The sequence below is a fragment of the Pantoea sp. S61 genome, from assembly GCF_016625145.1.
In the GTDB taxonomy this organism is placed as follows: Bacteria; Pseudomonadota; Gammaproteobacteria; order Enterobacterales; family Enterobacteriaceae; genus Pantoea; species Pantoea rwandensis_B.
The window spans coordinates 115,344-173,014 of sequence record NZ_JACVUO010000009.1; the positions used below are offsets into that span (position 1 = coordinate 115,344).

The following is a 57,671-nucleotide window of genomic DNA, read 5'->3' on the forward strand; positions in this document are numbered from 1 at the left end:
TTTCTGCTCCAGACGTAAAAGTTGCTCGGTGGCTTCTTCTTCGCGTGCCTGGAAGGTTTCCTGCCATTCCGTCGCATTATCGATGGTCAGATCGGGCAACTGACACTGCGCGCGCGCTTTTTCCAGCGCCTGCAATGCCTGTTGATACTGGATGGCACGGGTTTGCTGTACATCGAGAGCCTGCTGGAAATCGGCTAACTGGCTTTTCAGCTCATCAACTTCAATTTCAGCCGCTTCGGCACGCGCTTCGTTCTCTTCCTGCACTTCGCGGGCTTCCGCCACCACTTCATTCTGCTCTTCCAGACGATAGGTCAGCTCTTCGAGATCGGCATCATAGCGCTCGATCTTCTCCTGCTGACGCATGGCGGTCTGGACCAGATTCAGGTGATCGCTGGCGCCTTGATAGTCGGTTTCCAGATCGCTTTCTGCACCGTTGTGCTCAGAAAGTTCACGCGCCATTTCGATGTGACGATACTGCTCGGAAGCCAGCTGATTACGGCTGGTGAACAGTTCATTACGTAACTGCAGTGCGCCGTCGAGGTGAATGCGGCGCTCATTGGCGTGACGCATATAATCCGCCGACACATAGCTGGTGGCTTCAGAGATCAAATGCTTGAACAGGTCGCGATCGGACTGCGTGACGCGAATCGCTTCCAGCGTCATGCGGTTTTCACGCAGCGCGGCTTCCATATCCTGGAAGGCTTTACGCACGCCACCATTTTCCGGTAACAGATAATCACGCAGAGAACGGGTGATGGCGCTGGAAATACCACCGTACAGCGAGGCTTCAATCAGGCGATAGAATTTACTGCGATCGCTGGCGGTGCGCAGACGACGCGGCACCACGCCGAGCTCGAACAGGACGGCGTGGTAATCTGTGACCGAGTTGTACTGACGGAACTGCACGCCTTCCTGCGCTTCAACGCGTTCTTTCACTTCCGCCAGCGGTAATACGCGCGCCTGGCGGCTGTTAAGGATTTCAGTCAGCATATCCGTCGGCAGCGAATCGGTCGGCAGACCATGAATACTGAACGGTTTGATATCGACTTTCTTGTCGCGTCCGGCAACCTGTTGCAGACGCACGCCGACCACCACGCGCTGATGGCGCGAGTTGACCACATCCAGCACCGCATAACAGACACCTGCGCGCAGTTTACCGTGCAGACCTTTATCGCGTGAGCCAGAGGTCGCGCCCGCTTCGGTGGTGTTACGGAAGTGCAGCAAGGTGAGATCGGGGATCAGTGCCGTGACAAAAGCCGCCATGGTGGTTGATTTACCGGCACCGTTACCGCCGGAGAGTGTGGTCACTAGCTCATCGAGATCAAAGGTACGCGCAAAGAAGCCGTTCCAGTTGATCAGCGTTAGCGAACGAAACTTACCGCGTTCAATCATTCCTGTTCATCCTCCGCGTTATCATTCGCATCGCTTTCAACGTCATTGTCGTTATCTGCATCATCACTCTCGTTGGCCGCGGCTTTGTTCTCCAGCGTCATGGCTTCGCCATCGCGGATCAGACGCAGTTGTGCTTCACGTGCATCATCACCGCTGCGCACATCCGCACCGAAGCGGAACACCGACTCCATGATGCGGAACTTGCTGCTGTCGTTGCCCATGTACCACACCATACCTAAGCGGCGCAGGCGGCTGATCGAAGCACGCATTTTTTCCTGCAGCTTGGCACGATCCAGGTCAGAGCCGGTCGAACGCTGGTTCACCAGCTTGAGCAGTTTGCTCTCATCCGCCAGTGACAGCAGTTCGTCATACAATTCCTGCTGGGTGAAAATCCCCTCATTAGCCAGACGCTCCGGGCTGAGGTAGAGGTAACACAGGATCTTGCCGACCATCATATCCAGCTCGGACAGCACCGAGCGCGGAATCAGTGTGGTTGAACGTGGACGCAAATAGAAGAAACCTTCCGGCGCGCGCATCAGCTCAACGTTGTAGCGCGCATAAAACTCTTCCAGGTACTCCTGGTAATCCATCAGAAAAGCGTGATTATCCAGCTCTTCAATACCAATGTGGCGTCCCGCGCGTAACTGGCTATCGAGCGCCGGGAAAATCGGGTTTGCCAGTGCCAACGCCAGTTTAACTGGCATCACTTGTTCAATATTTGTCGATGACATGTGCCTGCACCTTGGCTCCGTAATCATTAATAGTCTGCCATTCTGCCGGCAGACCGGCTAAATCAGCTTCGGCGACACCGAGGCGTACGGCCTGATCGATGACGATACGCGCCAAATCAAAGTGACGCGCACGCGGGTATTGCGCCAGATAATCGCGCATCACCGTCGCGAGATGGAGCGGCTTTTGCTCCAGCTTGTAAATCTGCAATGCTTCTTCGATCATCGCGGCAAGCTGCTCACGAATCTCGTTAAACTCTTCGTACTCCATCTCCGGCGGCAGTTCGCCCATCACCTCATCATTACGCAGCGTCATCTCTTCATCGCGCATATCGTAAAGACGGTCGGCATTCGCGTAGGTCAGCGCCCAGGGCTGATCGAAGTAGTTCTGCACCGAAAGACGTAAACGCTGCGCGAAGACGCGGTTCTTATCCATATCGATGGCGGTACGAATAAATTTATGCACGTGGCGGTCGTAGCCAATCCACAAATCGATGGCCTGCTGACCCCAACTGATGATGCGGTCCAGCTTATTTTGCAGATCAAACACCAGCTTATCGACAAAGCCCAAATCCGGGCTGCTCAGCGTAGCGTCCTGAATGCGCAACAGATTGGCTTGCAATTTGTCACCCGCCGCTTCCAGCGTATCCTGCAGTTCACGCAGTGTGCCGGAGGTTTCGGACAGCAGCAGTTCACAGCTTGAAATCGCGGCACGCCAGTCTTTGTTGAGCAGGTCCGCAATATCGGTTTTAACCGCTTGTTGCTGCTCATCCATCAGACGTTGTGTCATGTCGATGCTGTCGAAGATCTCGGCCACGGAATATTTCAGCGGGGCAAAGACATTGCGGTGCCAGTGGAATTCATCACCGTCTTCTTCAGCGGCATCGGCGGCGCGTTTCAGTTCCTGTGCCACAATCGACAGCTGCATTGACAGGCGCAGCGTGGAAAACTCGCGCTGGCGAATGTAATAATCGGTAATGCCGATGGCCAACGGCGTCAGACGATAAATCGCGTGGCCTTCAGTTAGCTCGCTGGTAAAGCGATTGAGCAGGCGTTGGCGCACCATGTCATTGATGGCGTTGTTGGCGCGCACCTGCACGGTTTCGTGGGTTTGCTCAAAGGCTTTACTGACGTGACGAAACGCATCGATCAGTTCACCTTCACTCATTTCACCGTCCATGCGCTCACCGTTTAGGGTGGCGATAGCCAGCAAAAAGGCCAGACGTTCTACCGGCAACGCAAGTGAAAAGTCATTCTTGCGCGCCCATGCCACCAATTCGGGGACCGTCTGGGAAAATTCGCTCATAGTTGATCCTTCTACCTGGGTTTGCGCGCGGTCACGTGGATATAGCGCCCTAAACTTAAAAAGGGCTCCTGACGACAGTAGCGCCGTTCCATCTCAATAATCTCTTCAACGCTTTTGACGACGCCGGGCGGTGGCGGTTTCATGTAATCACAAAACACGCGAATGCCTGCACGCTGTTCAATCTCAAAGCCCGCATCACTCAACCAGCGATTAACGTCCTGAGGATCGCGCGGGAAATCCGGTGACAGCGTACGCTTTTTGCGTTTAGTCATATTGGCACGCAGATAGCCGAAATTGCCGAGTTGCAGGGTGCGGAACGTCAGGGCATGCGCATTGTAAAACATCAACGACAGCACACCACCGGGCTTCAGCGTGTGCCACAAGGCACGCAGCACCGCTTCCGGTTCTGCCACCCACTCCAGCACAGCGTGAAACAATACCAGATCAACCGGCCGATCCAAATGTTCGCCCACCTGCTGCGCGCTAATTTGTTTGAATTGCATGTTGTGGCTCACACCCTCGGTGTGCGCATGCGCTTCAGCCAGCTTTAACATCTCAGCGGAGAGATCGCACAACAGCACCTGATGGCCGCGTGCCGCTAATCCACAGGAGATTTGTCCTACGCCACCGCCGGCATCCAGCACTAACAGTGCGCCTTCAGGCAATGTCGGTAACAGCGCATCCAGTTCGTCCCACAGGATCGCCTGCCGTACCTGCCCTTTGCGGGTGCCATAAATGTTCTGCGAAAATTTGTCCGCCAGATCGTCAAAGTTACGATCCTGCATGATGATGGCTCCACTGTGCTGCATTCAACTTGTGCTATTTTGTCACAGGCTCAACAAGAATGAACCTTTCACGCCACAGTAACTGTCTGGCTGCTGTTTTTTCGGACAAAAGGAGCAAATTTCGATGTTTTTTGCCTTAAAGAAATGGATTGGCGCGATGTTATTACCTTTACCACTGCTGTTGTTGCTCATGGCGGTGGGACTTTTACTTCTCTGGTTTAGCCGTTGGCAAAAAGGCGGCAAAATTCTGATCTCTTTTAGCTGGTTGCTGCTCTTATTGCTCAGCTTGCAACCCGTTGCCGATCGTCTGTTGCGCCCCATCGAACAGCATTATCCCACCTGGAACGGTAGTGAACCGGTGGATTATATCGTCGTGCTGGGCGGTGGCTACACCTTCAATCCGAATTGGGCACCGAGTTCTAATTTGCTCAACAACAGCCTGCCGCGCGTAACAGAAGGTGTGCGCCAATGGCGTCGGAATCCACAAGCAAAAATGATTTTCACTGGCGCTGCTGCAGGATACAACCCTCGCAGTAACGCCAGCGTGGCGGCGGAAGTCGCCGAGAGTCTGGGAGTGCCGGGTTCGGCGATTATCACGCTGGACCAACCGCATGATACGGGTGAAGAAGCGCTGGCCGTCAAACAAACTATCGGCAATCACCCTTTCCTGCTGGTCTCATCGGCGAACCACTTGCCACGTGCGATGCATTTCTTCCTGAGCGCGGGTCTGAACCCCATCGCCGCACCGGCCAATCAGCTCGCGATTACCTCGCCAATCAGTGCCTGGGACCGCATGCTGCCTTCTCCGATGTGGTTGGGGCACAGTGAACGTGCGATTTACGAAACCCTGGGCCAGGCCTGGCAAAGGCTGCGCGGCGATGATTTCCTGTCATCCGAGCCAGGGAAGTAACTGCTCACGGGCGTGATCAAAGCGCGGACGATCAAACTGTCCGCTGCTCACCAACGTATCGACACAATCCCATAGCTGATACAACCAGCGCCGCCAGATAAAACCTTCAGAGACGGGCGCGCGCTGCAGGTAGTGCTGCAGCAGTGAGGCTTCGGCCCCACTATCCGCCAGACGAATTAACTCATATTCACGCGGTGCCCAAAGAATATTGCCCGGTTGCATCATCGCCACCAACTGGTCACTGCGCGCATCTTTCAACATGCTGGATAAGCGCAGGTTGCCGTGCATCAGCACGCAGGGATCGTCAAAGTCGTTAAAAAGTCTGGTTAATTGCTGACGGCTGCGATAGAGGATTTGCCGATCCTCCAGAGTGAAAAATGGCGGTGACAGATAGCCCAGTGTGGCCCATAGCACTTCGACGCGCTGGCGATACCAGGCTGGCCAGTTGTTTTCCTGCACGCTATCAACCCTTCCCACCAATCCATGGCTGTCAATGCGGTGCCAGCCCAGTACACCCTCGACAATCTGCTCACACAATTGCTCCCAGCGCACGGCAGTGCGGGCTGGCGCCTCGGCGGAGACGCCATTGAAACGCGCCATCAGCAGCATTTCATGTACCGGCGGCTGCTGACTCAGCACCAGGCCAAAAACCGCAGGGACTGTCACCAGGCCATCATGACCTAACATAGTGAGTTTTTTGGCTTCAAGCGCTGCGCGGCCTTGATGACGAAAATACTTCGCCACCAGCGGCATCGGTTTACCGTCGTTGTCATAGAGTGCATACAGCCGCGATTGCGCCTGTTCGCTAATGGTTTCGAGGCGGCTGATACCTTCACCCAGTATCAACGCCAGTTCTGAACGGAGCTGTTCCATGCGTTATCCTCCGCAGTCAATTGACTTCACTATCCTGGAGGTCATGGTGGCGCGAAACTTAGCGCCAGATCAAACTTTATGGCCAGCGCGAGCGGCTGGCCGGTCGGGCTTTACCCCTGCATAGCCGCACGAACACGAACCAGATCCTCTGGTGTGTCCACGCCAACGCTTGGCACGGTTTGCGCTACGGCAACGTGAATCTTCTCGCCGTACCACAGCACGCGCAACTGCTCCAGCAATTCAATCTGCTCTAACGGGCAAGGTTCCCACGCAATGTAACGTCGGATAAAGCCAGCGCGATAGGCGTAAATGCCAATGTGACGCAGCAAAGTGTCGCCAATCTGTTCGCGCGATTTCGCATAGCGCTCGCGATCCCATGGAATGGTGGCGCGGGAGAAGTAAAGTGCATAGCCTTTCGCGTCCATGACCACTTTAACCGCGTTGGGGTTAAAGGCCTCTTCTGCATCGGTAATCGGCACGGCTAATGTCGCCATCCCCGCATCGGCCTGCGCCAGATTATCGGCGACCTGGCGCACGATCTCTGCCGGAATCATCGGCTCGTCGCCCTGCACGTTGACGATAATGGTGTCATCGGCAAACTGATATTTCTCAATCACTTCCGCCAGACGCTCGGTGCCCGACTGGTGATCTGCGCGCGTCATGCACACTTCTCCACCGGCGGCCTTGACCGCAGCAGCCACTTCGGGATGATCGGTCGCCACAATCACACGATCGGCACCCGACTCGCGTGCGCGCTCCATCACGTGTACGACCATCGGTTTACCGTGAATATCCACCAGCGGTTTGCCGGGCAGGCGCGTTGATGCGTAACGCGCCGGAATAATGGCGACAAAACTCATGGATGGATCTCTTCAACAGACAGGGTACGTGCTTCCACTTCCAGCAATACCGGAATGCCATCGCGCACCGGGTAAGCCAGGCCGTCTGGTTTACAAATCAGCTCCTGCTGCTCTTTGTTGAAATACAGTTTTCCGTTGCAAACCGGACAGGCAACAATCTCAAGTAAACGGTGATCCATAATTTTCTCCTTTCAGCACCGATTTGTCTGGCGCCTAGCATACCATAGCGCACCCGAAGCACAGTGCGCCGGGCGCGGCATTATTACGATGAACTTAATCGTTGATAACCCAACGGTGCGTCCAGACAGCAAGCAGTTCGGCAGGGGCATTTTCAACGATGACCTCATCGGCACCTTGCCATTGTGCAAAGCGACTGATGGCTTTTTGCACATCACTCAGAAAAGCCTGGGTGACACGCACGCCCGGCTCAAGCCAGAATGCGCGAATAATCAGCTGCTGCGCCTGGCGGTCCATCTTTGCATCAATACGCGCTTTGAGTGCACCTCGGTGTAACACCGGCAGAACAAAGTAACCATAGACGCGCTTCTCAGCGGGGGTATAGCACTCAATGCGGTAATCGAAATTAAACAACTCCAGAGCGCGCCGGCGATCCCATACCACCGGATCGAACGGTGACAACAAGGCCGTGTGGGTGGCGCTGGGCATTTTGTCCAGCAGAGGTAACAAGCTCGTATGCAGCCACATCTCACCGAGCTGTTCCACCTCAACGCACACGATTTCGCCCTTTGCTTCGGCATCCTTAATCCAGGATTGCAGGGGGGCACGCTTCAGTCGATAGTAATCGGCCAACCAACTGGCGCGAAATATACCCAGGCTGCGAGCACTGTGCCCCAGCATCGCCTGTACCGCTTCCGCTTCACTGAGTGCATGTTGTTCATCATCCCAATCAGGCATCACTCGCGTTCTCAGATCGTACACACGCTGGAAATTACGGCGCTCGACCACCATTAACTCACCTGCGCTGAACAAGTTTTCCAGATGCCGCTTGTGGGGTTTCCAGGCCCACCAGCCGGGTTTGGTGTGCTTATCACTGGCAAAATCAGCCGCACGTACCGGGCCATTTTCAGTGATGTGATTGAGTAAAGCAGCAATTTCCTGCTGATGTTCGTTTACCCACTGCTCGTTATATTTCCATCCCAGCCGCTGCGGCTCCAGCATGCGATGGCGCAGCAACGGGTAATCTTCGAAGGGGATGAAACAGGCTTCGTGCGCCCAATACTCAAACAGCGCACCGGAGGCCAATGTTTCTTCCAGCCACTGTGTGGGATAAGCGCCAAGGCGGCTGAACAGCACCAGATAAGGGCTGCGGGCGACGACATTGATGGTGTCGATTTGCAGCAGTGACATCTGCCGCACGCAGGCATGGATATCGGCCAGGCGGGCGCGGCGGCTCGGTGGGCGTAACAACCCCTGAGCAGACAGGTGTAAATGACGAGCAGTTTGTAATGAAAGGGACGATGATGTGGTCATGACTCGATTCCCTTTGAGCAGGTTTAGCGCGAACGGGAGTCGCGCGCAGTCGTGCAGAGTTGGGTCACATCGGCGAGTAAAGCATCAAGGGATGCCCCCGACAAATCGGCATCAACCGGTAGATACCACCAGTTGTCACGTGCAAAACTACGGCATTTTACTGCGTCTTTTTCGGTCATCAGCAGGCATTGATGAGTTTGCGTCAAACGCTGCAACTCCTCTTCGCTATAAGCATGGTGATCGGCAAACGCGATTTCTGCCACCGGCTGGATACCGTGCTGCTGCAACGTATTGAAGAACCGCGGCGGATGACCAATGCCGGCCATCGCCACCGTTTCTGGCAATTGTTCGAGGTTCGCTGTCTCACCGTTCATCAGATTGATCGCCTTACCGGGACGCAACGTCATGGCGATCTCACCGGCTTGCGCCTCTCCACCATTGACGATGATGGCATTGACGCTCTGCAGCCGGGATGCGCGCTCACGCATCGGACCTGCGGGCAGCCACCAGCCATTACCGAAGCGACGGACACCATCCACCACCACGATTTCACGATCGCGCTGCAACGCGTAATGTTGCAGCCCGTCGTCGGTAATGATTACATCCAGATCCTGTGCGGCCAGCAGCCCTTCTACCGCCATACGGCGTTGAGGTGCGACGGCTACCGGCACCTGAGTACGCTGCGCGATTAACACCGGCTCGTCGCCGGCTTGTGATGTCGGGGTATCGGCCGTCACCAGCAGGGGATAACGCTCAGCCTTTCCACCATAACCGCGTGAGACAACGCCAACGCGCAGGCCACGCTGTTGCAGCGCCTGAACCAGCCAAATCACCACCGGGGTTTTACCGTTGCCGCCAGCCGTCAGATTACCCACCACAATCACCGGGCAAGGCGCACGCCAGCTTTTACGCCAGCCACGCTGATAGCTGAGGCGTATCAAACTGCTGATTGCCCCATACAGCAAACTCAGTGGCCACAATAGTAGCCACAGTGGCGAGCGCCCGCTCCAGATGCGTTCAATCATTGACCAAACTGCAGTTTGTGAAGCTGAGCATAGGCACCCTTTTCGGCCAGCAGCGCGCTGTGCGTACCGCGCTCAACGATACGACCATCTTCGACGACCACTATTTCATCGGCTTTTTCGATGGTCGACAGGCGGTGTGCGATAACCAGCGAAGTGCGGTTTTTCTGCAGCTCATCCAGAGCGGCCTGAATCGCGCGCTCGGATTCGGTATCCAGTGCTGAGGTCGCTTCATCTAGGATCAGAATCGGGCAATCACGCAGCAATGCGCGCGCGATGGCGATACGTTGGCGCTGGCCACCTGATAGCAACACGCCGTTCTCACCAATCACGGTATCCAGACCGTTGTCCATCTTCTTAATGAAGTCCATGGCGTGCGCCATAGTCGCTGCCTGTTCAATCTGTTCGCGGGTGTATTCACCATTGCGTGCATAAGCAATGTTATTGGCGATGGTGTCATTGAACAGATGGACATTCTGGGAAACCAGCGCCACCTGATTACGCAGGGAGCGCAAGGTATATTCGCGCAGATCGTGACCGTCGAGCAGAATTTCGCCGGCATCAATATCGTAGAAGCGGGTCAGCAGGCTCGCCATGGTCGATTTACCCGAACCAGAACGCCCTACCAGCGCCACCGTCTTGCCCTCTGGCAGCGACAGATTAATATCACGCAGCGCAGGCACTTCACGTCCCGGATAAGTGAAAGTCACATTGCGGAATTCCACATCGCCTTTGGCACGCGTGATTTCACGCTTGCCATTATCGATTTCCTGCTCGCTATCCAGAATTGAGAACAAGGTCTGACAAGCAGCCATACCGCGCTGGAACTGGGCGTTGACGTTAGTCAGTGACTTCAATGGGCGCATCAAGGCAATCATTGATGAGAACACCACGGTGATGGTACCGGCGGTGAGGGTTTCCATCACGCTAGGGAAACTGGCAGCGTAGAGCACGAACGCCAGGGCCAGAGAAGCAATCAGCTGAATGACCGGATCGGAAATGGAAGAGGCCGAAACCAGTTTCATGCCCTGCTGGCGCATTTTGTTGCTCACCAGCGAGAAACGCTGCGCTTCAACATCCTGGCCACCGAAGATCAGCACCTCTTTATGCCCTTTTAGCATCTGTTCCGCGCTGGTGGTGACTTGTCCCATGGTGTTCTGCATGTTTTTACTGATGCTGCGGAAGCGTTTGGACACCGTGCGAATCGCAAAGGAAACAATCGGCGCAAGGACAATCAAAATCAACGACAGCTGCCAGCTGTAGTAGAACATCATGATAAACAGGCCAATGATCGAGGCACCTTCGCGTACGACCGTCACCAGTGCACTGGAAGAGGACGAAGCAACTTGCTCGGAATCATAAGTGATGCGTGACAGCAATGTGCCGGTTGATTGCTGGTCAAAGAACGCCACGGGCATGCCCATCATGTGGCCAAACAAGCGGCGACGCATATTCATGACCACGTTGCCCGATACCCAAGAGATGCAATAACTGGAAATGTAGCTGGTCACGCCACGCACCAGCATCAGGCCAATCACCACCAGAGGCATCCAAAGCATGACGGAACGATCGGCCTTACCGAAGCCATCATCCAGTAAAGGTTTCAACAGCGACAACATTAAGGTATCGCCGGCCGCATTAAGAATCAGCGCCACCGCAGACACAAACAGTCCTGCTTTGTGCGGCGCAATCATCGGCCAGAGTCGGCGGAACGTTTGCCACGTTGAGAGATCTTTGTCTTGATGCATTATTTATTCACGCTGTTTGAAATAGCCGCTCATTCTACCTGGATTCACGTTTGACGCCAAACCACTGATGATACCAGCGAGGTTTTATTTGCTCCCTCAATCCCTTAATCTGCCATTCACCCTGCCGAATACCAATGTGGACCTGCCCGGATTGTGCCGTGTCATACCAGATATAGCCCTGTTGGCGGTAGCGTTCCACCACTGCGGCGGCTGGCATGCGCCAGGCGTTATAGCGCGCTACCGATGCCACCGCGCCCTTTCCTGCAACACTACGTAACAGTAAAGGCCCCGAAGAGGTTCGGCTACCATGATGTGGGACCTGCATTAACGTGCTGGTGAGCTGAGCTTTCTCTAATGCCACCAATTTTCTTTCTGCTTCTAACTCAATATCCCCGGTGAGCAGCAGGCTGACAGCTCCATCGTCTACACGTACGACACAGGAGTCATTATTTTGCCCTTGCGTATTCCCTGCGGGTGGCCAGAGTGCCGTGAAGGTCAGTTTGCCCCATTGCCACTGCTCTCCTCGCTGACAGGGTAAATGCCCCGCTTCACCCAGTGCACTGCGGATCATCATATTGGGATTGGCCTGATGCAGTGAATTCAGCCCACCCCGATGGTCCAGATGCTTATGACTTACCACCACCGTGTTTAGCTGTCGTCCCTTATACAGTAACCATGGCAGTATCACGCGTGCGCCCGCATCATCTTCATTCCAGCGTGGACCCGCATCGTACAACACCACTTCGTTACCCTGTGTAATAGCGATGGCCAGGCCATGGCCCACATCCAGCACATCAATCTGCCAGTCATCTTGCTCAGACTCATGACGCCATAACAGAAATGCCAGTGCGCAGCCGCAGCAAAGCATCAGCGTGTTATTCAGCAAACCACTGCGCCACAGAAATAAACCACCCCATAGCAGGGCCACTGCGGGCAAGGCATCATTTAACGGCCACCATCCTGCTGGCAAGTATGCCAGGCCTTGCATAACCTGATTGACAGAAAAATCCGCCAGCCGCCACAGTGCTGAAGCGATGGGTTGTATGGGCAGCAAAAGCGCCAGCAGTATCAATGGAACGGTGAAAAGCGATACCACCGGCACCGCGATGAGGTTAGCGACCAGTGCACTGAGGCTGATTCCCTGAAATAAAAAAATTTGCAGAGGAGCCATCAGTATCATCATGCCGAGCTGTAAGTGCAGCAATCTCAGCGGCAGCCAGCGCCTGGCCTGACGGTATCGAACCGGCAAGGAAAACCACTGGAACCAGATGATTAACATGGCCACGGCAAGAGCAGAGAGCCAAAAGCTTTCAGATAAGACGGTGAGGGGATCAAGCCAAAGTAGTCCCCCCATGCAAAGTGTCCAAATCTGCCAGCCTGTTAACTGCCAGCCAGCGATTCTTATCGTCGTCCACAGTAGTAGCGCGACCAGCGCGCGCTGTGCTGGTGCATGGCTGCCCGACAGCCAGCAGTAGATTGTCGCGGTAATGATGCTCCCCATCAGTGGCAGCAGATAACCGATGGTGTGCGCAGGCTGCAGCAACTGTAAGCCACGTACTATCATCCAGCCAACACTGGCCGCTAGCGCAATATGCATACCGGAAATCGCCATTAAATGTGCGGTTCCGGTCTCACGCAATAGTTGTCGCTGAGTTTTGGTCATGTTCTCACGTTCACCAAAAGCCAGCGCCTGCAAAATGGCAGGTTGTTGCAGGTGTTCAAAAAGAGGTTGATGATGGCGCATAACCTGCGCTCGCAAATGACAACCCACCGATTCCGCCTGCTGGTTAATGATTCTCCCCTGCAAAGGCGTATGGTTTGCCAGCGCAAAACGTTGGGCATCAAACCCGCCTTCATTCAAACGACCATGCACTGCACGCAAGCGTAAGGTCATTTTCCAGCGCTGCCCCGCACAATACCCCGATTCACCTGGCTCCGCATTGATACTGACAAACAACGGCGGGAACTGATATCGCTCACCCACACGAATAATCTGGGCTTTAAATTGCTGCTGATTTTCCTTCACATCAACAATACGCAGCGTCACTTCGGCTGGCGCCATTGAAAGCTGGTCAATCACATTCAGCATCTGTCTCGCTTCCAGTAGCGCCCACGCCAGAAGCAGGATACCCATGCCAATAAGACGCTGCCCAGCCCAAGGCAGGGATGCCACAATCAGTGCTAATAGCACCATCACAGCAATCATTTCCATGGTCGGTATTTGAGGTAGCAAACCTAATGGTAGCGCTGCCAGGATCATGATTCTGGCTACTGCAATCCCTGTTATACGCATCACTTTTCTCCCGCAATGGGCACCAGTTTGCGTGCAATTGGCAGGAATAGCTTTCAGGAATGGGGAGAGCTGGATTACGGATGCCAAAAAATCGGCGTGGTTTTCATTGTTGATATGGGTTTAGGAATCATGTTCACAACAATGAATTTAGAGCAAAAAAAAACGACACCCGGAGGTGTCGCTTTGTCGTTCGGTAACGGCTTAGCCGTAGATATTTGCACGGTCACGCAATTCTTTGCCCGGCTTGAAGTGGGGAACGTATTTACCTTCCAGATCCACTTTGTCACCCGTTTTCGGGTTACGACCAGTGCGCGGTGCGCGGTAGTGCAAAGAAAAGCTGCCGAATCCCCGGATTTCAATGCGCTCGCCCTGTGCCAACGTGGTGGCCATGTGCTCAAGCATCTCTTTAACTGCATCCTCAACGACTTTCGCCGGAATATGAGTATGCTGTCCAGCAAGTCTTTCAATAAGTTCTGACTTGGTCATGTAACCTCCGGTTAATCCTTAATGGGAAAGGTATGACAGCTTTTACCGAAACCGGACGATTGACATCGTCCGGTGCCTCGGGTCGATTACTCGCCTTTAGCCGCTTTGAACGCTTCAGCCATAGCGCTAGAGAAGTTGCTTTCTTCCTGTTTGGTGTTAACAGTGTTGATAGCTTCTTTCTCATCAGCCTGGTCTTTAGCACGAACAGACAGGCTTACAACGCGGTTCTTACGGTCAACGCCGGTGAATTTAGCTTCAACGTCGTCACCAACACTCAGAACCAGAGTTGCGTCTTCGATACGGTCCAGTGAAGCTTCTGAAGCGCGCAGGTAACCTTCAACGCCATCAGCCAATTCTACTGTAGCACCTTTAGCGTCTACTGCAGTGACTTTACCGTTAACGATAGCGCCTTTCTTGTTCAGGGTGATGTAGTTGTTGAATGGATCTTCAGCCAACTGCTTCACGCCCAGAGAGATGCGCTCGCGCTCTGCATCAACCTGCAGTACAACAGCAGCGATTTCGTCGCCTTTTTTGTACTCACGAACGGCTTCTTCGCCAGTCGCGTTCCAGGAGATGTCTGACAGGTGAACCAGACCGTCGATGCCACCGTCCAGGCCGATGAAGATACCGAAGTCAGTGATTGACTTGATTTTACCTTCAACGCGATCGCCTTTGTTGTGGGTCTCAGCGAACTGCTGCCATGGGTTGTTTTTGCACTGCTTCAGACCCAGGGAGATACGACGACGTTCTTCGTCGATGTCCAGAACCATAACTTCAACAACATCGCCCACGTTAACAACTTTAGATGGGTGAATGTTTTTGTTGGTCCAGTCCATTTCAGAAACGTGTACCAGGCCTTCAACGCCTTCTTCGATTTCAACGAAGCAGCCGTAATCGGTCAGGTTGGTTACACGGCCAGTCAGCTTGGTGCCTTCTGGGTAACGCTTAGCGATAGCAACCCATGGATCTTCGCCCAGCTGTTTCAGGCCGAGGGATACACGAGTACGCTCGCGGTCGAATTTCAGCACTTTAACAGTGATTTCGTCGCCCACGTTGACGATTTCGCTCGGATGCTTAACGCGTTTCCAAGCCATGTCAGTGATGTGCAGCAGGCCGTCAACGCCACCCAGATCCACGAATGCGCCGTAGTCAGTGAGGTTCTTAACGATACCTTTAACTTCCATGCCTTCCTGCAGGTTTTCCAGCAGCTGATCGCGTTCAGCGCTGTTTTCAGATTCGATAACTGCGCGGCGAGAAACCACCACGTTGTTACGTTTCTGATCAAGCTTGATGACTTTGAACTCAAGCTCTTTGCCTTCCAGGTGCAGAGTATCGCGAACCGGACGAACGTCAACCAGTGAACCTGGCAGGAACGCACGAATACCGTTCAGCTCAACTGTGAAGCCACCTTTAACTTTGCCGTTGATAACACCGGTAACAGTTTCAGCTTCTTCGTAAGCTTTTTCCAGCGTGATCCAAGCTTCGTGACGCTTAGCTTTCTCACGGGACAGCAGGGTTTCACCGAAGCCGTCTTCAACTGCGTCAAGCGCAACGTCAACTTCGTCGCCAACCTGGATTTCCAGTTCGCCGGCTGCGTTCTTGAATTGCTCTGCAGGAATTGCAGACTCAGATTTCAGACCCGCATCAACCAGGACTACGTCTTTGTCGATAGAGACAACAACGCCACGAACGATGGAACCCGGACGGGTTTCGATTTCTTTCAGTGATTCTTCAAATAGTTGAGCAAAAGATTCAGTCATATTGATAATCTTAGGATTCTTCAATTTAACGTCCACCTGACGTCATTGTCGGATGGGGTTGTTTCACATGCCCAGCACCGGGTCCCTGGTACAGGGTTACAACAATTCAGTTACCGAATAGATTAAATGCCCAGCTTGTGGCGGGCATAATCAAGTGCCTTTTCAATCACTTGCTCAATGGACATACTGGTCGAATCCAGCACCAGAGCATCAGCGGCAGGCACTAAAGGCGCGATTGCACGATTACGATCGCGGTCGTCGCGTTCCTTTATCTCGGATAAAAGGCGATCAAAGTTAACATTAAAGCCCTTCTCCTGCAACTGTAGCATACGTCGATGAGCACGCTCTTCTGAACTTGCATCAAGGAAGATTTTTACCGGTGCATCGGGGAACACGACTGTGCCCATATCACGGCCATCTGCAATTAAGCCCGGCTCTTCACGGAATGCTCGCTGACGACGCAGCAATGCTTCACGCACGCGTGGGAAGGCAGCAACCCGCGAAGCCGTATTACTCACTTCCTGCGTGCGGATTTCACCGGTCACATCCTCACCTTCTAAAATGACCTGCATCTCACCTTCTACGGACAAGAAACGTACGTCAAGGTGAGCGGCCATAGGCACTAATGCTTCTTCGGATTCAATATCCACCTGATGATGAAGTGCAGCCAATGCAAGTACGCGATAAATGGCACCAGAATCCAGCAAGTGCCACTGCAATGACTCCGCCATCGCTTTACATAAAGTCCCTTTACCTGCGCCACTTGGGCCATCAATGGTAATTACCGGGGCGATTGCCGTCATTGTTCTCTCCTGTTGCTGCGTGCTTATTATCAGCCTTCTTGGCTGTTTGAATGCGCGGCATTATACGCTGCCCGCGTCAGGTTAGTTACCCTTTAGCGTAGACAGCGCCAGAATTTTAGACAGATTCAGAAGAATTTCCGCCCAATAAGGCCACAATAGAGCGAGGAAACCCGGCACAAGCGTACCGGGTAGCGGGATCAAGAAGTCTGGCTGATTTTAGCCAACTGCTGGAAGTAATCCGGGAAGGTTTTAGCTGTGCAGCCTGGATCAAGAATGGTGACAGGCGTGTCCGATAACGCCACGAGAGCAAAGCACATCGCCATACGGTGATCGTTATAAGTGCCAATATCCGCATGCTGAAGCTGAGCCGGTGGAGTGACACGAATGAAATCGTGACCTTCTTCTACTTCCGCACCCACTTTGCGCAATTCGGTCGCCATCGCCGCTAAACGGTCGGTCTCTTTTACGCGCCAGTTGTAAATGTTACGCATCAAGGTCGTGCCTTCCGCGAACAACGCCGTGGTGGCAATGGTCATCGCCGCATCAGGAATATGGTTCATGTCCATATCAATCGCGGAGAGAGAACCTCGTGTGCAGGCAATATAGTCATCACCCCATTCAATCACCGCACCCATTTTTTCCAGCACATCGGCAAAACGGATGTCGCCCTGAACGCTATTACGGCCAATCCCGGTTACGCGAACCGTTCCACCTTTAATGGCAGCGGCGGCGAGGAAATAAGAGGCAGATGAGGCATCGCCCTCCACCAGATAATCGCCCGGAGATTGATACTGTTGCTGGCCTTTCACCACAAAGCGCTGGTAGTTCTGGTTATCGACTTCGACACCAAAACAACGCATCAGGTGCAGTGTAATATCAATGTACGGCTTAGAAACCAGATCACCTTTGATGGTAATCACAGTGTCTTTCGGTGCCAGCGGCGCGGTCATCAGCAATGCTGTCAGGAACTGGCTGGAAACACTACCGTCCACACTGACTTCACCACCGACAAACCCGCCGTTCAGACGCAGCGGCGGATAATCCGTCTGCTCCAGGTAATCAATATTGGCTCCGCCCTGACGCAGCGCATCCACCAAATGACCAATTGGGCGCTCTTTCATGCGTGGTTCGCCAGTCAGTACAATCGACTGTTGACCCAGGCACAGTGCGGCAGCCAGCGGACGCATGGCAGTACCAGCGTTGCCCAGAAAGAGTTCCAGAGCCTGATCACTGTGCAGCGGACCTGCATTTCCCACCACTTCGCACACGGTACGATCAGCAGAGAGCGTGTAGTTAACGCCCAGCGCCTTCAGCGCATTCAGCATGTGTTTGACATCATCGCTATCCAGCAAATTGGTCAGGCGAGTTGTGCCATTTGCCAACGCAGCCAGTAACAATGCGCGGTTAGAAACGCTTTTTGAACCCGGTAAGTTTACCGTGCCGTCAACGCGAGCAATCGGTTGTAGAGTCAGGGAGTCCTGCATGTGAAACCAAATCTCCAGAAAAGACAAAACCCCGTGATAGAACGGGGCCAGTGGCCAGCCAGGCTGGCCTGTGTTGATTAATTAGCCGTGACGACGTTCAAAGTCGATCATGAACTCAGTCAGGGCTTTCACCCCTTCCAGCGGCATCGCATTGTAGATCGATGCACGCATACCGCCAACCACGCGATGCCCTTTCAGTGCATGCAGGCCAGCCTGCAGTGACTCGTCAAGGAACACCTTATCCAGCGCGGCATCAGCCAGCTGGAACGGCACGTTCATACGTGAACGGTTCGCAGCAGCAACATCGTTACGGTAGAAGCTGCTGTTATCAATGACGCCATACAGCAAGTCAGCTTTTGCCTGATTAACCTTATCCATCTCAGCAACACCCCCCTTCTCTTTCAGCCATTTAAATACCAGGCCAGAGAGGTACCAGGCAAAAGTCGGCGGTGTGTTGAACATGGATTCGTTTTCAGCCAGTACCTTGTAATCAAGGATAGATGGCACATAACGCTGCGCCTTGCCCAGCAGATCCTCACGCACCACCACCAGCGTTAATCCCGCTGGGCCGATGTTTTTCTGAGCGCCTGCGTAGATCACACCGTAACGGCTGACATCAATAGGACGAGACATGATGGTTGAAGAAAGATCAGCCACCACGACTTTGTCACCAAAGTCAGGCTCTTCATCGATAGCAATACCATCAATGGTTTCATTCGGGCAGAAATGCACATAGGCGGCATCATCGTTCAACTGCCATTCACGCATTGGTAACAAAGCACGTTTTCCGTCAAGCGTGGTTTTGACGTCGATGGTGTTCGGAGAGCAATATTTTTCCGCTTCTTTGATCGCGCTATGTGCCCAGTAGCCACCATCAATGTAGTCAGCGGATTTCGCATCACCTAACAGGTTACCAGGGATAGCTGCGAACTGCGCGCGAGCGCCGCCATGGCAGAATAAAACTTTGTAGTTCGATGGGATCTTCAGCAGATCGCGAAAATCCTGTTCTGCGGCTTCAGCGACAGCAATGAACTCTTTACTGCGATGGCTGATCTCCATTACAGAGGTGCCTAATCCGTGCCAGTTTGTCAGTTCTTGTTCTGCACGACGGAGCACTTCTACCGGCAGCATCGCTGGGCCGGAGCTAAAATTATAAACCTGCGTCATTTCCCCTCACCACTGTCATATCGAACGGTTATGAATACCGTATCGGTTTTATCATTGCCTCCGAATGGCTGCAATCATTAATCCGATAGCGATCACAATTCCGGGGCGGGCTCCACCGCAGCTTATGTCATAAATGCAATAAGCCACGGAATTATGTGAGGGAGTTTCCCGAACTAAAATCAGAATGCTGCCAGGTGATGAAATAGCCGTGACAATACCGCGATAAATTTAGACCACTGAATAGCGAAGCAGGCGCAAAACCCGTATCATTGCGCGCTTTACGCCCACCCCATCGACTTGAGAGAGCGCCAACATGACGCAAACGTTTATTCCAGGAAAAGACGCCGCACTGGAAGACTCCATCGCACGTTTCCAGCACAAACTGCAGGACCTGGGCTTCAACATTGAAGAAGCCTCCTGGCTGAACCCGGTTCCACACGTCTGGTCTGTGCATATCCGCGATCGCGACTGCCCGCTGTGCTTTACCAATGGTAAAGGTGCCAGTAAGAAAGCGGCACTGGCTTCGGCGTTAGGCGAATATTTTGAGCGTCTCTCAACCAACTACTTCTTCGCCGATTTCTGGCTCGGTCAGTCCATCGCCAACGGCGATTTCGTTCACTACCCGAATGAGAAGTGGTTCCCATTGACCGACGATGACAGCTTGCCAGCAGGGATTCTGGATGCGCGTCTGCAGAAATTTTACGATCCTGAAGATAGCCTGAGCGCCTCAGATCTGATTGACCTGCAGTCAGGTAATGTTGACCGTGGTATCTGCGGCCTGCCATTTACCCGTCAATCCGACCAGCAGACGGTCTACATCCCGATGAACATCATCGGCAACCTGTATGTTTCTAACGGCATGTCTGCCGGTAACACCGCGAACGAAGCGCGTGTACAGGGCCTGTCTGAAGTCTTTGAGCGCCACATTAAAAACCGCATTATCGCTGAGTCAATTAGCCTGCCAGAAATCCCTGCTGAAGTGATGCAGCGCTACCCCGGCGTGATTGAGGCGATTGAACGTCTGGAAGCCGAAGGTTTCCCAATCTTCTCTTACGATGCTTCACTGGGCGGCAAGTACCCGGTTATCTGCGTAGTGTTGTTCAACCCGGCCAACGGCACTTGCTTTGCTTCATTCGGCGCGCACCCAGACTTTGGTGTGGCATTGGAACGTACCGTTACTGAACTGCTCCAGGGCCGTGGACTGAAAGACCTGGATGTCTTCACCCCACCAACCTTCGATGATGAAGAAGTGGCTGAACACGCCAACCTGGAAACCCACTTTATCGATTCAAGTGGTTTAATCTCCTGGGACATGTTCAAAGACGATGCGGATTATCCTTTCGTCGACTGGAGCTTCTCAGGCAGCACGCATGAAGAGTTTGATACGCTGATGGCCATCTTCCGCGCGGAAGATCAAGAGGTTTACATCGCGGATTATGAGCATCTGGGCGTTTACGCCTGCCGTATCATCGTACCGGGCATGTCAGATATTTATCCGGCAGAAGACCTGTTATTGGCCAACAACAGCATGGGCGCGCCGCTGCGTGAAACCTTGCTGGCGCTGCCAGCCAGTGAGTGGGAACCGGAAGCGTATCTGAACCTCATCGAGCAGTTGGATGAAGAAGGTCATGACGACTTCACTCGCGTCCGTGAGCTGCTGGGTCTGGCGTCAGGTAAAGACAATGGCTGGTACACCCTGCGTATTGGCGAGTTGAAAGCCATGCTGGCATTGGCGGGCGGAGATCTGGATCAGGCTCTGATCTGGACGGAGTGGACCATGGAGTTCAACCAGTCAATCTTCAGCGCCGAACGCGCCAACTATTACCGTTGCCTGCAAACCCTGCTGTTGCTCGCCATGGAAGAAGAACGCGATCCGCTGCAATATCATCGTGCCTTTGTGCGGATGTATGGCGAAGCCGCTGTTGATGCCGCTTCTGCAGCGATCAGCGGTGAAGCGCCATTCTACGGCTTGCAGGCAGTGGACCTCGATCTGAAAGCCTTCCCGGCGCATCAGGCCCTGCTGGCCGCCTATGAAAAACTGCAGGCAGCAAAGCGCAACTACTGGTCAAAGTAATATTCACGAACGCTTAGCGCGATATTTTTGCTAACGTTGAGAATGGCACTGATTAATCCCGGTGCCATTTTTTTTGCTTCACATTGTCATATTCAACATTGAATATTGATTATTAACAATTCAGTTTCATTGGTTAAACTGAATTAACATTGAGTCACTCTCAAAGACCAATCATTAAACTTATTTTGCATAAATTAAAAAATTTTTAGTTTATATTATTCAATCAGTTAAGTGTATATTCTTTAACTTAACGCCTCGCTTACCCCGTACCTCCCTGCCATTTATGATCCACATCAATTCCTGACCTATACTCCTTTGTTAGCATCTTTACAGACAATTTCAGGAGAGCGTTAGTGTGAAAGCTGACAACCCTTTTAATGCATTATTACCCGCGGCCATGGCGAAAGTTGCTGAAGATGCCGGCGTCTATAAAGCCACTAAACATCCTTTAACCACCTTCTTCTTAGCCATCACTGCTGGCGTATTTATTTCTATCGCGTTTGTTTTCTACATTACGGCCACCACGGGCAGTGGCGCCATGCCCTACGGTATTGCGAAACTGATTGGCGGTATCTGCTTCTCTCTGGGTTTGATGCTGGTTGTGGTGTGTGGCGCGGACCTGTTCACTTCGACGGTTTTGATTGTGGTGGCGAAAGCCAGCGGGCGCATCACCTGGATGCAACTCGGTCGTCATTGGCTGAATGTCTATATCGGTAACCTGTTTGGTGCGCTGTTCTTTGTCGCACTGATTTGGTTAGCAGGTGAACATATGGTTGCCAATGGCGCGTGGGGATTGAATGTCCTGCAAACCGCCGACCACAAAATGCATCACACGTTTATTGAAGCGGTTAGCCTCGGCACACTCGCTAACCTGATGGTTTGCCTGGCGGTGTGGATGAGTTACTCCGGCCGCAGTCTGTTCGACAAAATGTTCGCCATGATTTTGCCCGTCGGGATGTTCGTCGCCAGCGGCTTTGAGCACAGTATCGCCAACATGTTTTTGGTTCCGATGGCAATCGTCATTCGCGACTTCGCCAGCCCGGAATTCTGGCAAATGGCCGGTTCCAGCGCCGCACAGTTCCCCTCTCTCAGCGTTGGCGACTTTATTGTTAATAACCTCATTCCAGTGACAATCGGCAACATTATCGGTGGCGGATTGTTAGTCGGTTTGACCTACTGGGTCATCTATCTGCGCGGTGATGATCCGGTGCATTAAGAAATTAAAACGGGCGTGCCCGAGGGCACGTCATCGTCAGAGTCTCCCTAAATAAGGCAGGTATATCATGTCCGAACTTAACGAAAAAATGGCGTCAGCCTGGGAAGGATTTAGCGCCGGCGAATGGCAGAACGGTGTCAACGTCCGTGACTTTATCCAGAAAAACTACACCCCCTATGAAGGTGACGAATCTTTCCTCGCGGGCGCCACACCAGCCACCACTAAACTGTGGGACAGCGTGCTGGAAGGTATCAAGATTGAGAACCGCACCCATGCACCGGTTGATTTCGATACCGACCTGGCTTCAACCATCACTTCACATGATGCGGGTTATATCAATAAGTCGCTGGAGACCATTGTAGGTCTGCAGACTGAAGCACCGCTGAAACGCGCCATTATCCCATTTGGCGGCATCAAAATGGTCGAAGGTTCTTGCAAAGTTTATGGCCGTGAACTCGACCCCGCCCTGAAAAAAGTCTTCACCGACTATCGTAAAACCCATAACCAGGGCGTGTTCGATGTCTATACTCCGGACATTCTGCGCTGCCGTAAATCCGGTGTATTGACCGGTCTGCCAGATGCTTATGGTCGTGGTCGTATCATCGGTGACTATCGCCGCGTGGCGCTGTACGGCATCGATTATCTGATGAAAGATAAAGTGGCGCAGTTCAATTCACTGCAAAGCGATATGGAAAATGGTGTCAATCTTGAAGCCACTATCCGCCTGCGTGAAGAAATCTCCGAGCAACACCGTGCGCTTGGTCAGATTAAAGAAATGGCTGCCAAATACGGCTCTGATATTTCTCTGCCCGCTACCACAGCGCAAGAGGCTGTACAGTGGACCTACTTCGGCTATCTGGCCGCTGTGAAATCACAGAACGGCGCCGCGATGTCATTCGGTCGCGTATCCACCTTCCTCGATATTTATATCGACCGTGATATTAAAGCGGGCAAACTGACTGAAGAAGGCGCGCAGGAGTTAATTGACCACCTGGTGATGAAACTGCGTATGGTGCGTTTCCTGCGTACCCCAGAATATGACGAATTGTTCTCAGGTGACCCAATCTGGGCAACCGAGTCTCTGGCCGGTATGGGTGTCGATGGCCGTACTTTAGTCACCAAAAGTACCTTCCGCTTCCTGAATACCTTGTACACCATGGGCCCGTCACCGGAACCTAACATGACCATTCTGTGGTCAGAAAAACTGCCGGTTAACTTCAAAAAATATGCAGCCAAAGTCTCTATCGATACGTCTTCATTGCAGTATGAGAATGACGATCTGATGCGTCCTGACTTTGATAACGATGACTACGCGATCGCCTGCTGTGTGAGCCCAATGATTGTCGGCAAACAGATGCAATTCTTCGGCGCCCGCGCCAACCTGGCTAAAACACTGCTGTATGCAATCAACGGTGGCGTGGACGAAAAACTGAAAATGCAAGTTGGCCCGAAAGAGGCGCCAATCACTGATGAAATTCTGGATTTCGACATTGTGATGGCACGTCTGGATCACTTCATGGATTGGCTGGCTAAACAGTATGTCACCTCATTGAATATCATCCATTACATGCATGATAAGTACAGCTACGAAGCTTCACTGATGGCGCTGCATGACCGTGATGTCTATCGCACCATGGCGTGTGGTATCGCAGGCTTGTCAGTGGCGGCAGATTCCCTCTCTGCCATTAAATATGCCAAAGTAAAAACCGTGCGTGATGCGGATGGCCTGGCCGTAGATTTCGAGATTGAAGGCGAGTATCCGCAGTTTGGTAACAACGATTCACGTGTCGATGATATGGCGTGTGACCTGGTTGAACGTTTCATGAAGAAAATTCAGAAACTGCAAACCTATCGTAATGCGGTGCCAACGCAGTCGGTGCTGACCATCACCTCTAACGTGGTATACGGTAAGAAAACCGGTAACACCCCTGACGGTCGTCGTGCAGGTGCGCCATTCGGTCCAGGTGCTAACCCAATGCACGGTCGCGATCAGAAAGGTGCGGTGGCTTCTCTGACTTCGGTAGCCAAACTGCCGTTTGCCTATGCTAAAGATGGTATTTCTTACACCTTCTCCATCGTGCCTAATGCACTCGGTAAAGATGATAATGTGCGTAAAACCAACCTTGCGGGCTTGATGGATGGCTATTTCCACCATGAAGCCAATATCGAGGGGGGTCAGCACCTTAACGTCAACGTTATGAACCGTGAGATGCTGCTGGATGCGATGGAACATCCTGAGAAATATCCTCAGCTGACCATTCGTGTTTCCGGTTATGCGGTGCGCTTTAACTCGCTGACCAAAGAGCAGCAGCAGGATGTGATTACCCGTACGTTCACTCAGTCCCTGTAATCCTCACTGAAATGTCAAGGCTCCTGCGGGAGCCTTTTCTCCACAAGTCTGTTTTGCCAGTTTGCTTTCGCTGGCAGCCTCGCAAAATCGACTTTAATCCAAGAGCACAACACAGATTGTGCCGCCTGATGTTGAGGCTAACCCGGAGAATACATCGCAATGTCAACCATCGGTCGTATCCACTCATTTGAATCCTGCGGCACCGTTGACGGTCCCGGCATCCGTTTTATCACCTTCTTCCAGGGCTGTCTGATGCGCTGCCTCTACTGCCATAATCGCGACACCTGGGACACTCACGGTGGCAAAGAAGTCACGGTGGACGACCTGATGAAAGATGCACTGTCGTATCGTCACTTTATGAATGCCTCTGGCGGAGGAGTAACGGCATCAGGTGGGGAAGCGATCTTACAAGCCGAGTTTGTGCGTGATTGGTTCCGTGCCTGTAAGGCAGAAGGCATTCACACCTGCCTGGATACTAACGGCTTTGTACGTCGTTACGATCCGGTGATTGACGAACTGCTGGATGCCACCGATCTGGTGATGCTCGACCTAAAACAAATTAATGATGATGTGCACCAGATTCTGGTTGGCGTCTCTAATCATCGCACCCTCGATTTCGCGCGCTATCTGCAGAAAAAAGGCAAACGTACCTGGATTCGCTTCGTGGTCGTGCCCGGCTATTCCGATGACGATGACTCTGCCCATCGCCTGGGTGCATTCACCAAGGATATGGAGAACGTTGAGAAAATTGAGCTGCTACCCTACCATGAGTTAGGTAAGCACAAATGGATTGCCATGGGAGAAGAGTACAAGCTGGATGGGGTAAAACCACCCAGTAAAGAGACGATGGAACGGGTCAAAAATATTCTGGCAGGATATGGTCACGAAGTGATGTACTGACAAAAAAGGGAGCTTACCGCTCCCTTTTTTCATTGGTTCATTCAGATATTAAGCATGTGCAATTGGCGTGGCATGCTGGTCAGCTTTACGCAGCAGCATCACCAGATAGACCAGTGCCACAGCGGCAATCATTACAAACAGCAAACGGTCAGAGTAATTCTGCATCAGCATCGATGTCATACCCGGCCCGACCAGGCTGCCGATGGTGTAGCTAAACAACAGCGCCTGATTCATGGCAACCAGCTCATGATGCGCAACGGTTTCACATGCCCATGACATCGCCACTGGATAGAGCGTGAAGCCAGCCAGCCCCAGAACAAACAGTGCAGGCGCCATGGCAGTATCGCCCAACATGGCGATGGCACCCAGAATCACCACAAACACCTGAACGCGCAACACCATCAAGCGCCCAAAACGGTCGGCAAGACGTCCCACCGGCCACTGACCGACAATGCCCGAACTCACCAGCAGCGCCATCCAGTAACCCACGTTGGCATCACTCATTCCCCGATGCGACAGATACAATGGCATCAGACCATAAAGTGAACCCAGTACGATACCGGAAATAATGCAGCCGTTGATGCCCAGACGTGAGCTGCGACGGCGCAACATGGTCCAGATGCGACCCGTAGAAGCCTCTTCAGTCGCTGAGCTGGCATTAACACGCAGGAAGACCACTGGCAGCACGGCGCAGACGATCAGCGCGGTGACCCATGGAATGACATGCAGAAGTTCAGTCGACACGCGGCTCACCAGCAACTGGCCCGCCACCGTGCCGAGATAATAGACAATCATATAGGCAGCCAACAACTGACCGCGATTACGCACTGTGCCACTGCACAGCAACGCACTCTCCACCACCACCCAGATCAGCGCACAACCGACACCCGCAATAAAACGCAGCGCAGTCCAGCTGTAGAAACCCTCTAACAGCGCCATTCCCATGGTCGCCACGGCAAACAGCGCGCTGGCCAGATAAAAACAGCGATTAAAGCCATAGCGGTTGATCAACCAGCCTGCGAGCAGCGTCCCCAGCAGATTACCGGTGTAATAGGCTGAACTGGCCATACCCACCTGCCATGTCGGCAGTTGATCATGGGTAAGCCAAAGCGGTACCAGCGTATTCAGCACAGCAATAGACACCGTCATGAGCATTAAGCCGCAAAGCAGCAGCACGACGGGGCGCGACCAGGTAGACATAGGGATTAAAAACCAAAGAAATGAAGATAATTGCGCGCAGTTTGCCATTCGCTATTTTAAAGTCAACGGGCAAAAAATCACCGCCGCACAATTTGCTGCTGAACAATTTATTATTTTTATCTTCAGCAGCTTAGAGGAGATATATCATCATAAAAACTCAATGCTATCTGCATGAATTTATGGATTTAAGTGTTTTGAGGAAGTCTGCTGACGATAACGTTTATTTCTGATTAATTCTTACTAAAAAATAATCGGCTGAAGCTAAAAAACAAAAAACCCGGCATTGCCGGGTTTTACTATCAGAAAGCTGGGGTTAACCAATGGTTTCCAGTCCGCCCATATAAGGACGCAGCACTTCTGGTACTTCGATACGGCCGTCAGCCTGCTGGTAGTTTTCCAGCACCGCAACCAGCGTACGACCTACCGCCAGTCCCGAACCGTTCAGTGTATGTACCAGACGTGGTTTCTTATCAGTTTTACTGCGGCAGCGAGCCTGCATGCGACGCGCCTGGAAATCCCACATGTTGGAACAAGAGGAGATCTCACGATAAGTATCCTGCGCCGGTAGCCATACTTCCAGATCGTAGGTTTTGGCTGAACCAAAGCCCATATCGCCAGTGCACAGCAGTACTTTACGGTATGGCAGATTCAGCAATTGCAGCACTTTCTCGGCGTGGCCAACCAGCTCTTCCAGTGCGTCCATTGACGTTTCTGGCGCAACAATGTGCACCATCTCAACTTTATCGAACTGGTGCATACGGATCAGACCACGCGTGTCGCGTCCATAAGAACCCGCTTCAGAACGGAAGCATGGCGTGTGCGCAGTGAGTTTAATCGGCAGATTTTCTTCTTCCACGATCTCATCACGCACCAGGTTGGTCAGCGGCACTTCCGCCGTCGGGATCAGTGCGTAGTTGCTGCTGCCCGCTTCTTCACCCAAAGGCTTGGTGTGGAACAGGTCTTCACCAAACTTAGGTAATTGACCCGTTCCAAACAGCGTCTCATGGTTAACCAGATACGGCACGTAGGTTTCCAGATACCCGTGCTGCTGAGTATGCAGATCAATCATGAACTGGCTAAGCGCACGGTGCAGGCGAGCAATTTGCCCCTGCATCACGATAAAGCGTGAACCGGTCAGTTTCACTGCGGCAGCGAAATCCAGGCCTTTAACCGCTTCACCCAACTCAACGTGGTCTTTTACCGGGAAATCGAACTGGCGGGGCTGGCCCCAGCGGCTGACTTCCTGATTCTCAGTATCATCTTTACCCAGCGGCACTTCATCGACCGGCAAGTTAGGCAACGAGAGGGCAAAATCGCGGATGGTATTTTGCAGTGTATCCAGCTCAACCTTCGCCGCATCCAGGCGTTCGCCCAACACGTTCACTTCCTGACGCAGTGGCTCGATGTCTTCCCCACGCGCTTTGGCCTGACCGATGGATTTGGATCGGGAATTACGCTCTGCCTGCAGATTTTCAGTTTCTACCTGCAGTACTTTACGACGCTCTTCGAGCGAGCGCAGCGTTTCCACATCCAGTTTGAATCCTCGGCGTGCCAGTTTTTCAGCGACTGCGTCTGGCTCATTACGCAGCAGATTGGGATCGAGCATGCTTATCCTGTGTAATTAAGGTTGGTTGAACGAATGAAGGGATGCATCCCACTGGAATGCATTGAAATACTTGCTCACCTTACCGTAAGGCGTTTATCAGCGGTAGCGTTTTATCGGGCTATTTTGATCCTGTTCAGCCAACCAGGCGAGTTTTTCGCCGATTTTCCCCTCAAGCCCCCGATTGGTGGGTTGATAGTAGCGCGTTTGCGCCATTTCAGGCGGGAAGAACACCTCTCCGGCCGCATAAGCATTGGGTTCGTCATGTGCATAACGATACTCTTTGCCCAGCCCCATCTCTTTCATTAATTTGGTGGGTGCATTGCGCAGGTGCTCAGGCACATCGTAATCCGGGAATTCTCGCGCATCGCGCATGGCCGCCTTGAACGCGGTATAAACCGCATTACTTTTGGGTGCGCAAGCCAGATAAACAATCGCCTGGGCTATGGCGCGCTCGCCTTCAGCAGGCCCGACGCGGGTGAAACAGTCCCATGCCGAAATAGCCACCTGCATACCACGTGGATCGGCGTTGCCCACATCTTCCGAAGCTATCGCCAGTAAACGGCGTGCAACGTACAACGGATCACCCCCGGCCGTGATGATGCGGGCATACCAGTAGAGAGCGGCGTCCGGCGCCGAACCGCGCACGGATTTATGCAGCGCCGAAATCAGGTCGTAGAAACGATCGCCTTTGTTATCAAACCGCGCCGCCCTTTCTCCTGAGACTTCATTCAGCAACTGTGGCGTCAGCTCACGCTTTCCTTGCGCATTGCTCTCTGCCATATCCGCCATCATTTCCAGCGTATTCAGCGCACGACGCGCATCCCCGTTAACCAACTCAGCAATCATACGCCGGGTGTTGTCCGGCAGCAGAATGTCGCTATTACCGTACCCTCGCGCACTGTCCTCCATCGCCTGGGTGAGCACCTGTTCAATATCTTCAGTGGTGAGCGATTTCAGCAGATAGACGCGAGCACGCGATAGCAGTGCCGAGTTGAGTTCAAAAGATGGATTTTCGGTGGTCGCACCGATAAAGGTAATGGTGCCATCTTCAATATGGGGCAGGAATGCATCCTGCTGGCTTTTATTGAAACGATGAACCTCATCCACAAACAGGATGGTACGGCGGCCCAGTTGACGATTCTGCCGGGCGCGCTCGATGGCTTCACGAATCTCTTTCACGCCGGATGTCACGGCAGAAATTCGCTCAACATCCGCCTTGCCATAGTGCGCAATAATCTCTGCCAGCGTTGTTTTCCCTGTTCCTGGCGGCCCCCACAAAATCATTGAGTGCAGATGCCCGGCTTCAATCGCGCGCGGCAGCGGTTTACCCGCCGCCAGCAGATGCTGTTGCCCGATATACTGCTGCAATGTGGCTGGCCGCATACGCGCGGCCAGCGGCTGGAACTCATTTGAAGAGGCGAAATCCAGGGACAGGTTACTCACCGCGACCTCACTGACGTTGATCGTCCACCGTTACCCCTTTTGGCGGTGTAAAGGTGAACTTATCTGGGCTAATCGCACCGTTTTTCTGGCTCTTCAGCTGATAATCACTGTGTTGACCATCTTGCTCAATCGCACTGAATTTGTTGATGGTTCCGGATGCAGAAACATTGATGGTGAATTGCTTCAGGTTGCCATCGCTGCTTTTTGGCGTCAGCTCGAAATTATCACCCTGCTGCTTGATGTTGTACTGCTGCCAGTCGCTTGGCTGATTACGGGCAATCAGCATAAACGGCGTATTGCTGGTGGCGTTCTGCAGCAGGCTAACGCTGGCTTGCTCAACAAACGGATTATAGAACCACAGGTTTTTGCCATCGGAGATAATCACGCTTTCGTCTGGCGCGGTCATATGCCAGTTGAATAAACTTGGGCGTTTAACCCACAGTTCACCTTCACCATCCTGCACATTCGCACCGCTGCCATCTGTCACTTTCTGGCTAAAGCTGGCATGGAAGCTGTTCACTTTGTTCAGACGCTGCTGCAAATCGCTCGACGCATCCGCCAATACCGACGAAGAAACAAAACCGGCCAGCAGGCCGCAGGCAATAACGCGTAATTTCATCTGATTCGATTCCTTATTCATGGTTTCCCGACACTTACTGCATTAAACGTAGTTGCCGCTCTGTCTGTTCGACAGAAGAAAAAGCCGAAAGCTCCCATCGATATGGGGATCGTTCTGCAGATAAACAACGGGCCAGTGTTAACTGGCCCAGAAGTAAGTCATGGCGTGCGCTAGATTACATCTCGTGCGGCGGCGGTGATAGCACCTCGCGGTTACCATTATGGCCCGGTTCAGAAACAATACCCTGCGCTTCCATCTGTTCAATGATGCGCGCTGCACGGTTGTAACCAATACGGAACTGGCGCTGAACACCGGAGATAGAGGCGCGACGTTTCTCGACCACAAATGAGACCGCCTGATCGAATAGCGGATCAAGCTCTTCATCACCATCAAGACCGCCCGCTGCACTCTCGCTCTCTTCACCCGCGGTAATGCTGTCGATGTATTGCGGACGTCCACGCGCTTTCCAGTCCTGCACTACCGCATGCACTTCCTGATCGCGCACGAAGGCACCATGGACACGCACCGGCATTGAGGAGTTAGGCGGCATGTAAAGCATATCACCCATCCCCAACAGTGATTCCGCGCCGCCTTGATCAAGAATGGTACGTGAGTCAATTTTACTGGACACCGTAAAGGCGATGCGCGTTGGGATGTTGGCTTTGATCAAGCCGGTAATCACATCTACCGACGGACGCTGCGTTGCCAGCACCAGGTGAATACCCGCCGCACGCGCTTTCTGTGCCAGGCGAGCAATCAACTCTTCAACTTTCTTGCCCACCGCCATCATCAGGTCAGCGAATTCATCCACCAACACTACGATGTACGGCAGTTTTTCCAGCACAGGCGGCGTGGTCTCCATACTGTCACCCGGCTTCCAGAACGGATCTGGAATTGGGCGCCCCATGGCAGCAGCCTGCTCAATTTTCTCGTTGTAACCGGCAAGGTTACGCACGCCCAGAGCAGACATCAGCTTGTAGCGGCGTTCCATCTCACCCACACTCCAGCGCAGCGCGTTCGCCGCATCTTTCATGTCGGTGACCACCTCAGTCAGCAAATGCGGAATGCCTTCGTAGACGGAGAGCTCCAGCATTTTCGGGTCGATCATGATAAAGCGCACTTCTTCTGGTGTGGCTTTATACAGCATGCTGATGATCATGGTGTTCACACCAACCGACTTACCGGAACCGGTCGTACCAGCAACCAGCAGGTGCGGCATCTTCGCCAGATCGGCCACCACCGGTTGACCCGAGATATCTTTACCCAGCACCACCGACAGCGGTGACGGGTTATCGCGGAACTTGTCACAATCCAGCACTTCGCGCAGATAGACGGTTTGCCTATGTTTGTTCGGTAATTCCAGGCCGACATAAGGTTTGCCAGGAATCACTTCAACCACACGCACCGCGACAGCTGAAAGCGAACGAGCCAAATCGCGCGACAGGTTAGAAATACGCGCAGCTTTCACGCCAGGAGCAAGATCCAGCTCAAAGCGGGTGATCACCGGACCTGGTGAAATACCGACGACTTCGGCTTTCACACGATAATCGGCCAGACGCGCTTCAACCAATCGTGCTGTCTGCTCAAGCGCGAACATATCCACCGGCTCTTCTTCCGAAGGCGGAGAGGTCAGCAAATCAAGCGTCGGCAGCGGCGTAGAAGGCTTTTCCAACGGACGTTCATGACGAACCAGGAATGGATGGAACAGGCTATCTTGCGCAGGGGCGGCCGGTTGAGGCGCTTCTGCTGGCGCAGCATAGCTTTCGGTCTCGGATGACGACCATGGGCTATTGTGCTCATTCAGCGATGGCATGGCTTCTGGCTGCGGTGCGGCAGGTTGTTGCCACTGCGCAGGTGCTTTGGATTGTGGTGCGGCAGGTTGTTGCCACTGCGCAGGCGCTTCGGATTGTGGTGCAGCAGGTTGTTGCCACTGCGCAGGCGCTTCCGGCTCAGGCGTTGCAGCGATGGTAAACAATGGCTCGCTTGGGCCGTCATCGACCAAATCTTTCATTGGCGAAAAATCAAAGGCTGATGAAGTATCAAGGTTAAATACAGGGCCTTCATTGGTTTCAGATTGCTGATAGCGTTGTTGCTGCTGAGCTGCAAACTGATTGGCCAACTGCGCCTGATGTAAAGCCTCTTCATCTTCTTCGACTTGATGCTGTCCGCTTTCTGCATAACGCTGCTGTTGCTGAGATGCAAACGCTTCGCGCAGGTGTGCTTCCTGCAAGGCGGTATCCTCTTCATGATCCTGTGAGGGTTCATGATAGGTCGCTGTCATTTCAGGCAACAGCTGCTCGGCTTCTTCGCGCGCTTTGTCTTCTGCCATACGCTGTGACGGCAACTTAATGCCGTAAGAAGCCAGTTCACGACGTGTTGGCAGTTTAATTTTGTTCGGACGCGGCAATTCAGGGCCAATACCCTGCTTCACCTGCGGATTGTAATCACGCTCCGGCACCACATCGAAGGCTGGTGTATACGCAGAAGCCGTTTTCGCAGCAGCTGCCCCCACTGCTGCGGCTGCCGCAGTGTTCAGAGAAGCAGATGATTGAGCGGCATCCTGCCAGTTCCCCATGCGTGGCCCTTCATCGTCATCAACGGGTGAAAACGCTGAGGGTGCCGGTTCGCCCGGAACTTCAAAGCGATACAGCGGCGGTGCGGGTTGAATAACCGGTTCAGGCGCAGGCGGTACCGCAACAGGTGCTACTGCCGCAGGCACCTCAGGGGTATGAGCAACAGGTGCCGCTTCGGCGGGTGCATTGACCACGGGTGACGGCACAACGGGCGCCTGGTGTGCAGCTTCGGCGGTCACCGCAATGGCCGCGGCTGTCGCGGCACTGGCTTTGGCTAGCAGAGGATCATCCGGCAGCTGTTCGGCGATAGGCTCAGCCACCTTACGCGGTTTAGCCAGCAGAACGTCATCATCGTCATCATGCGATTGCGCAGCACGCAGTGAAGGCGCAGCATGTTCGGCATGCTCTTCCTCTTCTTCGTACTCCTCTTCTTCCTGCCAGGGTTCGTCATGACGAGAGCGGTTGCTGGCGAAGGTCAGTACGCCCATCACCACGCTCCCGATTTTTTCGGCGATGGTTAGCCACGACCAGCCCGTGTATAAGGTTATGCCTGCCGCCCACACGCAGATCAGCGTCAAAGTGCCGCCGGCAGAACTAAACCAGGGCGCCATCGCATTACTGATGAGGCTGCCAATTACACCGCCCGAAGCAAAGTACCAGATGTCATCAACGTTGAGCGCAGCTAAACCACAAGTGGTCACCACCAGCGCCAGCACGCCAATCAGGCGTAAGCCCACCGCAAAGTAATCGATGTAATCCTGCCGATCGCGCTGACGGAATGTAATCCAGCACAAACCAATGATGACCGGAGGAATGGCATACGCCATCACGCCGAAAATGAATAAGAGCGTATCCGCCAGCCATGCGCCGACACTACCGCCCAAATTATGGATCGGTTCATGCCAGGCGGTCTGCGACCAGCTTGGATCGGAAGGATTGAAGCTAACCAGCGACACCATCAAATAGATGGCGAACAGGGCCACAAGGATGAGCAACGCTTCCAGCAGCCTGCGTCCACTGCTCAGCGGTTGTAACGAAACGTCTTTATCTTCTGTATATTCCTGGCTCAAGAGAACTCTCCAGGTGCCTGTAAATTAAGAAGGCAACAGCGCCGGGCAAGCCCGACGCTGGTCCTGTATGAATTCACAGGAGTGTACCGAATTCCTGCAAGTTTTGCACCTGCCCTGCATTACCGGGTTTTGATCACCAGACGATTGCTCTGTTTGACCTCTTCCATCACCACGTAAGTACGGGTGTCGTTTACGCCCGGCAGGCGCAGCAAGGTTTCACCCAAAAGCTTACGGTAGGCGGACATGTCCGGTACACGGGTTTTCAACAGGTAGTCAAAGTCACCGGAAACGAGGTGACACTCTTGAGTTTCCTCAAGTTTTTGCACAGCGGCGTTAAATTGTTCAAACACATCTGGCGCACCACGATTCAGAGTAATCTCAACAAATACCAGCAGTGAAGCATCCAGATAATGTGGGTTCAGTTGTGCGGTGTAACCCAAAATGAAGCCCTGACGTTCCAGGCGACGCACACGCTCAAGACACGGCGTAGGTGATAAGCCAACACGTTTTGAAAGCTCAACATTAGAAATACGGCCGTCTTTCTGCAATTCATTCAGAATGTTTCTGTCGATACGGTCCAGATCTTTTCCGGGGCGTTTCTTATTGTCTACCATTATTATTGTCTCTCTTAATTCCTTCCCTTTACCTGCCACACCCTGAAAACGCTCATTGTTCAGGGCCTTACTGAAGTGAAGACGATAAGTCTGTGCAGTAACGCTTCCATCCGTATGACGTATGTTGTCTGTCCACATCATGCGTCATTACCAATGTCAGACTGAGTTTATCCGGCAAAAACGCGCAAAACAGAAATGAAATTCTGTTTTGAACCGCTAAATATTCTCCGCTTCTGGTAATGTTTTCGCAAAACAGCAGGCGATTGTCAAAGTAAAACATCCAAATTCAGTACAAGATGCCAGATAGAGTTCTGGGTTGCTGTTTTTAAATGAGAATTTTTATGCTGCTGCACCAGAATTTGCCGAGCATTGCCCCCTTTTGGCGCAATCGACGTGCAGAATTTGCACTCATCGACTACGCCGCTTGCAGCGATTGTTATCAAAATTGCTGAAACCTTTTTTTGCTGCGCTAATTTCCCTACAATCAAAAACTATGTTGTCGCAAAAAAACTGAGGAACGCATGAGTACGGCCAAACACAGTAAGCTGCTCATTTTAGGCTCCGGCCCTGCCGGATACACCGCGGCAGTCTATGCCGCGCGCGCTAACCTGAATCCGGTATTGATTACCGGGCTGGAAAAAGGCGGTCAGCTCACCACGACCACTGAAGTTGAGAACTGGCCAGGCGATCCGAACGATCTGACCGGCCCGGCGTTGATGGAACGTATGCAAGAGCATGCCGAAAAATTCAACACCGAAATTATTTTCGACCATATCCACACGGTTGATTTGCAAAACCGCCCCTTCCGTTTAACGGGTGACAGCGGTGAGTACACCGCTGACGCGCTGATCATCGCGACCGGTGCATCCGCGCGTTATTTGGGTCTACCTTCGGAGGAGGCGTTCAAAGGCAAAGGTGTTTCCGCCTGTGCGACCTGTGACGGTTTCTTCTATCGTAATCAGGAAGTCGCGGTGATTGGTGGCGGTAATACCGCGGTGGAAGAGGCCCTTTACCTGGCAAATATCGCGGCGAAAGTCCATTTGATTCACCGTCGTGATAGCTTCCGTGCGGAAAAAATCCTGATCGATCGTCTGATGGATAAAGTGCGCAACGGCAACATCGTACTGCACACCGATCGCACACTGGAAGAAGTGGTCGGGGATCAGATGGGTGTCACCGGTGTGAAACTGTTTTCCACCAAAGGTGAAGAGCCGGAAATGCTGGATGTTGCCGGGCTGTTTGTGGCGATTGGTCATAGCCCGAATACCGCCATTTTCGACGGCCAGCTGGCGCTGGAAAACGGCTATATCAAAGTGCAGTCCGGCTTGCAGGGCAATGCGACCCAGACCAGCATTCCAGGCGTATTTGCGGCGGGTGACGTGATGGATCATATTTATCGCCAGGCGATCACCTCTGCCGGTACCGGCTGTATGGCGGCGCTGGATGCAGAACGCTACCTTGACGGGCTTGTTAAAACCGATCTGTAACTTGTTAATAAGCTGATCATAATTGCAAAGAGGCGACCTGTTTAGGTCGCCTTTTTTATTGCCTGCATGCTAAAGTTCATGCGCTTAATATTTCCGGATACTTTATCCGGTTTTGCCTCTCTCCATCAGTGATCAAACGGCTTCGCATGGAAAAATCACGGCAGCAACATCTTCTTCGCTGGCTCCGTCAGCAACGTCTCCACGGCGCAAGCAGTTTACGTGCCGCATCGCTATTCGGTTTTGCCGGTGCATTGGTGATTATTGCTCAAGCCTGGTTGCTGGCCTCGCTGCTGCAGAATCTTATCGTCGCCCAACAACCGCGCGGTGCCCTGCTGACTGATTTCATCCTGCTGCTGTTCTGCTTTGCTCTTCGCGCGGGTCTGCACTATGCACGGGAAATGGCAGGTTACCGTGCTGGCGTTGCCATCCGTCGCGCTCTGCGCAAGCAGGTACTGGACAAGCTAAATGATTTAGGTCCTGCCTGGGTTCAGGGCAAACCGGCGGGAAGCTGGGCAACACTGCTGCTTGAGCAAATTGAAGAGATGCAAGAGTATTACGCGCGATATCTGCCACAGATGTCTTTAGCCGTTTTTATTCCCTTCGCCATCCTGATAGCCATCTTCCCGATTAACTGGGCGGCCGGATTGATCCTGCTCGCGACCGCACCGCTGATTCCGATTTTCATGGCGATGGTCGGCATGGGAGCCGCCGATGCAAATCGTCGAAATTTCCTCGCGCTGGCGCGTCTGAGCGGCGATTTTTATGACCGCCTGCGCGGGCGTGAAACATTGCGCCTGTTCCACAGGGCTGCCGCTGAGCAGCAGGCGATTGCTGAAAGCACCACGGATTTTCGTCAGCGCACCATGGAAGTGCTGCGCCTTGCTTTTCTCTCTTCCGCGGTGCTGGAATTCTTTGCCTCACTGGCGATTGCCGTGGTCGCGGTTTATTTCGGCTTCTCCTATCTTGGCGAACTTAATTTTGGTCATTATGGAACGGGTGTGACCTTGTTTGCTGGATTCCTGGCACTGATATTGGCGCCTGAGTTTTTCCAGCCGCTGCGCGATCTGGGTACTTTTTACCACGCTAAAGCGCAAGCCGTTGGGGGCGCCGATGCACTGGATCGTTTTCTTAACGAAAGTCCGGAAATCCCAGTATCAGCCTCCAGCCTGTCAGTCGCTTTCGATACCCCTTTAAGCCTTGAAGCACAGGATTTGGTGGTGATGACAGCCAAAGGTGAAGCGTTATCACAGCCGCTGAATTTTACGCTTGAGGCGAATAAACGCGTGGCGCTGGTGGGTCAAAGTGGCGCAGGAAAATCAGCACTGATGAATGTGTTGCTCGGCTTTCTACCCTATCAAGGTTCGCTGTGCGTCAATGGGCATGAACTGCGGGATATTGGCCGTGATAGCTGGCAGCAGCATCTGGCGTGGGTGGGTCAAAATCCACATTTGCCCGCGACCACGCTGCGCGAAAACCTGTCTCTCAACAGCAGCATGGATGAAGCCACACTGCGCAGCGTTTTACAACAGGCGGGCGTGGATGAGTTTCTCGCCCGTTTGCCGCAAGGCCTCGACACACCCATTGGCGATGGCGGAATGGGCCTTTCTGTTGGCCAGGCGCAACGCGTCGCCGTTGCGCGTGCCCTGTTGAAACCGGCACAACTCCTGCTGCTGGACGAGCCTGGTTCAGGTCTTGATAGCCAAAGTGAACAGCATGTGTTGCGCGCATTAAACCAGGCAGCCACACAACAAACCACCCTCATGATCACCCACCAACTTCACGATCTTGCCAGTTGGGATGAAGTTTGGGTGATGCAATCCGGGCAACTGGTGCAGCAGGGGCAGTGGCAACAACTGATTGCTCAGGACGGGCCGTTGCGTGCCATGGTGCAGCATCGCCAGCAGGAGATTGTCTGATGAATCCACTATTGCCGTTTCTGCGCCTGTTTCGTCGTCATCCGTGGCGTTTAAGTCTGGGTATCATCTTGGCTATTGCGACTTTGCTCGCCAGTATCGGCTTGCTCACCCTATCTGGCTGGTTCCTCGCCGCCTCATCGCTGGCGGGCGTGGCTGGCCTGTACAGTTTCAACTATATGTTGCCCGCAGCAGGGGTGCGTGGAGCGGCAATCACTCGCACTGCGTCGCGTTACTTCGAGCGCTTAGTCAGTCACGATGCCACTTTCAGGGTGTTGCAGCATTTGCGTGTGTTCACCTTTAGCAAACTGATCGCGCTGGCCCCCGAACAACTGGCCTGTTTCAGACAGGGCGAACTGCTTAACCGCTTTGTCAGCGATGTCGATACGTTAGACCATCTCTATCTGCGCGTTATTTCACCGCTGGTCGGCGCGGCGGTAGTGATAGTGGTGGTCACTTGCGGTCTGGCGATATTGGATGTGCCACTGGCGCTGCTGTTGGGCGGAATGATGCTGCTGACGCTTTTGCTCATGCCGCCGCTGTTCTGGCGATTAGGCACCTCAGCCGGGCATCGCATCGCCCAGCACCAAGCCAGTTGGCGTTTGCAACTGACGCATTGGGTAACCGGACTGGCTGAACTGCAAATTTATGGTGCTGCGGTCTTATGGCGTAAAAAACTGGATGCCGAAGAGATGCGCTGGCAACAGGCACAGCAGCAACAGCATCGTCTGCAAGCGCTGGCGCAAAGCCTGTTATTGTTAATCAGCGGCTCAACCGTCGTCTTGCTGCTGTGGATCTCCGCAGCGGGCGTAGGCGGCGATAGCGCACCTGGCGCATTCATCGCGCTTTTCGTGTTCTGCGGCCTGGCGGCATTTGAAGCGCTGGCACCGGTAGCAGGCGCATTTTTGCCGCTTTCGCAGGTCAGTGGCGCGGCACAGCGCGTACAGGAAATCATTGAGCAAGCGCCTCTGATTCGTTTTCCCTCCTCGACCGTGTCCTCTGATTCGGGCATCAGCCTGACGCTGGAAAAGATCACTTTCAGCTATCCGCAGCGACCGGAGCCGGTACTCAGGCACTTCTCGCTTACGCTACGAACCGGTGAGCATCTGGCACTGCTCGGCCCCACCGGCTGCGGCAAATCCAGTTTGCTGGCATTGATCACGCGTGGCTGGCTGGCGCAGCAGGGCGACATTCGACTAAATAATATTCCACTTGCCGAGTGGGACGAAAAAAGTCTGCGTCAACGTATCAGCGTGGTCACGCAGCGCGTGCATCTGTTTAGTCAGACGTTACGCGATAATTTGCTGCTGGCACACCCTGCCGCCAGTGATGAACAACTGAATGCAGTCCTGCATCAGGTTGGACTCACCCATTTGGCGGAACATGATGAAGGGCTCAACGCGTGGATGGGCGAAGGTGGCCGCCCGCTGTCGGGAGGCGAACTGCGTCGCCTGGCCATTGCGCGCGCCCTGTTGCACAACGGCGATCTGTGGTTGCTTGATGAGCCCACCGAAGGCCTGGATGCCACCACCGAACAGCAGATATTGACGCTGTTGCGTCAGGTCAGTCAGGGTAAGACGGTAATCATGGTGACCCATCGCCTCAGTGGCCTGGCAACAATGGATCGTATCTGCGTGATGGACCAGGGGCAGATTATTGAGTCGGGCACGCATGACGAATTAATCTCAAAAGCAGGACGCTATTGGCGTTTCCACCAGCGCTTTGCGCTATAGTCTTAGCGAGCAGCCCGAAGGGTAATTGACGCAATGAGACTGGTACAACTTTCACGGGATTCATTAAATTTTCCTCCGCCGGAGATGGCGCTGCGCGAGCCGAATGGATTATTGGCGATGGGCGGCGACCTCTCCCCTGCCCGACTGATGAACGCCTATCAGCGCGGCATTTTCCCCTGGTTTTCACCCGGCGATCCGATTCTATGGTGGTCGCCCGATCCGCGTGCCGTGATGCTTCCGGAATCTTTTCATCTCAGCCGCAGCATGGCGCGTTTTCATCGCCGTTCGCCTTTTCGCGTCACTATGAATCATGCCTTCCCGCAGGTACTGGAAGGCTGTGCCAGCGGCAGACAAGAAGGCACCTGGATCACCTTTGAAGTGAAACGTGCGTGGCTACGCTTGTATGAACTGGGTCACGCGCATTCGATTGAGGTCTGGAGTGATAATTGACTGGTGGGCGGCATGTATGGCCTGGCACTTGGGCAGATCTTTTGTGGTGAGTCGATGTTCAGCCGCCAGGAAAATGCCTCAAAAACCGCGCTATGGGTTTTCTCTCAGCATTTCCTCGCTCATCAGGGACGCTTGATTGATTGCCAGGTGCTTAACCCACATACAGCTTCGTTGGGCGCCGTTGAAATCCCGCGTGTTGATTATTTACAGTACGTGCAAACACTGGCGTGGCAGCCTGTTTTAAGCGGTTGCTGGCAAACACAAACCCTTTTTTGACCCAGCTCGCAGATGTTTTGCACACAATTCCCGACAAAAGTGATACAATAAGCGAGTTTGGTATGTCGTCCGCGCTTCGCTGTGGCGAGCCGGAATTGCCAGGTTGGGAATCTCATCCATTTCCCGAAGCTGTTGCTGTTGTGCACTTGATGCTGATTGCGACAACTTCTTAGCCCGCTAATCCCCCGCAGACGTCAATAAAAACACCCGAATTTTTCCGTAATGCACGCGCAATGGCGCGACGCACGGCGAAGCGTTGGCAAAATTGCCAACGGTTCTTTACATAAATCATGGAATTCGGCATTATCTTGCCGGTTCAACAGTTTGGTAGTTCACCCCAGAGGATTCGATGGCCAAAGAAGACAATATTGAAATGCAAGGTACCGTACTGGATACGTTACCTAACACCATGTTCCGCGTAGAACTTGAAAACGGGCACGTGGTTACCGCTCATATCTCCGGTAAAATGCGCAAAAACTACATCCGCATCCTGACGGGCGACAAAGTGACTGTCGAGTTGACCCCGTACGACCTGAGCAAAGGCCGCATTGTCTTCCGTAGTCGCTAAGTTGTTGTCCACATCTCGCGTTTGTGGCAATTAACTGAGCGCGAAAAAAAAGGCCGGATTTTCATCCGGCCTTTTCTTATCTGCGACTCAGCACATCAGTGCACAGTCCCTTCGGTTTTGCGTTTTTCCGCACTCAGGAAATGGTAGGTCAACTGGTTTTTTTCTTTATCCAGCGCCACCGAGACTGAACCGCCATCCACTAATGAACCAAACAGCAGTTCGTTAGCCAGTGGTTTCTTCAGATTCTCCTGCACCGCACGTGCCATTGGACGGGCACCCATCGCTTTGTCATAACCCTTATCCGCCAGCCAGTCACGAGCATCATCACTGACTTCCAGCGAGACGCCTTTTGCATCCAGTTGCGCTTGCAACTCGACGATGAACTTATCCACCACCTGATGGATCACCGCGGTATCCAGATGACGGAACCAGATAATGTTATCCAGACGGTTGCGGAACTCTGGCGTAAAGATCTTTTTGATCTCTTCCATCGCGTCGGTGCTGTTGTCCTGCTGAATCAAACCAATCGACTTACGTTCAGTTTCGCGAACACCGGCGTTGGTGGTCATCACCAGCACCACATTGCGGAAGTCCGCTTTGCGGCCGTTGTTATCGGTCAGCATGCCGTTATCCATCACCTGCAACAGCAGGTTAAAGACATCCGGGTGCGCTTTCTCGATTTCATCCAGCAGCACCACCGCATGTGGATGCTTAATCACCGCATCGGTGAGCAAACCACCCTGATCGAAACCAACATATCCCGGAGGTGCACCGATCAAACGGCTAACGGTGTGGCGCTCCATATACTCGGACATATCGAAACGCAGCAGCTCAATCCCCAGGGCTTTCGCCAGCTGAACCGTCACCTCGGTTTTACCGACGCCGGTTGGACCAGCAAACAGGAATGACCCCACCGGTTTACGATCCTGACCGAGACCGGCACGGCTCATCTTGATGGCTTCAGTCAGTGCTTCAATCGCGTTATCCTGGCCAAACACCAGCATTTTCAGACGATCGCCGAGATTTTTCAGCGTGTCGCGATCGGTGGCTGACACACTTTGCTCTGGGATACGCGCAATACGTGCCACCACAGATTCAATATCAGACACATTGACCGTTTTCTTACGCTTACTCACCGGCACCAGGCGCGCACGCGCACCGGCTTCATCGATCACGTCAATCGCCTTATCCGGCAAATGACGATCGTTGATGTATTTCACCGCCAGTTCCACGGCTGCACGCACCGCCTTCGCGGTATAACGCACATCATGATGAGCTTCATACTTCGGTTTCAGGCCGTTAAGAATCTGCACGGTTTCTTCGACAGAAGGTTCGGTAATGTCGATCTTCTGGAAACGACGCGCCAGCGCACGGTCCTTCTCAAAGATGTTGCTGAACTCCTGATAGGTGGTTGAACCCATCACGCGGATTTTCCCGCTGGAGAGCAACGGTTTGATCAGGTTAGCGGCATCCACCTGGCCACCGGAAGCGGCACCCGCACCGATAATGGTGTGAATTTCATCAATAAACAGGATGCTACTGGTATCTTGTTCCAGCTGTTTTAGCAGCGCTTTGAAACGTTTTTCAAAATCACCACGGTACTTGGTACCCGCAAGCAGCGAACCGATATCCAGCGAGTAGATGGTGCAATCTTTCATCACTTCCGGAACATCGCCCTGCACAATACGCCAGGCCAGACCTTCCGCAATGGCGGTTTTACCCACGCCAGATTCACCCACCAGCAGCGGGTTATTCTTACGTCGACGGCACAATACCTGAATGGCACGCTCCAGCTCTTTATCGCGGCCGATCAGCGGATCGATTCCGCCGACACGAGCAAGCTGATTAAGATTGGTGGTGAAGTTTTCCATACGTTCCTCCCCGCCTGCTTGCTCTTCGTTAACCGGATTCTCCGCATTGTTTTGCGGCTGGCCCGGCTCATCTTTACGCGTACCATGGGAGATGAAGTTCACCACATCGAGGCGGCTGACTTCGTGTTTGCGCAGCAGGTAAGCCGCTTGTGACTCCTGCTCGCTGAAAATGGCGACCAGCACGTTCGCGCCTGCAACTTCGCTGCGACCGGATGACTGGACATGGAATACCGCACGTTGCAACACGCGCTGGAAGCTGAGCGTCGGTTGTGTATCGCGCTCCTCTTCACTGGCTGGCAGCACCGGTGTGGTTTGTTCGATGAAGGCTTCGAGTTCCTGTCGCAGAGCCACGATATCCACCGTACAGGCTTCCAGTGCCTCTCTGGCCGACGGGTTACTGAGCAATGCCAGCAACAGATGCTCGACGGTCATAAATTCATGACGGTGCTCGCGCGCTCTGGCGAAAGCCATGTTTAAACTGAGTTCCAGTTCTTGATTGAGCATTTGGCACCTCCCCCAATTATCGCTCTGACGACCTTTCCCCTATATGGAGACGGGCTCAGGCTTTTTCCAGCGTACACAGCAACGGATGTTCATTCTCTCGTGCGTAATTGTTCACCTGGGCGACTTTGGTTTCCGCCACTTCTGCAGTGAATACACCACAAATCGCCTTTCCGTGGTAGTGAACTTTCAACATCAGTTGCGTTGCACGTTCAACATCATAAGAAAAGAACTTTTGCAGAACGTCAATAACAAATTCCATAGGTGTATAATCGTCATTATTCAGAATGACTTTATACATCGAAGGCGGCTTTAACCCTTCGCGTACTTTATCTTCGGCTAAATGTTCAAAATTAAGCCAGTCGTTTGTGTTTGCCATAATGTTCCGTCGAAATTCTGCGTTACGATTGCGCGCATTTCTGCGCCCATTCCTAAGTTTAACATGTCTGTCAAGCCACCTTTCCCTTAAGAAAAAACGGTCCTAAAAGCCCATGCGCGACCTGTATCACAAAATTTGCAATAGCGTTAACTGCCTCAAATTTTGATGAATTTCTCCCCGTGCGCCAGGGCCGTTTGCTTGACGATAAGGACCGTTTCTCTACATTCTACTTACACAAGCTGATTGAGTTTTAAACAAACTCGACTCACAGCTTCAATGACCTCACCTACTGTTCAAAATGTCTTGCGAGGGAAGTAAAAGCATGGAGACGGGTACTGTTAAATGGTTCAACAACGCCAAGGGCTTCGGCTTTATCTGTCCGATTGGCGGCGGCGACGATATCTTCGCACACTACTCCACGATTCAGATGGAGGGATACAGAACGCTGAAGGCCGGCCAGCAGGTTCAGTTCGATGTCCATGAAGGGCCAAAAGGCAATCACGCCAGCTTGATTGTGCCCTGTGAAGTCACGCAAGTCGCCTGACGCGCGCCTCTTCATTCATTCTGACCACTCCCGAAAAAAAATGCCAGCCGCAGACGCTGGCATTTTTCTTTTGCGAATTTTCCCGCACCTCAATCCGCCCGTCCGCGTGCTAACCACATCACGCGAGCAAACAACTGATCCAGCAAGGCGGGAATCGCCTGCGGCCCACGCTCTGCCGCCGCCATGGCTACCGCAATCGCCAGCTCGGGTTTCGAGCTGTGATGAATCGCTTTGGTAATAATACGTCGCGCATTCATCGGCACGTTTAACGGCAGGTGCGCCATGTCGTGATAAACATCGCTGAATCCTTGCTTATAGAGAAAATGCTCTATATCCGGGGCTGGGAACTGCGTCAGATGATCGTCTTGCCGTTCATGCTCCTGCAGTTGGCTCCGGGCGCTGGCTGCATACTTATTGCCCGCTTCGTCGCCATCCGTTAACACATGCCAGGCGATGCCCATGCGTCTGGCAAACTTCAACAGCGGCTTAAGACCAGACTGCGCAAATTCGATGACTTTGACCCCTTCGGCGGCAAAATGGTAGCCGCGCTGCCGTGCCAGTTCATTGATGATCCACACTTCCGTTTCTCCCTCCACCAGTAACCAGCAGCGGGCAAAGAGTGCCGAGGGGCGATTCACGCGGATATGAAATCCAATACGGCGGCTCTCCTCTGCGCTCAATCCTTCAGGACCAATCCGCCATGCCGCAACGCGTGTGGGTTCACGCACCAGGCGACAAATATTCTTCAACGGCACCTGAGATAACAGCTCCCCCGAATTGGTGGTGGTGATTTTTTGCAGCGGCATTAAATCCAGCAGGTTCCACGCCACTGACAACATAATCGGATGCAGTCGCGTTTCCGGATCCTCCACCAGCAGTAATGGGTGAGCGCCCGGCGGCAGCGCTTCATTGCCGTGCGCCTGAATCAGTAAAGAGAACATGCGCAATAAAATGACCTGGCGACTGCGTGATTCCGTTCCGGCAATCAGGTGGTTAAGCTTGTCGAGTGAGCGCCAGCCTTGCGAACCGTCGCGCAATTCAGGTGCGACACGCGCCGCGCTGACCCCCGGTTGCTGCACAAGGAAATAGTGCTCCAGCAATTGCTGCATGGTGTGCAAGCCCTGACGCAGTAAATCGTCACTTAAATTCTGTGGCTGCACGACCAAATCCCGGGTTAATTTCTCGACTTCCTGTGACAATTCACTCAGCGTCGTAGCCCGGCGATCCGCATCGATGCTGCTGTGTCGTCCACGCCGGCCAAAGCGCGCATCGCGTAGTCTGAGCACTGGATAGAAGGCACGCAGATGCGCCAGCGCCGCCTCAGTGCCTTCCATCGCCAGCACATCGCCATTTTGGTCGATGAAGCGCCAGGTGGTTTTCACGCCATGCTCATTGCGGCGCGCACGGGTGCTAAAGCGGATAAAGCGCCCGTTTTCATCACGCTGCCAGAAAGGCTGGAACACCGCTTCGTCATCGCCCGCTTGTGCACGAAAGCGAAACACCAGTTGCAGCTGACGCAGACGGGCTTCCAGATCGCCCGGTGGGAAGTGAAAGTCATGTTCGGTAAATTGATAAGGTTCAGCCGCAGGCGCCAGTAATAGTGTCAGCGCATCCAGCAGGCTGGATTTACCCCAGGCATTTTCACCAATCAGCAGATTGGTATCGGTGAGTGGCAACGACAGCCGATTGATGCCACGAAAACCGCGAATATCGATATGTTCCAGAAACATCATGCCATCCCTTGAGTGCTTTGCCTGAGCATGGTTCGCCTCGTTAAGTTGGTCAAGTTAATGCATGGGTAAAAGGTTTACACTTCAACTCTTTTCCGATAGCTTGCCGCCCTCTCCCACGGATGGAAACGCTCTATGTATGGCTTAATCATCATTCTGTTGCCACTAATTGCTGGCTATTTACTGCATGTGACCCGTGCCAATCTGCTGCGTGGCGTCGCCCGCCTGTTGAGCGCTCTGGTGTACATCATCCTGTTTTTTATGGGCACCAGCCTCGCTTTCCTCGATAACCTCAGCAGTAATCTGCTCACCATTTTTCACACCGCCTTGATCAGTATGCTGTGCATTCTCGCTTGTTCCCTGATGGCTTTCTGGCTATTGGAGAAGCGCGTGCCGTGGCATCACCCGCACAAGCAGCAAGCCCTGCCTTCCCGTCTGCACATGGCGCTGGAATCCCTCAAGCTGTGCGGCTCGGTACTGGGCGGATTCCTGTTGGGATTAAGCCAATGGTCAATTCTGCGCCACGCATCAACCATCAGTGAATATGCCCTGATGCTGATGTTGTTCCTGGTCGGCATTCAACTGCGCAGCAGCGGCATGACCTTGCGTCAAATCACGCTCAATCGTCGCGGCATGCTGGTGGCGGCGGTGTCGCTATGCAGCGCCTTAATTGGTGGGATGCTGGCCGCATTATGGCTCGATTTGCCAATCAAAACCGGCCTGGCGCTTGCCAGCGGCTTCGGCTGGTACTCGCTTTCCGGCATTCTCATGACGGAATCGTTTGGGCCGGTGATTGGCAGTGCCGCTTTCTTTAACGATCTGCTGCGTGAACTGATCACCATTATGCTGATCCCGCTGTTGATCAGCCGTCAGCGCAATATGACGCTGGGTTTGAGTGGCGCCACCTCAATGGATTTCACCCTGCCGATTCTGCAACGCACCGGCGGCATGGAAATTGTCCCGGCCGCGATCGTGCACGGTTTTATCATGAGTTTACTGGCCCCGATTCTTATCGCGCTGTTTTCCGCCTGAGCACCGAGCGCATTTTTTCACGGCTGCGCGCGCCTTCCTTCGTCTACGCTTTCTGACTGACACGTTTCCGCCATCGGGACGGATGGCAAAACACCAGAAAGGAGCGAACGATGAAGCAAACTGTGGCGGCACTGCTGGCCAAAACCCTGGAAAGCGCCGGTGTGAAACGCATTTGGGGTGTCACGGGTGATTCTCTTAATGGACTCAATGACAGCCTGAATCGCATGGGCACCATTGAATGGATGCCCACTCGCCATGAAGAGGTGGCGGCCTTTGCGGCAGGCGCTGAAGCGCAAATCAGCGGTGAACTGGCGGTATGCGCCGGTTCCTGCGGCCCAGGCAACCTGCATCTGATTAACGGGCTGTTTGACTGCCACCGCAACCATGTGCCAGTGCTGGCGATTGCGGCTCATATCCCCTCGAGTGAAATCGGCAGCGGTTACTTCCAGGAAACGCATCCGGAAGAGCTTTTCCGCGAATGCAGTCACTATTGCGAACTGGTGTCCAACCCTGAGCAACTGCCGCAGGTTCTCGGCATCGCCATGCGCAAAGCGATTCTCAATCGTGGTGTATCGGTCATCGTGCTTCCGGGCGACATTGCCCTGAAACCGGCGCCGGAAGGGGCGCGTAGCGAGTGGTATCCGCCGCAATTACCCCATGTTGTGCCTAACGCCAGTGAAATTGCCCGGCTGGCCGACACGCTCAACCATGCCAAAAATATCACGCTGATGTGCGGCAGCGGCTGTGCTGGCGCTCACGCTGAAGTGGTGCAGCTGGCAGAAATACTGAAAGCGCCCGTGGTGCACGCCATGCGCGGCAAAGAGCACATCGAGTATGATAATCCTTACGACGTCGGCATGACCGGCTTGATCGGCTTTTCATCCGGTTATCACGCCATGATGAACGCCGACACGCTGGTGCTACTGGGTACACAGTTCCCTTATCGACCGTTTTACCCGGCTGATGCCCATATCATCCAGATTGATATCAATCCCGCCAGCCTCGGTGCGCATAGCCATGTCAACATGGCGCTGATTGGCGATATCAAAGCCACACTGCAGGCGCTGCAACCTCAGCTCGCCAGCAAAAGCGATCGGCACCATCTCGACAGCGCGCTGGAACACTATGCAGAGGCGCGCAAAGGCCTGGACGACCTGGCCACCGCCAATGATAAACAAGCGATTCATCCGCAATATCTGGCACAGCAAATTAGCCATTACGCGGCCGAGGATGCGATTTTCACTTGTGATGTGGGCACACCTACGGTGTGGGCTGCGCGCTATCTGAAAATGAACGGCAAGCGCCGCCTGCTGGGATCGTTCAACCACGGTTCGATGGCCAACGCGATGCCACAGGCGCTCGGCGCCCAGGCCATCGATAAGCAGCGTCAGGTCGTGGCGCTGTGTGGGGATGGTGGCTTCAGTATGCTGATGGGCGATTTTATTTCCGTCGCCCAGTTAAAGCTGCCGGTAAAGCTGGTGATTTTCAACAACAGCGTGCTGGGCTTTGTGGCAATGGAAATGAAAGCGGGCGGCTACCTCACCGATGGCACCGATCTGGAAAACCCCGATTTTGCCGCGATTGCCACCGCCTGTGGCATTAAAGGCCTTCGCGTCGAGAAAGCCTCTGAACTTAACAGCGCGCTGGAACAGGCATTCGCACATGATGGTCCGGTGCTAATCGATGCGATTACCGCTAAGGAAGAGCTCTCGATGCCACCGCAGATCAAAGCCGAGCAGGCCAAAGGGTTCAGCCTGTATATGCTGCGCGCGATTCTGAATGGACGTGGCGATGAGATCGTTGAACTGGCGAAAACTAACTGGCTGAGGTAAAACGGATAACCAGGCCAGATAACTCACAACGCGGGCGCTCAGCCCGCTTTTTTGTTTCAGGAGAGCGATGTGATCGATTTACGCAGTGATACCGTAACCCGCCCAAGTGCCGCCATGCTGGATGCGATGATGGCCGCCGAAACTGGCGATGATGTCTATCGCGACGATCCCACCGTCAATGCGCTGGAACGCGAGGCCGCACGCCTGAGTGGCAAAGCCGCTGCGCTGTTCTTCCCTACCGGGACCCAGGCCAACCTGGTGGCACTGCTCTGTCACTGCCAGCGCGGCGATGAATATATCGTCGGCCAGCAGGCACATAACTACAAATACGAAGCGGGTGGCGCGGCGGTGCTGGGCAGCATTCAGCCTCAGCCTATTTCTCATGCCGAAGATGGATCGCTGCCGCTGGCGGATATTGTTGCCGCCATCAAACCGGATGACATCCATTTTGCGCGCACGCGCCTGCTAAGTCTGGAAAACACCCATCACGGCAAAGTGCTGTCGCAGAGCTATCTGGAGCAAGCGTGGAAGCTGACGCGTGAGCACAAACTGGCGCTGCACATTGATGGCGCCCGCATTTTCAATGCCGTGGTGGCGCAAAATGTTGAGCTGAAAGATATCGCGCGCTATTGCGATACGCTGACCATCTGCCTGTCCAAAGGGCTGGGCACGCCGGTCGGTTCACTGCTGTGCGGTGATGAAGCCTATATTGAGCAAGCTCGTCGCTGGCGTAAAATGACCGGTGGCGGCATGCGTCAGGCAGGCATCCTGGCCGCGGCGGGTCTGTACGCACTGAAGCACAATGTGGCGCGCCTGAAAGAAGATCATGACAATGCCGCCTGGCTGGCGGAGCAGCTTAGCGCGATTGGCGTAGAGGTACTGAATCAGCACACCAACATGCTGTTTGTGAAAGTACCGGCGGATCAGGTGGACGCACTGAAAAGCTGGATGCACTCCGGCAATGTGTTGATGAGCGTAGGCCCGGTCACACGTATTGCCACCCACCTCGATGTCAGCCGTCAGGATTTACAACGTCTGGTTGCACGCTGGCAGGCGTTTTTAGCGTAACAGAGCTCAGGTTGCCTTACAGAGACGGTCTTCGGGCCGTCCACAAGTTCACCCTGGCGAGCACCCTACTTCAGCTTTACATCACCGTGCCGTACCGTTCTTCGCCAGTCACGCCTGTGCTATTGCCAGCGTTTCTGCATCGGCGATGTCATACACCGTTTCATCACTGCGCTGCGCCGTATTTCGCCAGTAACGCTCGGGCTATCGCCAGCGTTTCTGCATCGGCGATGCCTCGATAATCCCGCGCACGGAAGTGCATCTGAAACGCCGCGATCAGCTTACGCTGCATTTGCGGGGTATTCGCTGAATTGACGTCATAACCATAGCGCTGCAGCGCATCCAGCAGCTCGGCCTGATCGATGGGCGCACCCGCCGCGTGCCCGTTCAAATAACGCTGTACCGTGTCGCGATCGGGCCATGCGCCCAGTCCCTGCTCCGCCAACTGCTGCCAGGGGAACAGCGGGCCAGGATCCTGCTTCCGCTGCGGCGCGATATCGCTGTGCCCCACCAGGTTCTCTGGCGTAATGGCATAGCGCTGCGTGATATCTTTCACCAGCGCCACCAGCAAGCTGATTTGCGCTGGCGTAAACGGCTGCCACTCCACGCCAGTTAATGTCCGCGTATAACCACGATTGACGATCTCGATACCAATCGACGTGTCATTGATGCGGGTCGCACCGCGCCAGAAACTCGGCCCGGCATGCCACGCCAGCTCAGGCTCCGGCACCAGTTGCCAGATCACACCCTTGCCCCGTTTCTGCGCGGGCTGCTGTGGAATGAGATAGTGTGCGCTGACTTCGCGATCGGTCAGCGTGGCCAGTGAGGAAGGCAGATCTTCGGCGGTATAGTGAATCACCACCACTTTGATACGAGGCCGCGCGCCCTGTGCCGGATGCGCGGTATCGACCCAATAACCCTGTCTTGATTCCAGCGAGGAGTGGCAGGCGCTGAGCAGCAGCGCCATCATCAAAGCGACAACGACCCGCATCAGCGAATGATCACAGCCGTTCCGGTCACGCTGACCATCAGCATGCTACTGTCTTTGCCCACGGTTTCATAATCGATATCAATGCCCACGACCGCATTCGCACCCAGCGCCTTTGCTTGCTCTTCCAGCTCTTCAAATGCAATCTGCCGCGCTTTGCGCAGCTCTTTTTCATAAGCTCCGGAACGACCACCGACGATATCGCGAATCCCGGCAAAGAAGTCGCGAAAAATATTGGCCCCGAGAATCGCTTCACCGGTAACCACACCGCAATATTCACTGATGCTGTGCCCTTCTAACGTGGGCGTGGTGGAAAATTTCATTTTTCTCTCCTGAGGTGAACAGCTCGTACGGCGTAAAAGCGAGACTATACTCTATGCTAAAAATGACGCTTTGCCAGTGAACAATAAGGAAATCGAGATGAGAAACAATGCCTTTGCGCTGCTTGTTCCCGCTGCGTTACTGCTCAGTGCCTGTACCACCGTCGAACCGGTGATCAAAGATAACGGACCGCGCACTGCCAGCTGTGTCGACGGTGGCCCAGATAGCGTCGCGCAGCAGTTTTACGATTTACGCATCAGCCAGCCCGGCCAGGGTCTGCCCGATAGCACCACGCTGGCAAAATATCGCCCTTACCTGAGCGATCACCTGTATCAAAAACTGCTGAGCGCCAGCACGCAGAGCAGCAAACCTGCCTCGTGGAGCCAGGGCGATCTGTTCTCCAGCCTCGCGCAGGGTCCAACGTCGGCGGAAGTTGCCAGCGCCTCAACCATTCCTAATCGCGATGCACGTAATATTCCACTGCGCGTCGATTTGAGTCGCGAGGGTAAAAGCTGGCATGACGAGGTATTGATGATTCATGAAGGCACCTGCTGGGCTGTGGATGATATTCGCTACGTCGGTGACTGGCCGCACGCAGGTGGCGGGTCGCTCAGCCAACTGCTGGAAGAGAAGAAATAGCTGTTTAGTTTTACCGCACTCAGTTCTAAACATAAGCGCGCCGCATCTTTGCGGCGTTTTTTGTTAATTTTTCATCAATAAATTGCAGCCAGCGAGCCCTTCCCGGCGTTGACCGGCGCGATATTGTGCTACGCTTTGGGGACTTCACTGCTGTTTAATAAATTTTAACCCACCACAATTGCATAACTATTCTGGTGACGTTAAGATCCGCGGCACTAATTACTATTCATTTTTTGCGCATGAGTATTCAACTAAACGCCATAAACTGTTTTTACGGTGCCCATCAGGCACTGTTTGATATCAACCTGGCTTGCCCGCAGGGAGAGACGCTGGTGTTGCTCGGGCCGAGTGGCGCGGGTAAAAGTTCGCTCCTGCGCGTCCTCAATCTGCTGGAGCAGCCGCGTTCCGGCAGCCTGCAGATTGCCGGGAATCACTTCGACTTCAGCAAAGCGCCATCAGACAGCGCTATTCGTGAACTGCGCCAAAACGTGGGCATGGTGTTCCAGCAATACAATCTGTGGCCGCACCTCAGCGTGGTGCAGAATCTGATTGAAGCACCGTGTCGCGTGCTCGGTCTCAGCAAAGAAGCCGCGCGCGCGCGCGCTGATAAACTGCTGGAACGTCTGCGTCTGACCCCTTTTGCCGATCGTTTTCCCTTGCATCTTTCCGGTGGCCAGCAACAGCGTGTGGCGATTGCCCGCGCGTTGATGATGGAGCCGCAGGTGCTGTTGTTTGACGAACCCACCGCCGCCCTCGACCCTGAAATCACCGCGCAGATCGTCAGCATCATTCGTGAGCTGGCACAGACGCATATCACTCAGGTGATTGTGACCCACGAAGTCGAAGTGGCGCGTAAAACCGCCAGCCGCGTGGTGTACATGGAGAACGGCCATATCGTTGAGCAAGGCGATGCCAGCCACTTTACACAGCCGCAAACCGAAGCGTTTGCACATTATCTTTCGCACTAAGTCAGGATGCATCTAATGAAAAAAGTCGTACTTGCTGCACTGCTTGCCGGTCTGAGCCTCAGCGCTTCTGCTGCGCAAACCCTGCGTTTTGCCACCGAAGCTTCATATCCTCCATTTGAATTTGTCGACTCTGACAACAAGATTCAGGGCTTCGATGTCGATCTGGCCAATGCGCTGTGTAAAGAGATTGATGCGACCTGTACTTTCACTAATCAGGCGTTTGACAGCCTGATCCCAAGCCTGAAATTCCGTCGTTTTGACGCCGTAATGGCGGGTATGGATATCACTCCAGAGCGTGAAAAGCAGGTGCTGTTCTCCAAGCCTTACTACGATAATTCCGCGATCTTTATTGCCCAGAAAGGCAAGCTGGCGAACGTTGATGCGCTGAAAGGTAAACGCGTTGGCGTTCAGAACGGCACCACGCACCAGAAATATCTGTCTGATAAACACAGCGACATCACCGTTGTGCCTTACGACAGCTACCAGAACGCGGTTCTGGACCTGAAAAATGGTCGTATTGATGCGGTATTTGGTGACACCGCCGTGGTGAACGAATGGCTGAAACAGAATGCCAACCTCGCACCACTGGGTGAGAAAGTCACAGATAAAGATTACTTCGGTACCGGTCTGGGTATCGCCGTCCGTCAGGGCAACACCGAGCTGCAGGGCAAATTCAACACCGCCCTGGAAAAGATCAAAGCTGACGGCACCTACAAAACCATCTACAACAAATGGTTCCAGCAGTAATCCCTGATGAATGAAATGATTCCACTCGCAAGCGCCGCCGGCATGACTGTCGGCCTTGCTGTTTGTGCACTGATCGCCGGCCTTGTGCTGGCGATGATTTTTGCTGGCTGGGAAACTGTCCGCTGGAAACCGCTGGCGTGGATCGGTACCGCGCTGGTGACGCTGATCCGTGGCCTGCCGGAAATTCTGGTGGTGCTGTTTGTCTACTTTGGTGCCTCACAGCTGCTACTGACCTTATCCGATGGCTTCCATATCAATCTGGGCTTGTTCAGCATTCCCGTGCAGGTACAGATTGAAAACTTCGACGTCAGCCCCTTCCTGTGCGGTGTGATTGCCCTCGCGATGCTTTATTCTGCCTATGCCTCCCAAACGTTGCGCGGCGCACTGAAAGCCGTGCCTGTGGGCCAATGGGAATCCGGCCAGGCGTTGGGTATGAAGAAGTCGGCGATTTTTTTCCGCCTGATCATGCCGCAAATGTGGCGTCATGCGCTGCCGGGGCTTGGCAATCAGTGGTTGGTGTTACTGAAAGATACTGCGTTGGTGTCGCTGATTAGCGTGAATGACATCATGCTGCAAACCAAAAGCATTGCTACGCGCACACAAGAACCCTTTACCTGGTATCTGGTGGCTGCGGCCGTCTACCTGATTATTACGCTGTTCAGTCAGGCGATACTGCGCCGTATTGAATCGCGCACCACGCGTTTTGAACGGGGAGCCTGACGCATGCTGGATTACTTACCCGAGCTCCTGAAAGGGTTGCATACCAGTCTGACCTTAACGGTGGCATCACTGATTGCCGCGCTGCTGCTGTCGCTGCTGTGCACCATCGTGCTTTCACTGAAAGTCCCGGTGCTGAACTGGCTGGTAAAAGGCTACATCACGGTATTTACCGGCACCCCACTGCTGGTGCAAATCTTCCTGATTTATTACGGCCCAGGCCAGTTTCCCAGCATTCAAAATGTGCCGTGGTTATGGCATCTGCTATCACAGCCCTGGCTTTGCGCGCTGATTGCGCTGTCGCTCAACAGTGCAGCCTATACCACTCAACTGTTCTACGGTGCAGTTCGCGCTATCCCCTCCGGGCAGTGGCAATCCTGCGCTGCGCTGGGTATGAATCGCAAAGACACGCTGCGTATCCTGCTGCCGTATGCGTTTAAACGTGCGCTATCTTCTTACTCAAACGAAGTGGTGCTGGTTTTTAAAAGTACCTCACTGGCGTACACCATTACGTTGATGGAAGTGATGGGACACGGTCAGTTGCTGTATGGACGCACCTATGACATCACGGTGTATGCCGCTGCCGGGCTGATCTATCTGGTGGTCAACGGTTTGCTCACGCTGATGATGCGTTTAATCGAAAAGCGCGCACTGGCATTCGAACACCGCAATTGATTGCTGTCGTGGCGCGATTTATCGCGTTTGTCTGAGATGAAAGTGTTGTGGACAAACGCGTCATATCTCGCGCTGCTACACCCCAACAACATATGTAATTTTTTAATCATATTATTTGCATATAAATTCATTTGCTGGCATCGTGTAATCCGTTCTATCTCTGGCATGGTTTACAGGAGTCACATAATGAAAAAATGGATTGTTGCTGCGGCGCTGGCAACACTGGCAATGAATGCTTATGCGGCGGAAAAAATTCGTTTCGCCTCTTCTGCGACCTATCCCCCGTTTGAATCCCTCGACCACGACAACCAAATCGTTGGCTTCGATATCGACCTGGCTAAAGCCTTATGTCAGCAAATGAAAGCGGATTGCACCTTCACCAATAACGCGTTTGACAGTCTGATCCCTTCGCTGAAGTTCCGTCGTTACGATGCGGTCATCTCAGGCATGGACATCACGGCAGAGCGCAGCAAACAGGTCGATTTCACTCAGCCTTACTACGCCAACTCCGCGATTGTGATTGCCCAAAAGGCACAGTTCACCGACTTTAGCCAGTTGAAAGGTAAGCGTGTAGGGGTAGAAAACGGCACTACGCACCAGAAATACCTGCTGGAGAAACATCCAGAAGTGATCGCCGTGTCTTACGACAGTTATCAGAACGCGATTCTCGACCTGAAAAATGGTCGTCTGAACGGCGTGTTTGGTGATAGCGCGGTGGTCAATCAGTGGCTGAAAGCCAACGACGATCTCAGCCCTGTGGGTGAACATATCACTGATACCGAATACTTTGGCACTGGCTTAGGCATTGCGGTGCGTAAAGGCAATGCAGCGTTGTTGAAAGAGATGAATGACGCACTGGTGGCGCTGAAAGCCGATGGCACTTGGCAGCAAATCAACCAGAAGTGGTTCCCGGAATAAGCATTATGGAGCCGCGTGGCGTGCCACCTGACAGGTTCTGCACGTCCTCCGTTCAGGCGGTGGCTACGTGGCTCCACCCTTCTTAATCAGCAGCGTTAGCACTTCAAAGTGTGCCGTGTGTGGAAACATATCAAACAGCTGGACGCGGCTCACCGCGTAATCTGCCAGGCGTGCAATATCCTGCGCCATCGTAGTGGGATTGCAGCTTGAATAGAGAATGTAGTCTGGCGCCATTTCACTGAGATAAGCACACAGCTCAGCCCCAATACCGCGACGCGGCGGATTAACCAGCACCAGCTGTGGCACCTGTTCATGCGATGTCGCGAACCGGGTCGAATCCAGCGCGGCGAAACTCACTTTATCGAGACCCAACTGTTCAGCCGATTGCTGCGCACAGGCAATGGCTTCCGCATTGATTTCAATACCGGTCAGCTGCATCTCGGGCGTGGCACAATGCAAACCGAAACCGCCTACGCCGCAGAACAGATCCCACATACTGGTCACCGGCAACTCTGCGACCCAATCACGCGCCGTGGCATACAGATCTGCTGCGACCTGCGGGTTGGTCTGAAAGAAACTCTGCGGACGAATATACAGCGGGACCTGATTGAAACATTCTGCCAGTGCCTGATCGGGCGTCAAAGCAATCTCTTCTTCCCCTTCCAAAATCGCCATATGTACTGGCTGGATATTGGCGGAGATCACTTTCAACTGCGGCAACTGCTGCTGCAACCAGGGTAAAGCCGCGCGCAACTGCTCCAGCTTGCGGGTGGATCGCAGCACAAACCGCAGCATCATCCCACCTTGCGAACTCTCGGTAAGCAACAGGAATTTCAGTTCGCCGCGTTGACGCGCCACGTTATAGGGTGTCAATCCAGCGCGGGCAATAAAGGGTTTTAGCACATCAAACACTGGCGCAAAGCTGGCGGGATAGAGTGGGCAATCACACAGATCCACCGGTTCGCCATCACGCGCCATCATGCCGAAAATCGGCCGTTCGACGCTGCCGCTCACCACCATTTTGGCTTTATTACGAAAACCCTGCAGCGGCGATGTCACCGGCGGTAAATATTCTGCCACCGCGGTCTGCGACAGCAACTGCTCGAGCAGCGACTGCTTCTCGCTGAGCTGCTGCGGATAGGGTTTCTCCAGCCACTGGCATGAACGACAGCGACCGGCATCATAAAGCGCGCAATACATGGAAAGGCCTGTATATCAAAATCGGGAGAAAAACGGGGGCCGATTGTATCACCGGGCGCGGAAAAAAGCGCGGCTGCTGGCCGGCACAAACAGTAGCAGCAACACCAGTGCATCCGGTACTTTTTGCATCAACGTGTGATGAATGATCTGCGCATTGGTTTCACCAGGAATACTGAAAATTTCCGGGTAGATCCAGCCGACAGATGCCATGAGCATGTAACCGAGCACAATAATTTGCGCCACCACATAACCCCAGCGTCCGCGATTGCTGCCACGCAGCAGGGTAAAAGCACAGCGCAGTTCAAACAGAAAGATCAGCTGACTGGCGATAAAAATCAGTGTGG

At 53.6% G+C, this 57,671-nt stretch carries 49 protein-coding genes and 1 pseudogene (2 of these 50 cut by a window edge); 21 read left to right on the forward strand and 29 right to left on the reverse strand.

Features of this window, described 5'->3' with window-relative positions:
- The 4 genes in view from mukB to cmoM are tightly spaced (at most 11 nt apart) and all read right to left on the reverse strand, a layout consistent with a single transcriptional unit that may run on beyond the window.
- Positions 1-1,392, reverse strand: the 5' end (the start) of a protein-coding gene (gene mukB / locus IAE30_RS17515) for a chromosome partition protein MukB (RefSeq protein WP_038647797.1). Its footprint begins 3,075 nt before the window's first position; the window shows 1,392 of its 4,467 coding nt (coding positions 1-1,392); it begins with the start codon at positions 1,390-1,392; its stop codon lies beyond the left edge, outside the window.
- Positions 1,389-2,123, reverse strand: a complete 735-nt coding sequence (gene mukE / locus IAE30_RS17520) for a chromosome partition protein MukE (RefSeq protein WP_034820531.1) — start codon at positions 2,121-2,123, stop codon at positions 1,389-1,391. The genes mukB and mukE overlap by 4 nt, the downstream gene beginning before the upstream one ends.
- Positions 2,104-3,426, reverse strand: coding sequence for a chromosome partition protein MukF (gene mukF, locus IAE30_RS17525; protein WP_034820534.1), 1,323 nt, complete (start codon positions 3,424-3,426; stop codon positions 2,104-2,106). The genes mukE and mukF overlap by 20 nt, the downstream gene beginning before the upstream one ends.
- Before the next feature lie 11 nt (positions 3,427-3,437).
- Positions 3,438-4,211, reverse strand: a complete 774-nt coding sequence (cmoM, locus tag IAE30_RS17530) for a tRNA uridine 5-oxyacetic acid(34) methyltransferase CmoM (RefSeq protein ID WP_200537204.1) — start codon at positions 4,209-4,211, stop codon at positions 3,438-3,440.
- Between the two features lie 124 nt (positions 4,212-4,335).
- On the opposite strand from cmoM, the gene elyC reads away from it, so the two are divergent.
- Positions 4,336-5,121, forward strand: coding sequence for an envelope biogenesis factor ElyC (gene elyC / locus IAE30_RS17535; protein ID WP_045816265.1), 786 nt, complete (start codon positions 4,336-4,338; stop codon positions 5,119-5,121).
- On the opposite strand, the gene IAE30_RS17540 is transcribed toward elyC, so the two are convergent.
- From IAE30_RS17540 to serC, 12 genes are all read right to left on the reverse strand, one after another.
- Positions 5,101-5,994 carry a YcbJ family phosphotransferase gene (locus tag IAE30_RS17540; protein ID WP_038647805.1) on the reverse strand — a complete coding sequence of 298 codons (894 nt, stop codon included), beginning with the start codon at positions 5,992-5,994 and terminating at the stop codon, positions 5,101-5,103. The genes elyC and IAE30_RS17540 overlap by 21 nt on opposite strands.
- Positions 5,995-6,104: 110 nt before the next feature.
- A complete protein-coding gene (kdsB, locus tag IAE30_RS17545; RefSeq protein ID WP_038647807.1) occupies positions 6,105-6,854 on the reverse strand; it encodes a 3-deoxy-manno-octulosonate cytidylyltransferase in 750 nt (249 codons plus the stop codon).
- Positions 6,851-7,033 (reverse strand): Trm112 family protein, encoded by a 183-nt coding sequence (locus IAE30_RS17550; protein WP_007887424.1) that lies wholly within the window; start codon positions 7,031-7,033, stop codon positions 6,851-6,853. Before IAE30_RS17550 ends, kdsB begins: the two co-directional genes overlap by 4 nt.
- Positions 7,034-7,127: 94 nt before the next feature.
- The gene (locus tag IAE30_RS17555; protein WP_038647813.1) at positions 7,128-8,345 is read right to left on the reverse strand and encodes a winged helix-turn-helix domain-containing protein; all 1,218 of its coding nucleotides are present in this window, start codon (positions 8,343-8,345) and stop codon (positions 7,128-7,130) included.
- A 23-nt stretch (positions 8,346-8,368) separates the two neighbouring features.
- Entirely contained in the window at positions 8,369-9,370 is a 1,002-nt protein-coding gene (gene lpxK, locus IAE30_RS17560) for a tetraacyldisaccharide 4'-kinase (protein WP_038647815.1), read from the reverse strand.
- Positions 9,367-11,115 carry a lipid A ABC transporter ATP-binding protein/permease MsbA gene (gene msbA, locus IAE30_RS17565; protein ID WP_038647817.1) on the reverse strand — a complete coding sequence of 583 codons (1,749 nt, stop codon included), beginning with the start codon at positions 11,113-11,115 and terminating at the stop codon, positions 9,367-9,369. Before msbA ends, lpxK begins: the two co-directional genes overlap by 4 nt.
- 34 nt (positions 11,116-11,149) lie before the next feature.
- Entirely contained in the window at positions 11,150-13,408 is a 2,259-nt protein-coding gene (locus IAE30_RS17570; RefSeq protein WP_200680487.1) for a DNA internalization-related competence protein ComEC/Rec2, read from the reverse strand.
- Positions 13,409-13,609: 201 nt separating this feature from the next.
- Positions 13,610-13,894, reverse strand: coding sequence for an integration host factor subunit beta (ihfB, locus tag IAE30_RS17575; RefSeq protein ID WP_003849360.1), 285 nt, complete (start codon positions 13,892-13,894; stop codon positions 13,610-13,612).
- Positions 13,895-13,980: 86 nt separating this feature from the next.
- Positions 13,981-15,654 (reverse strand): 30S ribosomal protein S1, encoded by a 1,674-nt coding sequence (gene rpsA / locus IAE30_RS17580; RefSeq protein ID WP_034820570.1) that lies wholly within the window; start codon positions 15,652-15,654, stop codon positions 13,981-13,983.
- 122 nt (positions 15,655-15,776) lie between these two features.
- Positions 15,777-16,457 (reverse strand): (d)CMP kinase, encoded by a 681-nt coding sequence (cmk, locus tag IAE30_RS17585; RefSeq protein ID WP_038647821.1) that lies wholly within the window; start codon positions 16,455-16,457, stop codon positions 15,777-15,779.
- A 197-nt stretch (positions 16,458-16,654) separates the two neighbouring features.
- On the reverse strand, positions 16,655-17,941 hold the full coding sequence (gene aroA / locus IAE30_RS17590) for a 3-phosphoshikimate 1-carboxyvinyltransferase (RefSeq protein WP_045816272.1): 1,287 nt from the start codon (positions 17,939-17,941) through the stop codon (positions 16,655-16,657).
- 81 nt (positions 17,942-18,022) lie between these two features.
- Positions 18,023-19,108, reverse strand: a complete 1,086-nt coding sequence (gene serC, locus IAE30_RS17595; protein WP_045816273.1) for a 3-phosphoserine/phosphohydroxythreonine transaminase — start codon at positions 19,106-19,108, stop codon at positions 18,023-18,025.
- 313 nt (positions 19,109-19,421) lie between these two features.
- On the opposite strand from serC, the gene ycaO reads away from it, so the two are divergent.
- The 4 genes from ycaO (at position 19,422) to pflA (ending at position 25,648) form a co-directional block, all read left to right on the forward strand.
- Positions 19,422-21,182, forward strand: a complete 1,761-nt coding sequence (ycaO, locus tag IAE30_RS17600; protein WP_200680488.1) for a 30S ribosomal protein S12 methylthiotransferase accessory factor YcaO — start codon at positions 19,422-19,424, stop codon at positions 21,180-21,182.
- Between the two features lie 355 nt (positions 21,183-21,537).
- On the forward strand, positions 21,538-22,398 hold the full coding sequence (gene focA, locus IAE30_RS17605; RefSeq protein ID WP_038647829.1) for a formate transporter FocA: 861 nt from the start codon (positions 21,538-21,540) through the stop codon (positions 22,396-22,398).
- A 67-nt stretch (positions 22,399-22,465) separates the two neighbouring features.
- On the forward strand, positions 22,466-24,748 hold the full coding sequence (gene pflB, locus IAE30_RS17610) for a formate C-acetyltransferase (protein ID WP_200537198.1): 2,283 nt from the start codon (positions 22,466-22,468) through the stop codon (positions 24,746-24,748).
- A 159-nt stretch (positions 24,749-24,907) separates the two neighbouring features.
- The gene (gene pflA / locus IAE30_RS17615) at positions 24,908-25,648 is read left to right on the forward strand and encodes a pyruvate formate lyase 1-activating protein (RefSeq protein ID WP_038647833.1); all 741 of its coding nucleotides are present in this window, start codon (positions 24,908-24,910) and stop codon (positions 25,646-25,648) included.
- 48 nt (positions 25,649-25,696) lie between these two features.
- Here the strand turns inward: pflA and IAE30_RS17620 are convergent, their stop codons facing one another.
- Positions 25,697-26,848: an MFS transporter gene (locus tag IAE30_RS17620; RefSeq protein ID WP_200680490.1), complete on the reverse strand. Its 1,152-nt coding sequence runs from the start codon at positions 26,846-26,848 to the stop codon at positions 25,697-25,699.
- On the opposite strand from IAE30_RS17620, the gene IAE30_RS17625 reads away from it, so the two are divergent.
- On the forward strand, positions 26,796-27,023 hold the full coding sequence (locus IAE30_RS17625; protein WP_200680523.1) for a hypothetical protein: 228 nt from the start codon (positions 26,796-26,798) through the stop codon (positions 27,021-27,023). The two genes, IAE30_RS17620 and IAE30_RS17625, sit on opposite strands and share 53 nt — an antisense overlap.
- A gap of 138 nt (positions 27,024-27,161) precedes the next feature.
- Here IAE30_RS17625 and serS read toward each other — a convergent pair whose 3' ends face one another.
- From serS to lrp, 5 genes are all read right to left on the reverse strand, one after another.
- On the reverse strand, positions 27,162-28,454 hold the full coding sequence (gene serS / locus IAE30_RS17630; RefSeq protein WP_200680492.1) for a serine--tRNA ligase: 1,293 nt from the start codon (positions 28,452-28,454) through the stop codon (positions 27,162-27,164).
- Positions 28,455-28,550: 96 nt separating this feature from the next.
- On the reverse strand, positions 28,551-29,897 hold the full coding sequence (locus tag IAE30_RS17635) for a replication-associated recombination protein A (RefSeq protein WP_038647837.1): 1,347 nt from the start codon (positions 29,895-29,897) through the stop codon (positions 28,551-28,553).
- Between the two features lie 7 nt (positions 29,898-29,904).
- Positions 29,905-30,516 (reverse strand): outer membrane lipoprotein chaperone LolA, encoded by a 612-nt coding sequence (gene lolA, locus IAE30_RS17640; protein ID WP_034820613.1) that lies wholly within the window; start codon positions 30,514-30,516, stop codon positions 29,905-29,907.
- Positions 30,517-30,691: 175 nt separating this feature from the next.
- Positions 30,692-34,159 (reverse strand): DNA translocase FtsK 4TM domain-containing protein, encoded by a 3,468-nt coding sequence (locus IAE30_RS17645; RefSeq protein WP_200680493.1) that lies wholly within the window; start codon positions 34,157-34,159, stop codon positions 30,692-30,694.
- Positions 34,160-34,278: 119 nt separating this feature from the next.
- Entirely contained in the window at positions 34,279-34,773 is a 495-nt protein-coding gene (gene lrp, locus IAE30_RS17650; protein ID WP_006118610.1) for a leucine-responsive transcriptional regulator Lrp, read from the reverse strand.
- 521 nt (positions 34,774-35,294) lie between these two features.
- Here lrp and trxB point away from each other — a divergent pair.
- From trxB to infA, 5 genes and pseudogenes are all read left to right on the forward strand, one after another.
- Positions 35,295-36,260, forward strand: coding sequence for a thioredoxin-disulfide reductase (gene trxB / locus IAE30_RS17655; protein ID WP_200680494.1), 966 nt, complete (start codon positions 35,295-35,297; stop codon positions 36,258-36,260).
- Positions 36,261-36,406: 146 nt separating this feature from the next.
- Entirely contained in the window at positions 36,407-38,176 is a 1,770-nt protein-coding gene (gene cydD, locus IAE30_RS17660) for a cysteine/glutathione ABC transporter permease/ATP-binding protein CydD (RefSeq protein ID WP_200680495.1), read from the forward strand.
- Positions 38,176-39,906, forward strand: a complete 1,731-nt coding sequence (cydC, locus tag IAE30_RS17665; RefSeq protein ID WP_200680496.1) for a cysteine/glutathione ABC transporter ATP-binding protein/permease CydC — start codon at positions 38,176-38,178, stop codon at positions 39,904-39,906. Before cydD ends, cydC begins: the two co-directional genes overlap by 1 nt.
- A gap of 33 nt (positions 39,907-39,939) precedes the next feature.
- Positions 39,940-40,632: pseudogene (aat, locus tag IAE30_RS17670) on the forward strand (leucyl/phenylalanyl-tRNA--protein transferase).
- Positions 40,633-40,981: 349 nt separating this feature from the next.
- Entirely contained in the window at positions 40,982-41,200 is a 219-nt protein-coding gene (gene infA, locus IAE30_RS17675) for a translation initiation factor IF-1 (protein WP_002211347.1), read from the forward strand.
- Between the two features lie 95 nt (positions 41,201-41,295).
- Here infA and clpA read toward each other — a convergent pair whose 3' ends face one another.
- A complete protein-coding gene (gene clpA, locus IAE30_RS17680) occupies positions 41,296-43,575 on the reverse strand; it encodes an ATP-dependent Clp protease ATP-binding subunit ClpA (RefSeq protein WP_034820660.1) in 2,280 nt (759 codons plus the stop codon).
- A gap of 55 nt (positions 43,576-43,630) precedes the next feature.
- A complete protein-coding gene (gene clpS / locus IAE30_RS17685) occupies positions 43,631-43,951 on the reverse strand; it encodes an ATP-dependent Clp protease adapter ClpS (RefSeq protein ID WP_034820663.1) in 321 nt (106 codons plus the stop codon).
- 322 nt (positions 43,952-44,273) lie between these two features.
- Here clpS and cspD point away from each other — a divergent pair, with 322 nt between their 5' ends.
- Entirely contained in the window at positions 44,274-44,495 is a 222-nt protein-coding gene (gene cspD, locus IAE30_RS17690) for a cold shock-like protein CspD (protein WP_038647847.1), read from the forward strand.
- A gap of 89 nt (positions 44,496-44,584) precedes the next feature.
- Here the strand turns inward: cspD and IAE30_RS17695 are convergent, their stop codons facing one another.
- Positions 44,585-46,225, reverse strand: coding sequence for an ATP-dependent endonuclease (locus IAE30_RS17695; RefSeq protein WP_200680522.1), 1,641 nt, complete (start codon positions 46,223-46,225; stop codon positions 44,585-44,587).
- Positions 46,226-46,360: 135 nt separating this feature from the next.
- Here IAE30_RS17695 and IAE30_RS17700 point away from each other — a divergent pair, with 135 nt between their 5' ends.
- The 3 genes from IAE30_RS17700 to ltaE all read left to right on the forward strand — a co-directional run bounded on the left by IAE30_RS17700 (position 46,361) and on the right by ltaE (position 50,157).
- On the forward strand, positions 46,361-47,257 hold the full coding sequence (locus IAE30_RS17700; protein ID WP_200537193.1) for a lysine exporter LysO family protein: 897 nt from the start codon (positions 46,361-46,363) through the stop codon (positions 47,255-47,257).
- 110 nt (positions 47,258-47,367) lie between these two features.
- A complete protein-coding gene (gene poxB, locus IAE30_RS17705; RefSeq protein WP_200680497.1) occupies positions 47,368-49,089 on the forward strand; it encodes a ubiquinone-dependent pyruvate dehydrogenase in 1,722 nt (573 codons plus the stop codon).
- 69 nt (positions 49,090-49,158) lie between these two features.
- Positions 49,159-50,157, forward strand: coding sequence for a low-specificity L-threonine aldolase (gene ltaE / locus IAE30_RS17710; RefSeq protein WP_200680498.1), 999 nt, complete (start codon positions 49,159-49,161; stop codon positions 50,155-50,157).
- Positions 50,158-50,320: 163 nt separating this feature from the next.
- On the opposite strand, the gene IAE30_RS17715 is transcribed toward ltaE, so the two are convergent.
- Positions 50,321-51,145, reverse strand: a complete 825-nt coding sequence (locus IAE30_RS17715; RefSeq protein WP_200680500.1) for an N-acetylmuramoyl-L-alanine amidase — start codon at positions 51,143-51,145, stop codon at positions 50,321-50,323.
- Positions 51,145-51,465 (reverse strand): heavy metal-binding domain-containing protein, encoded by a 321-nt coding sequence (locus IAE30_RS17720; RefSeq protein ID WP_038647859.1) that lies wholly within the window; start codon positions 51,463-51,465, stop codon positions 51,145-51,147. The genes IAE30_RS17715 and IAE30_RS17720 overlap by 1 nt, the downstream gene beginning before the upstream one ends.
- 97 nt (positions 51,466-51,562) lie before the next feature.
- Here IAE30_RS17720 and IAE30_RS17725 point away from each other — a divergent pair, with 97 nt between their 5' ends.
- The 6 genes from IAE30_RS17725 (at position 51,563) to artJ (IAE30_RS17750) (ending at position 56,127) form a co-directional block, all read left to right on the forward strand.
- Positions 51,563-52,102 (forward strand): lipoprotein, encoded by a 540-nt coding sequence (locus IAE30_RS17725; protein WP_200537190.1) that lies wholly within the window; start codon positions 51,563-51,565, stop codon positions 52,100-52,102.
- A 239-nt stretch (positions 52,103-52,341) separates the two neighbouring features.
- Positions 52,342-53,070, forward strand: coding sequence for an arginine ABC transporter ATP-binding protein ArtP (artP, locus tag IAE30_RS17730; RefSeq protein WP_200680501.1), 729 nt, complete (start codon positions 52,342-52,344; stop codon positions 53,068-53,070).
- Between the two features lie 15 nt (positions 53,071-53,085).
- Complete coding sequence (gene artJ, locus IAE30_RS17735) at positions 53,086-53,817, forward strand: arginine ABC transporter substrate-binding protein (RefSeq protein ID WP_038647863.1); 732 nt, start codon at positions 53,086-53,088, stop codon at positions 53,815-53,817.
- A gap of 6 nt (positions 53,818-53,823) precedes the next feature.
- Positions 53,824-54,537: an arginine ABC transporter permease ArtQ gene (artQ, locus tag IAE30_RS17740; RefSeq protein WP_038647865.1), complete on the forward strand. Its 714-nt coding sequence runs from the start codon at positions 53,824-53,826 to the stop codon at positions 54,535-54,537.
- Positions 54,538-54,540: 3 nt separating this feature from the next.
- Complete coding sequence (gene artM / locus IAE30_RS17745) at positions 54,541-55,209, forward strand: arginine ABC transporter permease ArtM (protein WP_038647867.1); 669 nt, start codon at positions 54,541-54,543, stop codon at positions 55,207-55,209.
- Between the two features lie 186 nt (positions 55,210-55,395).
- The gene (gene artJ / locus IAE30_RS17750) at positions 55,396-56,127 is read left to right on the forward strand and encodes an arginine ABC transporter substrate-binding protein (RefSeq protein WP_200537189.1); all 732 of its coding nucleotides are present in this window, start codon (positions 55,396-55,398) and stop codon (positions 56,125-56,127) included.
- A 63-nt stretch (positions 56,128-56,190) separates the two neighbouring features.
- Here artJ (IAE30_RS17750) and rlmC read toward each other — a convergent pair whose 3' ends face one another.
- Together rlmC and IAE30_RS17760 are read right to left on the reverse strand one after the other, a co-directional pair.
- The gene (gene rlmC / locus IAE30_RS17755; protein ID WP_038647871.1) at positions 56,191-57,327 is read right to left on the reverse strand and encodes a 23S rRNA (uracil(747)-C(5))-methyltransferase RlmC; all 1,137 of its coding nucleotides are present in this window, start codon (positions 57,325-57,327) and stop codon (positions 56,191-56,193) included.
- Between the two features lie 48 nt (positions 57,328-57,375).
- Positions 57,376-57,671 carry the 3' portion of a YbjO family protein gene (locus IAE30_RS17760; RefSeq protein WP_038647873.1) on the reverse strand. 169 nt of this gene lie beyond the right edge of the window, so 296 of the gene's 465 nt are visible here — the last part of the coding sequence; its start codon lies off the right edge, out of view; the stop codon is at positions 57,376-57,378.

Bases quoted from the DNA above. Each gene is read 5' to 3' on its own strand.
- mukE (WP_034820531.1), bottom strand. From the start codon at position 2,123: ATGTCATCGACAAATATTGAACAAGTGATGCCAGTTAAACTGGCGTTG.
- mukF (WP_034820534.1), bottom strand. From the start codon at position 3,426: ATGAGCGAATTTTCCCAGACGGTCCCCGAATTGGTGGCATGGGCGCGC.
- cmoM (WP_200537204.1), bottom strand. From the start codon at position 4,211: ATGCAGGATCGTAACTTTGACGATCTGGCGGACAAATTTTCGCAGAAC.
- elyC (WP_045816265.1), top strand. From the start codon at position 4,336: ATGTTTTTTGCCTTAAAGAAATGGATTGGCGCGATGTTATTACCTTTA.
- IAE30_RS17540 (WP_038647805.1), bottom strand. From the start codon at position 5,994: ATGGAACAGCTCCGTTCAGAACTGGCGTTGATACTGGGTGAAGGTATC.
- kdsB (WP_038647807.1), bottom strand. From the start codon at position 6,854: ATGAGTTTTGTCGCCATTATTCCGGCGCGTTACGCATCAACGCGCCTG.
- IAE30_RS17550 (WP_007887424.1), bottom strand. From the start codon at position 7,033: ATGGATCACCGTTTACTTGAGATTGTTGCCTGTCCGGTTTGCAACGGA.
- IAE30_RS17555 (WP_038647813.1), bottom strand. From the start codon at position 8,345: ATGACCACATCATCGTCCCTTTCATTACAAACTGCTCGTCATTTACAC.
- lpxK (WP_038647815.1), bottom strand. From the start codon at position 9,370: ATGATTGAACGCATCTGGAGCGGGCGCTCGCCACTGTGGCTACTATTG.
- msbA (WP_038647817.1), bottom strand. From the start codon at position 11,115: ATGCATCAAGACAAAGATCTCTCAACGTGGCAAACGTTCCGCCGACTC.
- IAE30_RS17570 (WP_200680487.1), bottom strand. From the start codon at position 13,408: ATGCGTATAACAGGGATTGCAGTAGCCAGAATCATGATCCTGGCAGCG.
- ihfB (WP_003849360.1), bottom strand. From the start codon at position 13,894: ATGACCAAGTCAGAACTTATTGAAAGACTTGCTGGACAGCATACTCAT.
- rpsA (WP_034820570.1), bottom strand. From the start codon at position 15,654: ATGACTGAATCTTTTGCTCAACTATTTGAAGAATCACTGAAAGAAATC.
- cmk (WP_038647821.1), bottom strand. From the start codon at position 16,457: ATGACGGCAATCGCCCCGGTAATTACCATTGATGGCCCAAGTGGCGCA.
- aroA (WP_045816272.1), bottom strand. From the start codon at position 17,941: ATGCAGGACTCCCTGACTCTACAACCGATTGCTCGCGTTGACGGCACG.
- serC (WP_045816273.1), bottom strand. From the start codon at position 19,108: ATGACGCAGGTTTATAATTTTAGCTCCGGCCCAGCGATGCTGCCGGTA.
- ycaO (WP_200680488.1), top strand. From the start codon at position 19,422: ATGACGCAAACGTTTATTCCAGGAAAAGACGCCGCACTGGAAGACTCC.
- pflB (WP_200537198.1), top strand. From the start codon at position 22,466: ATGTCCGAACTTAACGAAAAAATGGCGTCAGCCTGGGAAGGATTTAGC.
- pflA (WP_038647833.1), top strand. From the start codon at position 24,908: ATGTCAACCATCGGTCGTATCCACTCATTTGAATCCTGCGGCACCGTT.
- IAE30_RS17625 (WP_200680523.1), top strand. From the start codon at position 26,796: ATGAGCATTAAGCCGCAAAGCAGCAGCACGACGGGGCGCGACCAGGTA.
- IAE30_RS17620 (WP_200680490.1), bottom strand. From the start codon at position 26,848: ATGTCTACCTGGTCGCGCCCCGTCGTGCTGCTGCTTTGCGGCTTAATG.
- serS (WP_200680492.1), bottom strand. From the start codon at position 28,454: ATGCTCGATCCCAATCTGCTGCGTAATGAGCCAGACGCAGTCGCTGAA.
- lolA (WP_034820613.1), bottom strand. From the start codon at position 30,516: ATGAAATTACGCGTTATTGCCTGCGGCCTGCTGGCCGGTTTTGTTTCT.
- lrp (WP_006118610.1), bottom strand. From the start codon at position 34,773: ATGGTAGACAATAAGAAACGCCCCGGAAAAGATCTGGACCGTATCGAC.
- trxB (WP_200680494.1), top strand. From the start codon at position 35,295: ATGAGTACGGCCAAACACAGTAAGCTGCTCATTTTAGGCTCCGGCCCT.
- cydD (WP_200680495.1), top strand. From the start codon at position 36,407: ATGGAAAAATCACGGCAGCAACATCTTCTTCGCTGGCTCCGTCAGCAA.
- cydC (WP_200680496.1), top strand. From the start codon at position 38,176: ATGAATCCACTATTGCCGTTTCTGCGCCTGTTTCGTCGTCATCCGTGG.
- infA (WP_002211347.1), top strand. From the start codon at position 40,982: ATGGCCAAAGAAGACAATATTGAAATGCAAGGTACCGTACTGGATACG.
- clpA (WP_034820660.1), bottom strand. From the start codon at position 43,575: ATGCTCAATCAAGAACTGGAACTCAGTTTAAACATGGCTTTCGCCAGA.
- clpS (WP_034820663.1), bottom strand. From the start codon at position 43,951: ATGGCAAACACAAACGACTGGCTTAATTTTGAACATTTAGCCGAAGAT.
- cspD (WP_038647847.1), top strand. From the start codon at position 44,274: ATGGAGACGGGTACTGTTAAATGGTTCAACAACGCCAAGGGCTTCGGC.
- IAE30_RS17695 (WP_200680522.1), bottom strand. From the start codon at position 46,225: ATGTTTCTGGAACATATCGATATTCGCGGTTTTCGTGGCATCAATCGG.
- IAE30_RS17700 (WP_200537193.1), top strand. From the start codon at position 46,361: ATGTATGGCTTAATCATCATTCTGTTGCCACTAATTGCTGGCTATTTA.
- poxB (WP_200680497.1), top strand. From the start codon at position 47,368: ATGAAGCAAACTGTGGCGGCACTGCTGGCCAAAACCCTGGAAAGCGCC.
- IAE30_RS17715 (WP_200680500.1), bottom strand. From the start codon at position 51,145: ATGCGGGTCGTTGTCGCTTTGATGATGGCGCTGCTGCTCAGCGCCTGC.
- IAE30_RS17720 (WP_038647859.1), bottom strand. From the start codon at position 51,465: ATGAAATTTTCCACCACGCCCACGTTAGAAGGGCACAGCATCAGTGAA.
- IAE30_RS17725 (WP_200537190.1), top strand. From the start codon at position 51,563: ATGAGAAACAATGCCTTTGCGCTGCTTGTTCCCGCTGCGTTACTGCTC.
- artP (WP_200680501.1), top strand. From the start codon at position 52,342: ATGAGTATTCAACTAAACGCCATAAACTGTTTTTACGGTGCCCATCAG.
- artJ (WP_038647863.1), top strand. From the start codon at position 53,086: ATGAAAAAAGTCGTACTTGCTGCACTGCTTGCCGGTCTGAGCCTCAGC.
- artQ (WP_038647865.1), top strand. From the start codon at position 53,824: ATGAATGAAATGATTCCACTCGCAAGCGCCGCCGGCATGACTGTCGGC.
- artM (WP_038647867.1), top strand. From the start codon at position 54,541: ATGCTGGATTACTTACCCGAGCTCCTGAAAGGGTTGCATACCAGTCTG.
- artJ (WP_200537189.1), top strand. From the start codon at position 55,396: ATGAAAAAATGGATTGTTGCTGCGGCGCTGGCAACACTGGCAATGAAT.
- rlmC (WP_038647871.1), bottom strand. From the start codon at position 57,327: ATGTATTGCGCGCTTTATGATGCCGGTCGCTGTCGTTCATGCCAGTGG.